General features: G+C 65.0%; 47 protein-coding genes. 36 read left to right on the forward strand and 11 right to left on the reverse strand.

Annotation, left to right across the window (positions count from 1 at the left end):
- Window positions 1–187: 187 nt before the first annotated feature.
- Window positions 188–1588 (reverse strand): GntP family permease, encoded by a 1401-nt coding sequence (locus U5782_RS35135; RefSeq protein ID WP_322048453.1) that lies wholly within the window; start codon window positions 1586–1588, stop codon window positions 188–190.
- Between the two features lie 201 nt (window positions 1589–1789).
- Between U5782_RS35135 and U5782_RS35140 the strand changes: the two genes are divergently transcribed.
- Both U5782_RS35140 and U5782_RS35145 read left to right on the forward strand, forming a co-directional pair.
- On the forward strand, window positions 1790–2356 hold the full coding sequence (locus U5782_RS35140; RefSeq protein ID WP_415914461.1) for a BON domain-containing protein: 567 nt from the start codon (window positions 1790–1792) through the stop codon (window positions 2354–2356).
- Window positions 2357–2465: 109 nt separating this feature from the next.
- Complete coding sequence (locus U5782_RS35145; RefSeq protein ID WP_322048454.1) at window positions 2466–2741, forward strand: hypothetical protein; 276 nt, start codon at window positions 2466–2468, stop codon at window positions 2739–2741.
- Window positions 2742–2756: 15 nt separating this feature from the next.
- Here the strand turns inward: U5782_RS35145 and U5782_RS35150 are convergent, their stop codons facing one another.
- Window positions 2757–3971 carry a helix-turn-helix transcriptional regulator gene (locus U5782_RS35150; protein ID WP_322048455.1) on the reverse strand — a complete coding sequence of 405 codons (1215 nt, stop codon included), beginning with the start codon at window positions 3969–3971 and terminating at the stop codon, window positions 2757–2759.
- A 417-nt stretch (window positions 3972–4388) separates the two neighbouring features.
- On the opposite strand from U5782_RS35150, the gene U5782_RS35155 reads away from it, so the two are divergent.
- The 3 genes from U5782_RS35155 (at window position 4389) to U5782_RS35165 (ending at window position 7243) form a co-directional block, all read left to right on the forward strand.
- Window positions 4389–4616 (forward strand): hypothetical protein, encoded by a 228-nt coding sequence (locus U5782_RS35155; protein WP_322048456.1) that lies wholly within the window; start codon window positions 4389–4391, stop codon window positions 4614–4616.
- 139 nt (window positions 4617–4755) lie between these two features.
- Window positions 4756–5058, forward strand: coding sequence for an H-NS histone family protein (locus U5782_RS35160; RefSeq protein WP_322048457.1), 303 nt, complete (start codon window positions 4756–4758; stop codon window positions 5056–5058).
- A 583-nt stretch (window positions 5059–5641) separates the two neighbouring features.
- Entirely contained in the window at window positions 5642–7243 is a 1602-nt protein-coding gene (locus U5782_RS35165) for a peptide chain release factor 3 (protein WP_322048458.1), read from the forward strand.
- A 61-nt stretch (window positions 7244–7304) separates the two neighbouring features.
- On the opposite strand, the gene U5782_RS35170 is transcribed toward U5782_RS35165, so the two are convergent.
- Window positions 7305–8480 carry a GGDEF domain-containing protein gene (locus tag U5782_RS35170; RefSeq protein WP_322048459.1) on the reverse strand — a complete coding sequence of 392 codons (1176 nt, stop codon included), beginning with the start codon at window positions 8478–8480 and terminating at the stop codon, window positions 7305–7307.
- 319 nt (window positions 8481–8799) lie between these two features.
- Here U5782_RS35170 and U5782_RS35175 point away from each other — a divergent pair, with 319 nt between their 5' ends.
- Window positions 8800–11163 (forward strand): GNAT family N-acetyltransferase, encoded by a 2364-nt coding sequence (locus U5782_RS35175; protein ID WP_322048460.1) that lies wholly within the window; start codon window positions 8800–8802, stop codon window positions 11161–11163.
- A gap of 19 nt (window positions 11164–11182) precedes the next feature.
- Here the strand turns inward: U5782_RS35175 and U5782_RS35180 are convergent, their stop codons facing one another.
- Window positions 11183–11728 carry a hypothetical protein gene (locus tag U5782_RS35180; RefSeq protein ID WP_322048461.1) on the reverse strand — a complete coding sequence of 182 codons (546 nt, stop codon included), beginning with the start codon at window positions 11726–11728 and terminating at the stop codon, window positions 11183–11185.
- Window positions 11729–11899: 171 nt separating this feature from the next.
- On the opposite strand from U5782_RS35180, the gene U5782_RS35185 reads away from it, so the two are divergent.
- Complete coding sequence (locus U5782_RS35185) at window positions 11900–13930, forward strand: tetratricopeptide repeat protein (RefSeq protein WP_322048462.1); 2031 nt, start codon at window positions 11900–11902, stop codon at window positions 13928–13930.
- A gap of 637 nt (window positions 13931–14567) precedes the next feature.
- Here U5782_RS35185 and U5782_RS35190 read toward each other — a convergent pair.
- Window positions 14568–15401 carry an IclR family transcriptional regulator gene (locus tag U5782_RS35190; protein WP_322048463.1) on the reverse strand — a complete coding sequence of 278 codons (834 nt, stop codon included), beginning with the start codon at window positions 15399–15401 and terminating at the stop codon, window positions 14568–14570.
- 283 nt (window positions 15402–15684) lie between these two features.
- On the opposite strand from U5782_RS35190, the gene U5782_RS35195 reads away from it, so the two are divergent.
- The 9 genes from U5782_RS35195 (at window position 15685) to U5782_RS35235 (ending at window position 24832) form a co-directional block, all read left to right on the forward strand.
- Complete coding sequence (locus U5782_RS35195; protein WP_322048464.1) at window positions 15685–16752, forward strand: sugar ABC transporter substrate-binding protein; 1068 nt, start codon at window positions 15685–15687, stop codon at window positions 16750–16752.
- A 53-nt stretch (window positions 16753–16805) separates the two neighbouring features.
- On the forward strand, window positions 16806–18335 hold the full coding sequence (locus U5782_RS35200) for a sugar ABC transporter ATP-binding protein (protein ID WP_322048535.1): 1530 nt from the start codon (window positions 16806–16808) through the stop codon (window positions 18333–18335).
- Window positions 18325–19368 carry an ABC transporter permease gene (locus tag U5782_RS35205; RefSeq protein WP_322048465.1) on the forward strand — a complete coding sequence of 348 codons (1044 nt, stop codon included), beginning with the start codon at window positions 18325–18327 and terminating at the stop codon, window positions 19366–19368. Before U5782_RS35200 ends, U5782_RS35205 begins: the two co-directional genes overlap by 11 nt.
- A gap of 16 nt (window positions 19369–19384) precedes the next feature.
- Window positions 19385–19720: a UxaA family hydrolase gene (locus U5782_RS35210; protein WP_322048466.1), complete on the forward strand. Its 336-nt coding sequence runs from the start codon at window positions 19385–19387 to the stop codon at window positions 19718–19720.
- Window positions 19721–19741: 21 nt separating this feature from the next.
- The gene (locus U5782_RS35215) at window positions 19742–21049 is read left to right on the forward strand and encodes a UxaA family hydrolase (RefSeq protein WP_322048467.1); all 1308 of its coding nucleotides are present in this window, start codon (window positions 19742–19744) and stop codon (window positions 21047–21049) included.
- 15 nt (window positions 21050–21064) lie between these two features.
- Entirely contained in the window at window positions 21065–22114 is a 1050-nt protein-coding gene (locus U5782_RS35220; RefSeq protein WP_322048468.1) for an aldo/keto reductase, read from the forward strand.
- Window positions 22111–23013 carry an amidohydrolase family protein gene (locus U5782_RS35225; RefSeq protein ID WP_322048469.1) on the forward strand — a complete coding sequence of 301 codons (903 nt, stop codon included), beginning with the start codon at window positions 22111–22113 and terminating at the stop codon, window positions 23011–23013. Before U5782_RS35220 ends, U5782_RS35225 begins: the two co-directional genes overlap by 4 nt.
- 157 nt (window positions 23014–23170) lie before the next feature.
- Window positions 23171–23923 (forward strand): SDR family oxidoreductase, encoded by a 753-nt coding sequence (locus U5782_RS35230; RefSeq protein WP_322048470.1) that lies wholly within the window; start codon window positions 23171–23173, stop codon window positions 23921–23923.
- A 60-nt stretch (window positions 23924–23983) separates the two neighbouring features.
- On the forward strand, window positions 23984–24832 hold the full coding sequence (locus tag U5782_RS35235) for an ureidoglycolate lyase (protein WP_322048471.1): 849 nt from the start codon (window positions 23984–23986) through the stop codon (window positions 24830–24832).
- A gap of 84 nt (window positions 24833–24916) precedes the next feature.
- Here U5782_RS35235 and U5782_RS35240 read toward each other — a convergent pair whose 3' ends face one another.
- Window positions 24917–25357 carry a PaaI family thioesterase gene (locus U5782_RS35240; RefSeq protein ID WP_322048472.1) on the reverse strand — a complete coding sequence of 147 codons (441 nt, stop codon included), beginning with the start codon at window positions 25355–25357 and terminating at the stop codon, window positions 24917–24919.
- 282 nt (window positions 25358–25639) lie between these two features.
- On the opposite strand from U5782_RS35240, the gene U5782_RS35245 reads away from it, so the two are divergent.
- Entirely contained in the window at window positions 25640–27265 is a 1626-nt protein-coding gene (locus U5782_RS35245; protein WP_322048473.1) for a methyl-accepting chemotaxis protein, read from the forward strand.
- Between the two features lie 78 nt (window positions 27266–27343).
- Here U5782_RS35245 and U5782_RS35250 read toward each other — a convergent pair whose 3' ends face one another.
- A complete protein-coding gene (locus U5782_RS35250) occupies window positions 27344–28426 on the reverse strand; it encodes an AGE family epimerase/isomerase (RefSeq protein ID WP_322048474.1) in 1083 nt (360 codons plus the stop codon).
- Between the two features lie 150 nt (window positions 28427–28576).
- On the opposite strand from U5782_RS35250, the gene U5782_RS35255 reads away from it, so the two are divergent.
- The 3 genes from U5782_RS35255 to U5782_RS35265 all read left to right on the forward strand — a co-directional run bounded on the left by U5782_RS35255 (window position 28577) and on the right by U5782_RS35265 (window position 30858).
- Window positions 28577–29263: an MgtC/SapB family protein gene (locus U5782_RS35255; RefSeq protein WP_322048475.1), complete on the forward strand. Its 687-nt coding sequence runs from the start codon at window positions 28577–28579 to the stop codon at window positions 29261–29263.
- A gap of 194 nt (window positions 29264–29457) precedes the next feature.
- The gene (locus U5782_RS35260) at window positions 29458–30501 is read left to right on the forward strand and encodes a hypothetical protein (protein ID WP_322048476.1); all 1044 of its coding nucleotides are present in this window, start codon (window positions 29458–29460) and stop codon (window positions 30499–30501) included.
- A gap of 201 nt (window positions 30502–30702) precedes the next feature.
- Window positions 30703–30858 carry a hypothetical protein gene (locus tag U5782_RS35265; RefSeq protein WP_322048477.1) on the forward strand — a complete coding sequence of 52 codons (156 nt, stop codon included), beginning with the start codon at window positions 30703–30705 and terminating at the stop codon, window positions 30856–30858.
- 176 nt (window positions 30859–31034) lie between these two features.
- Here U5782_RS35265 and U5782_RS35270 read toward each other — a convergent pair whose 3' ends face one another.
- Window positions 31035–32330 (reverse strand): glycosyltransferase WbuB, encoded by a 1296-nt coding sequence (locus tag U5782_RS35270; protein ID WP_322048478.1) that lies wholly within the window; start codon window positions 32328–32330, stop codon window positions 31035–31037.
- Between the two features lie 121 nt (window positions 32331–32451).
- Window positions 32452–33186 carry a hypothetical protein gene (locus tag U5782_RS35275; RefSeq protein WP_322048479.1) on the reverse strand — a complete coding sequence of 245 codons (735 nt, stop codon included), beginning with the start codon at window positions 33184–33186 and terminating at the stop codon, window positions 32452–32454.
- A gap of 885 nt (window positions 33187–34071) precedes the next feature.
- Here U5782_RS35275 and U5782_RS35280 point away from each other — a divergent pair.
- The 13 genes from U5782_RS35280 (at window position 34072) to U5782_RS35340 (ending at window position 50549) form a co-directional block, all read left to right on the forward strand.
- Complete coding sequence (locus U5782_RS35280; RefSeq protein WP_322048480.1) at window positions 34072–34998, forward strand: GlxA family transcriptional regulator; 927 nt, start codon at window positions 34072–34074, stop codon at window positions 34996–34998.
- Window positions 34999–35293: 295 nt separating this feature from the next.
- Window positions 35294–36751, forward strand: a complete 1458-nt coding sequence (locus tag U5782_RS35285; RefSeq protein WP_322048536.1) for a mannose-1-phosphate guanylyltransferase/mannose-6-phosphate isomerase — start codon at window positions 35294–35296, stop codon at window positions 36749–36751.
- Window positions 36752–36787: 36 nt separating this feature from the next.
- Window positions 36788–38215, forward strand: a complete 1428-nt coding sequence (locus U5782_RS35290) for an undecaprenyl-phosphate glucose phosphotransferase (RefSeq protein WP_322048481.1) — start codon at window positions 36788–36790, stop codon at window positions 38213–38215.
- A gap of 112 nt (window positions 38216–38327) precedes the next feature.
- Window positions 38328–39581, forward strand: coding sequence for a polysaccharide biosynthesis/export family protein (locus tag U5782_RS35295; RefSeq protein WP_322048482.1), 1254 nt, complete (start codon window positions 38328–38330; stop codon window positions 39579–39581).
- Window positions 39578–41845: a polysaccharide biosynthesis tyrosine autokinase gene (locus U5782_RS35300; protein ID WP_322048483.1), complete on the forward strand. Its 2268-nt coding sequence runs from the start codon at window positions 39578–39580 to the stop codon at window positions 41843–41845. Before U5782_RS35295 ends, U5782_RS35300 begins: the two co-directional genes overlap by 4 nt.
- A 72-nt stretch (window positions 41846–41917) precedes the next feature.
- Window positions 41918–43033, forward strand: coding sequence for a GDP-mannose 4,6-dehydratase (gene gmd / locus U5782_RS35305; protein WP_322048484.1), 1116 nt, complete (start codon window positions 41918–41920; stop codon window positions 43031–43033).
- A gap of 22 nt (window positions 43034–43055) precedes the next feature.
- Window positions 43056–44060 (forward strand): GDP-L-fucose synthase, encoded by a 1005-nt coding sequence (locus U5782_RS35310; RefSeq protein ID WP_322048485.1) that lies wholly within the window; start codon window positions 43056–43058, stop codon window positions 44058–44060.
- A 34-nt stretch (window positions 44061–44094) separates the two neighbouring features.
- Window positions 44095–45114: a hypothetical protein gene (locus U5782_RS35315; protein ID WP_322048486.1), complete on the forward strand. Its 1020-nt coding sequence runs from the start codon at window positions 44095–44097 to the stop codon at window positions 45112–45114.
- Window positions 45111–46325, forward strand: coding sequence for a glycosyltransferase family 4 protein (locus U5782_RS35320; RefSeq protein WP_322048487.1), 1215 nt, complete (start codon window positions 45111–45113; stop codon window positions 46323–46325). The genes U5782_RS35315 and U5782_RS35320 overlap by 4 nt, the downstream gene beginning before the upstream one ends.
- A 3-nt stretch (window positions 46326–46328) precedes the next feature.
- Window positions 46329–47684: a hypothetical protein gene (locus U5782_RS35325; protein ID WP_322048488.1), complete on the forward strand. Its 1356-nt coding sequence runs from the start codon at window positions 46329–46331 to the stop codon at window positions 47682–47684.
- A complete protein-coding gene (locus tag U5782_RS35330) occupies window positions 47681–48829 on the forward strand; it encodes a glycosyltransferase family 1 protein (protein ID WP_322048489.1) in 1149 nt (382 codons plus the stop codon). The genes U5782_RS35325 and U5782_RS35330 overlap by 4 nt, the downstream gene beginning before the upstream one ends.
- Window positions 48826–49977 (forward strand): glycosyltransferase, encoded by a 1152-nt coding sequence (locus tag U5782_RS35335; protein WP_322048490.1) that lies wholly within the window; start codon window positions 48826–48828, stop codon window positions 49975–49977. The genes U5782_RS35330 and U5782_RS35335 overlap by 4 nt, the downstream gene beginning before the upstream one ends.
- 17 nt (window positions 49978–49994) lie before the next feature.
- Window positions 49995–50549: a putative colanic acid biosynthesis acetyltransferase gene (locus U5782_RS35340; protein ID WP_322048491.1), complete on the forward strand. Its 555-nt coding sequence runs from the start codon at window positions 49995–49997 to the stop codon at window positions 50547–50549.
- Window positions 50550–50572: 23 nt separating this feature from the next.
- On the opposite strand, the gene U5782_RS35345 is transcribed toward U5782_RS35340, so the two are convergent.
- Complete coding sequence (locus tag U5782_RS35345) at window positions 50573–50950, reverse strand: hypothetical protein (RefSeq protein WP_322048492.1); 378 nt, start codon at window positions 50948–50950, stop codon at window positions 50573–50575.
- A gap of 113 nt (window positions 50951–51063) precedes the next feature.
- Here U5782_RS35345 and U5782_RS35350 point away from each other — a divergent pair, with 113 nt between their 5' ends.
- The 3 genes from U5782_RS35350 to U5782_RS35360 are packed head-to-tail and all read left to right on the forward strand — an operon-like array spanning window position 51064 to window position 56563.
- Window positions 51064–52398 carry a lipopolysaccharide biosynthesis protein gene (locus tag U5782_RS35350; RefSeq protein WP_322048493.1) on the forward strand — a complete coding sequence of 445 codons (1335 nt, stop codon included), beginning with the start codon at window positions 51064–51066 and terminating at the stop codon, window positions 52396–52398.
- Complete coding sequence (locus U5782_RS35355; RefSeq protein WP_322048494.1) at window positions 52395–52928, forward strand: acyltransferase; 534 nt, start codon at window positions 52395–52397, stop codon at window positions 52926–52928. The genes U5782_RS35350 and U5782_RS35355 overlap by 4 nt, the downstream gene beginning before the upstream one ends.
- Window positions 52925–56563, forward strand: coding sequence for a hypothetical protein (locus U5782_RS35360; RefSeq protein WP_322048495.1), 3639 nt, complete (start codon window positions 52925–52927; stop codon window positions 56561–56563). The genes U5782_RS35355 and U5782_RS35360 overlap by 4 nt, the downstream gene beginning before the upstream one ends.
- Before the next feature lie 45 nt (window positions 56564–56608).
- On the opposite strand, the gene U5782_RS35365 is transcribed toward U5782_RS35360, so the two are convergent.
- Window positions 56609–57652, reverse strand: a complete 1044-nt coding sequence (locus tag U5782_RS35365; protein WP_322048496.1) for an acyltransferase — start codon at window positions 57650–57652, stop codon at window positions 56609–56611.
- Window positions 57653–57671: the final 19 nt, after the last annotated feature.

The following is a 57671-nucleotide window of genomic DNA, read 5'->3' on the forward strand; positions in this document are numbered from 1 at the left end:
TACGCGCGTGAAAAAGCGTCGCCGAAATACGCCCACAAAAATGCCGTCCCTTAGGGACGGCTTTTTGCATTCAACAACCCACATCGAATCAAGCATCACTACGCGGGCTTATCCTCCGCGCCAAGGTACGCTCGACAAAGCCCCACTTCTGCTGATCCAGAACGGCTCACGGCCACTCTCGTACCGATCAAACCAACCCGGTCGTATAAAAAACCGCAATCACAAAGAACACCGCCAAAGTCTTGATGACCGTGACCGCAAAAATGTCGCGATAGGACTCGCGGTGCGTCAACCCCGTCACCGCAAGCAGCGTAATCACCGCGCCGTTATGCGGCAGCGTATCCATACCGCCGCTGGCCATTGCCACCACGCGATGCAGCACTTCGAGCGGGATATTTGCGGCCTGTGCGCCCTTAATGAACAGATCGGACATGGCGGCCAGCGCGATACTCATCCCGCCTGACGCCGAGCCCGTAATCCCCGCCAGCGAGCTCACCGAAACGGCTGCATTGACGAGCGGATTCGGAATGCTCTTGAGCGCATTGCCCACGACGATAAAGCCGGGCAGCGCCGCGATCACCCCACCGAAGCCATATTCCGAAGCTGTATTGAGCGACGCCAGCAACGCGCCCGCAACAGCGGCCTTCGTGCCGGTCGCGAAGCGCTCCTTCACGCGCGAGAACGCCGTGATGATCACGAACACGATCCCAAGCAGCAGCGCGCCCTCGACCGACCAGATCGCGACGACCTGTTTGATCGTTGTGGTCACGGGCGTGTGGACACCGGGCAGGACGTCGGGCGTGACCGTGTAGGTGTCGCCATACCACTGCGGAATCCAGCGCGTGAGGAAGAAGTTCGCGACGCCCACCAGCACCAGCGGCGTCACGGCCAGCAGAGGATTGGGCAAATGCTCGGTCTTCACCTGCTCGGGTTCGTTCACGAGCGACGTGCCGTAGCCTTCGCCCTTGGCCATCGCGCTGCGGCGACGCCACTCAAGGTAGGTGAGGCCGACCACGATGATGAACAGCGAGCCGATCACGCCCAGCGCGGGCGCGGCCCATGCGGTGGTCTTGAAGAACGTCGTCGGGATGATGTTCTGGATCTGCGGCGTACCCGGCAGCGAGTCCATCGTGAACGAGAACGCGCCGAGCGCGATCGCGCCGGGCATCAGGCGCTTGGGGATGTTGCTCTGGCGGTAAAGCTCGGCGGCGAACGGATAGACCGCGAACACCACCACGAAGAGCGAGACGCCCCCATAGGTCAGCAGCGCGCACACGGCCACGATCACGGCATTGGCGCGCGAGCGGCCGATATAGCGGATCGCCGCGGCGACGATCGCTTCCGAGAACCCCGATAGCTCGATGACCTTGCCGAACACGGCGCCGAGCAGGAACACGGGGAAATAGAGTTTCACGAAGCCCACCATCTTTTCCATGAAGATGCCGGAAAAGACAGGCGCGACGGCGGCGGGGTCGGTCAGCAGAACGGCGGCGAGGGCCGCGATGGGAGCAAACAGGATCACGCTGTAGCCGCGATAGGCGGCAAGCATGAGAAACGCTAAGGCGGCGAGAACGATGATGAACGACATGGAGTCTCCTGCAAGGCGTGTTGCACTTCGTCGATGCACTTCTGTATTACGCTTTTTTCTTGCACTTTCTGGCCCATGATCAATGCATGGTGCGCCGCAGCGATTGTACCGAAACGCTCAGGAACGCCTCGCTATTGCGGCGAGGGCGGCAGGCTTCTATCTTGACGGGATCGGTGTCTGGCGCTTCTGAAGGGGATGGCGATGCGAAAGCGCGAAACTGTCACAGGACAAAAGGCGCGTGCCGTCGCGCTCGGTGCGTTCATCCTGTTCGCGACGATGCTCGCGCCGCACGACGCGATGGCGCAGGCGGCGGCCCAGGTGCGGGCGCCTGACCCGAACGAAATCCGCAACTGGTACAACGACCCGTTCTTCGCGATTTCGAATGCGCAGGGCGCCTGCCCGCAGCCGCTCGGCCCGGCCATGACGAAGGCCGAAGCCGACGACGATGCGCACTACCGAGTCGAGCGCGGCACGACCTGCTGGCTCGCGCACAAGTGCAGCAAGCCGAATTCGTATCTCTACGACGCCGATATCGCTCAGGCAATCCGCGCGCAGTTCAAGGACGACGCCACGCTCGCCGGCACGACTCTGTGGATCACGGTGCAGCGGCGTTTCGTCTACGCGGAGGGTTGCGCGGGCGCGCAGTTCGACCGCGCGGCACTGGAGCGGCGCCTCGCGGCGATTCCCGATGTCGAGCAGGTATTCGTGCGCGTGAGCGCCGATCCGCACGCCCCACCGCCTTACAAGATCATGCCGCCGCCGCATTGATGCGGTCGTACCACTCAGGCCCTGCAAAGCACGTCCGGCGCCGCTCAGGCGTCACGCGGCATGGCACAATCGCAACGTCGAAAAATCTAGAAAGCCCTCGGGGTACACCATGACTCGTTTCGGTTCGTTGTCGTTCCGTTTTCGCAAGCTGCCGTTCGCGGCGGGCGCCTGCGTATTGTTCGCGGCGTTGTCCGCATGCAGCAGCGGCCCGCCGCTGTTTCTCTCCGATGGCCGTCCTACGATCCAGGTGCAATGCCCGGCGGGCGGCGACCGCGACTCGTGCGTCCAGCAGGCCCGCGTGCGTTGCGGCGGCGCCTACGACACCGTCGATACGTCCACGAGCGGCGACACTTACACGCTGGTGTTCGCCTGCAAGGCGAAATAAGACAGGCGGGCGGCGTCAGTTGCCGTCCAAGCCAGCGCGACCGTGCGCTGGCAGATTCATCAGCAGTCGCAGCAGGTCGGTTTGCCGCCGCGTGGCGGTTTTAAGGTAGATCGACTGTAGTTGCTTGCGCACCGTGTCGTATTGAACACTCACGCGCGCGGCGATTTCCTTGGGCGTGAAGCCATCCACCAGCAGATGCACGATCCGGCATTCGGCCGCAGAGAGGTCGAATGCTGTCGCCAGCACCTGCTCGTCGACCGCCGGCGCCGAGCGCGGGTGGTAGAAGGTCAGCGCCGCCAGGGCGCGCAGCTCGGCGGCCGAGGCGTCGCCGGGCGTGACCACGTTGTAGAACGCATAGAGGACTTCGGGGGCGGCGGGCAACGATGCCTCAGGGTCTTCTTCCGCGCCTGTGCCTGCTTTTACGCCTCTATCGGCATGATCCACGGCGCTAACGATACGCAGTGCCCGAAAGCGCGCCGCCGCGGCTCGCGCACCGCTCACGCGGTTCTTCAGGCGCGCCTCGCTGATCGCCACATCCTCAAGGAAGCGCGCCTGAAAGGGTGCGGCCAGCGCGATGCGCCTGCTGCGCACGCGTACAAGCGAAGTCGCACGCAGCAGTCGCTGGGCGGGCTCGTTGCTATGCAGAACTTCGCCGAGCGCGCTCACGAGCATCGCCGGCGGCCGAGCCTGCCCCGCGATCGAATCGGCGTCGGGCAACAGGCGCGCGAGCCCGAGACGCATCGCGCGGATGAGGTGGGGCGTTAGTCGTTCGAGCAGCGCGCGCGCGGATTCCGGGAGCGGGCCGTCGGCTTCGTTGCGACGGCAGGCGATCATGGCGGTGAGCGTGCCGCTGTCGATCAGCTTGCAAAGCGAGACGAAACGGCCACGCCCCGCAAGCACACAAGGCTCGAACACCGCCTGACCCTGGCTGTGTCCGGCGTCGCTGCAACAGTAGAGCCATTTGCCGGGCGCGCAGGCACGCAGCCACTCGAGGCGCGCGTCGTCGCGATAAAGCGCGGGAATAAACTCAAGCGGTTCCGTTTCGAGCACGCTGAAACCATCGGCCCAGGAGAAAAGCTCGCGCTGGCGATCGAATACGCTCAACTGGATTGATGCGGCCTCAATCGATTGACGCAATTGCGCGCAAAAATCCTTCCATGCCGCCGGACGTTCTAGCGTGGCGTAAATGCCGTGCAATAAACCGTCATAGTCCGATTCGTTCGATTTCACGCCGATTCCGTATTCAAACCCGCCACGAAGCTTCGGACACGTCAAATGCGCGTCGCATATTTCTTGCACAACTGCGGAATATACAGCGATTATCGCAGCCGTTAATCTTCAATTCGTTCGGTGACTAATAATCGTGAGATTGGACGAGGCGCCCATTGCGTTCCGTGCGGTAGGTAACGGACCCGTCACTATGACCGTTTTATTCTGGTTCGGCGAGGCAGGGAAAAATCATCTCACCCAACGAGGTTGCGAAGTTAAAAGACCGCAACAGCAGGCCAATCAGCCGGTCGGCGTCCGATAATCGAGCTGAATTGGAACAATGCGGCGAAATAATCGTTTATTCGTCACGCGGCATTGAATGCGCCGACGCCATTGAATGGCGTCTTCCATAAGCTGGATGAATCCCCGGGGCTAGAAATGAATCATCATCAACTGGAAAAGGATATCGAGCATCTCGAGCACGTCATCGCAAGACTGTCTGGTACTGACCGCATTCCCCTTTCTTACTGGCGTGGCCGTGTCGCTTCGGTATCAAGCGCCGATCTCGTGCCGTCGCAATTGCAGCGTGTCAGGCGCCTTTCCGAAGCGCTGTGCGCGCTGGAGCGGCGAATAACCGGGTGCCCGTTACAGGAAACCGTTCGTTAGCGAACTCATCACGATTGATTACGCTTGTAAAAAATAGCAATAAATAGACATGAGTAAGTGAAAAAAACGTGCAAGTTGACACTATTTCGCGTGAGACGGGTCACAATGGCGTTGTGTGACCATCTGGAGATCTCTATTCATGCCGAGCTACAAGCAACTAACTGCCCAACTCGAAAAGCTGCATAAGGAAGTTGCGGCGGCACGCGAAAAGGAAGTCGCGCAGGCGATCGCCGATATCAAGGAAAAGATCGCGGAATACGAAATCACGGCAGAAGAACTCGGCTTCACGAGCGCGCGCGCACCAGCCGCTGCACGCAAGAAGTCGCCGCTGCCCGCGCGCTTTGCCAACCCGAAAACCGGCGAAACCTGGAGCGGCCGTGGCCGTGCCCCGGCCTGGCTCGCCGGCGTGAAGAACCGCGACCGCTTTCTCATCAAGGAGTGAGCGCGCATCGCGCGACATCCCGTAAATCCTCACCTAAAGGCGGCGCGAGCGTTTTCGAACGCGCTGCCGAGCGTCGCCAGGATCTGGCGCTGACTCGGCCGGTGTGGGACATCCGAACTGCCTTGGCGCTCACAAGTCTCTGAAGCGAAACGCTTTCCCCGGAAACGCGTAGCTGCACAACGTTGTGGCGCGGCTGTGGCTCCCGATGGAGCGAGCCGCGTGCCGCCACGTCTTGCGTGCACATCCGGCCCCACGCCGCTCGCTCCCGTAAAAGCTCACCATTGTCCTGTGACAGTTCGCGACGTGCCTTTCTCGCACCGAGCGAACTCTTAGTCGCGGGCGGTAATGCCGTGTATCATTCGTCCCCGGCGCCTTCCTGCTGCGGACGTCGGTCGTGGTTTTTAAGACCGGTCGTGCTATTCGCCTCGAAGGCCGCGACGCGCAGGTGGCCCGCCTGCCGTGCCGCAGCCGGCCATGCCGCCGCGCTGGCCGCCGGGCCGGCCGATGCCGATGCGCCGGCCACATCCGCAACCCCCGCCGCGCGGCCGGTTGCCCGAATTCATCCGTGATACCCGCTCCATCCATGTCAGTTGCCGAACTTAGACGCCGCCGCACGTTCGCGGTCATTTCTCACCCGGACGCGGGTAAGACCACGCTCACCGAAAAGCTGCTGCTGTTCTCGGGCGCGATTCAGATCGCCGGTACCGTGAAGGGCAAGAAGAGCGGCCGCTTCGCGACCTCCGACTGGATGGAGATCGAAAAGCAGCGCGGCATTTCGGTCGCGAGCTCGGTCATGCAGTTCGAGTACGGCGACGCCGTCATCAACCTGCTCGACACGCCGGGCCACGAAGACTTCTCGGAAGATACCTATCGTGTGCTCACGGCCGTGGACGCGGCCGTGATGGTGATCGACGGCGCGAACGGCGTGGAAGCACAGACGCTCAAGCTGCTCGAAGTCTGCCGCAGCCGCAAGACGCCGATTCTCACCTTCATCAACAAGCTCGACCGCGAAGTGCGCGAGCCGCTCGACCTGCTCGACGAAATCGAGCAGCACCTTGGTGTGGCGGCGGTGCCGTTCACCTGGCCGATCGGCATGGGCAAGGAATTCCAGGGCGTCTACGACATCCAGCGCGACCAGGTGCGCGTGTTCCGCGCGGGTCAGGAATCGCTCGGCGGCGCAGTGGAGACCTTGCAGAACATCAGCGACGAAGTGGGCGAAGCGCGCTTTGGCTATCACTGGAAGCGCACCAAGGAAGAAGTCGAGCTGATCACGGGCGCGACGCCCACGTTCGATCGCGACGCGTTTCTGTCGGGTGAGCAGTCGCCGGTGCTGTTCGGCTCGGCGATCAACAACTTCGGCGTGAAGGAAATTCTCGACGCGCTGGTCGATCTCGCGCCGCCGCCGTCGCCGCGTATGGCCGTGCAACGTGCCGTGTCGCCGGACGAGGCCAAGTTCACGGGCGTCGTGTTCAAGGTGCAGGCCAACATGGACCTCGCGCACCGCGACCGCGTGGCGTTCATCCGCGTGTGCTCGGGTCACTTCGAGCGCGGCATGCAGCTCAAGGTCACGCGCAACAACAAGACCTTCCGCGCCAACAACGTGGTGAGCTTCCTGTCGCAGCGTCGCGAGACCGTGGCCGATGCGTATCCTGGCGATATCATCGGTATTCCTAACCACGGCACGCTGAGCCTCGGCGACACGCTCACCGAAGGCGAAGACCTGCAATTCACGGGGCTGCCGTTCTTCGCGCCGGAAATCTTCCAGGCCATCGAAGTGGTCGATCCGATGCGCGCCAAGCAACTGGGCGAAGCGCTCAAGCAGCTTGGCGAAGAGGGCGCGATTCAGGTGTTCCGCCCGCTTCACGGCGGCGCGACGATTCTGGGCGCGGTCGGTCAGCTGCAGTTCGAAGTGGTGTCGCACCGCCTCGCGGCCGAGTACAAGGTGGCCGTGCGCCTGATGCCCGCGCGCTATCGCCTCTCGCGCTGGGTCACCTGCGACGATCCCGCCGAGCTGCGCCGCTTCACCGACTCGTACGAGGCCCGCATGGCCTACGACGCGTCGAATGCGCCTACCTACCTGGCTTCGCACGTCTCCGAAATCGAAGTCGCGCAGAAAGCCTGGCCGAAGATCGTCTTCAACGAACTGCGCGAGCATTCGGGTGCGCCGTTCCGCAAGTCGATGTAAGCCTTCGCTTCGCCGCGGGTGAGCATGCAAAACGGGCCGCTTTGAGCGGCCCGTTTTGCGTTTACGCGTGGGTGGGATGGGGCTGGCTGCCCGCACGCTCCAGCCGGTTGCCGCCGAGCGACTTCGCGCTGTAGAGCGCCTTGTCGGCGGCGGCGAGCAGGTCGGTGAGCGTCACGGCCTCGCCGTGCCGCTGGGCAAGCCCGATGCTGACCGTCGTGCGCATGCCGACGCCGTCGATGCCCTGCGCCGCCGTGAGCGCGAACCGTTGCACGATCAGCTCGCCCATTGCCTGGGCCTGCGCATTGTCGAGCCCGGGCAGGAGCGCGGCGAATTCCTCGCCGCCGATGCGCGCGAGCAGCGCCTGTGGGCCGACCACGCCGCGCGCGATCGCCGCGAACGACTTCAGCACTTCGTCGCCCGTCTTGTGGCCGTAGCGGTCGTTGATCGCCTTGAAATGATCGAGGTCGAACGCCAGCAGCGCCACCGGCTCACGCTTGCCCGCGTGGACGAGCACGCGCGTGCCTTCCTCGAAGAACCAGCGGCGGTTGCCGAGCCGGGTCAGATAATCCGTTTGGGATTCCTGTAGAAGCTGGCTGTGAGTTTCCTCGCGCACGAGCCGCAGCAGGGTCATCGGCAGGACCACGGAATACAGCACGCCTTCATACATGGTGATCTTGCTGACCGTCGGCAGGATTGCCTGGCCGTAGCGCGTAGCCAGCCACGGCAGCACCGCCGCGCGAAACGCGTAGAGCGCCGCATGGGCGCCCGTCACCAGTACCGCGATGTTGCGCGCATGACCCCATTTACGACCATCGCCGCGCAGCAACTCGCGCGCGGCCATGGCGGCGGTCAGGGAAATGGGGATCGCGGTGAGGTACATCCACATGACATCCAGCCAGCGCGTGCCCGACATGACCCAGGCAAGCGCCTGCACGATCAGGATGAGCGCGGACGCAAGCCGATAGCGCCGCCCGTTCATGGTGGCGACGCCGTGGGCGATCAGCAGATAGCCGCTCAGCATGACCAGATTGCTGAGGGCGGAGCCCCAGACGCCGGGCAGCTCGCGACGCCAGATCACGCCCGCGCAGCCAATGGCGAGCGTGGCGTAACCAGCGGCGAGTAATTTCAGTTCCTTGCTGCGCCCCGGGTGAGTGCGATGCTCCCAGAGGGTCATCGCGGAGCTGGCGAGCAGGGTACCGATCGCGAGGAAATAGAGGGTGAGGAGATCGACGTGCATCGCGGGCGTAAAAGCGCTACGCCGTTACATCGCGGCGGCCGAGGCATTTTACGACGAAAATTAGACATAACCATGATCGCAAATTGAGGCTGCGAATTTGCAACAGGCGCAATCCGCACCGCCGCGCCGACGCCAAAATTCGCCAAGGCGAAACATTTGCGTGCGCAACGCTCGTGCGCGACGCCGTGCCGCCGCCACGGCTTGCGCAAGCGGCGGCGAAATGCAGGCATCGCGGGGCCGATTCGCCTATCCTCATCGTGACGACGCGCGACGGCCATTGACGGGCCGCAGAGGCGCACACGAACAGCGAGGAGGGGCAGTGACCGTACGCAATCTCGACGCGATATTCCAGCCGAAGTCCGTGGCCGTGATCGGCGCTTCGCAGCGCGTCGGCAGCATCGGCAACATGGTCTGGCAGCGTTTGATCGAAGGCGGTTTCGCCGGTCCGCTATGGGCCGTCAATCCGCGTCATGCGGGCGACGCCGCCGACTTCGACGGCCGGCCCGTCGTGGCCGATGCGGGCGATCTGCCCGAGGCGCCCAGCGTCGCCCTGATCTGCACGCGGCCCTCTACCTGGCCCGCACTCGTGCATCGGCTGGGCGGTATGGGCACGCGCGCGGCCATCGTGGTGGGCGAAGTGCGCAACGAGGAAGACCGCGCCGACCTGCGCCATGCACTGGCGGCGGCCCGCCCGCATCTGCTACGCATACTCGGGCCGGGCAGCCTTGGCGCGCTCACGCCGGCGCTCAACGCGCAACTCGGCGCCGCCGCCACGGTCGCGCGCAAGGGCGGCGTGGCGTGGGTCTCGCAGTCCAACGCGCTCACCAATGCCGTGCTGCGCTGGGCCGATGCGCGCGGCCTCGGCTTCTCGCATGCGGTCGCGCTCGGCGACGAGGCCGATATCGACGTCGGCGACGTGCTCGACTATCTCGCGAGCGATCCCTCGACGCGCGCAATCCTGCTTGAAGTCGACAGCATCCGCGCGGCGCGCAAGTTCATGTCGGCGGCGCGCGCGGCGGCCCGCAACAAGCCCGTGCTGGCGCTGCGCAGCGGCCGCGACGAACCGGGCGACGCGCTCTACACGGCGGCGTTCCGGCGCGCGGGCCTCGTGCGGGTCGATACGCTCGACGACCTGCTCGACGAAATCGAAACGCTGGGTGTGGGCCGCGTGGCAGCAAGCGACACGGCCACGCTCATCACGAGCGATCACGGCGTGGCCACGCTCGCGCGCGATGCCTTCAACAAGGCCGGCGACACCCTGGCGCAATGGAGCGACGAAACCCGCGCGGCCGTGGCGGCGGCGCTGCCGCACGCGCAGGCGGGCAATCCGCTGGTGCTAGGCGACACAGCGAAGCCCGAACACTTCGGCCTCGCGCTGCAAACGCTGGCCTCGCAGCGCTCGAGCGGCACCGCGTTCGTCGTCCACGCGCCCACCCACAGCGCCCCGGTGGAAGCGGTGGCGCGCACGCTGATCGAGCATCAACGTTTTGCGTATCGCGGCATGCTGGCGTGCTTTTTTGGCGGCGTGGACGAGGCCACGCGCGATGCGTTACACGCGCACGGCATTCCCGTGCACACGACGCCGCGGCGGCTCGCGCGCGCGTTCGCGCGTCTGGTCGATTACCGGCTGGGCCGCGAACTCCTGATGCAGACGCCCGAGAGTCTGCCGGCGCAGGGCGTGGCGGCGATCGAGGCGGCGCAGGGCATCGCACGCGCGGCGCTGGCGGCGGGGCGCGACACGCTGGAAGGCGACGAGGCGGCGCGACTATTTGCCGCGTTCGGTCTGGAGACGACAACGGCGACGCAGCCTTCGGCGGACACGGTCCTGGACGTGCTGGTCGAATTCCGCGACGACGACAATTTCGGCCCGGTATTCCGCTTCGTCGCACCGTCGCCGGACGGCTTTTCGCCGCCGCTGCGGGTCTACAGCCTGCCGCCGCTCAACCCGGTGCTGTCGCGCGACATCATCGAACAGTCGCCCTATGCGCGGCGCGCGACGCCCGAGCCCACACTGCGCGCGCTCACGGAGCTGTCCCAAACGGTGTGCGAGGTGCGCGAAATCGTCGGCATGCATCTGACCTTGCGCGTGCTGCCAGGCGCGACCTTGCTGGCGGCACCGCGTATCAAGCTGGCGGAAAAGCGCAGCCGCTTCGCGATCATGCCGTACCCGCGTCGGCTGGAGGAGACGATCGACTGGCACGGCGAGCCGCTGACGATCCGCCCGATCCGGCCCGAGGACGAGGAAATGCACCGGGCCTTCGTCGAGTCGATGACGCCCGACGACCTGCGCCTGCGCTTTTTCTCGGCGGTACGCAGCTTCGACCACTCGCAGCTCGCGCGCATGACGCAGATCGACTACGACCGGGAGATGGCGCTCATCGCGAGCGTGAAGGGCGAGGACGGCAAGCCGCGCACGCTCGGCGTGGCGCGCGCGGTGTCCGACCCGGACAACGAAACGGCCGAGTTCGCCGTGGCGATCCTGTCGAATCTGAAGGGGCGCGGCCTCGGCCGCCTGCTGATGACGCGCATCATCGACTACGCGCGCTCGCGCGGCACACATTGGTTGCTCGGCGAGGCGCTGCGCGAGAATGCGCCGATGATCGGGCTCGCGCGGGCGATGGGCTTCACAGTGACGCCCACCGACGATCCGGGCGTGGTGGGGTTCAGGATGCCGCTCGACTGAGCGGCAGAGACCTTGAATATTACGCGGCGAGCTTGGCGAGCGCTTCGTCCACCTGCGCACGCGTGACCGACAGCTCTTCGAGCCACGCATCCGCGTATTGCGCGCCGGTTTCCTTCTCCAGGCGCGCGATTGTCGCGGCGCAGCGTGCGGCGTCCTTCGGCGTGGCGATGAAGGTCTTGACCGACTGGCCGCCCTGGAATGCCTCGAACAGTGCCGTGCGGATATCTTCCGGCAGCGCGCGCGTCGTCCATTGATGCGTCTTGCCGTTGAACGTGAGTGACGGCGGCAGCACGCGCTCCTTGCGCGTGGCCGGGATCAGACCGAAATTGCGCGCGGCTTCGGCGATCTGCTCGGCCGTGAACAGCTCGTCCGGCGTGATCTCGAACTGGGCGATCGCGGTCTCGACGGTCTTCATCGCGTCCGCACGGTCATCGCGCTTCTTCTGCGCGCGCGCGACGATCTCGCGCAGCTCGTCGGCTTCCTCGGCCGAAATCGTGAAGCTCGCCTGCTTTTGCTGAAGCTCGGAGAAACGCTGGAATTCTTGATCGGTCAGAAGTTTTGCCATGAGATATGCGTGCGCGTCCGGTGGGTGCCGCGCGCCGGACGGAATTTGAGAGGGCCGCCATTTTAACCGGTTTGCACGACGGGTTTCGAGTTGACCGCATGCGCCCACCTGCCGCGCCAAACCAGGAACCCTCTGATGGTCGCGCTCCATCGGTCTTCCTATGATCGGGGCATGAAAATCTCCAGTCCGACCCTCTCAGCCCGTTCCGCCGATCTGCTCAAGCGCGGCATCAATCGTCTGAACGCCGAACAATACACGCTCGCCGAAGCGCTATTTCGCGAGATCCTGGCGCAGGATCCCCAGCACGCCGACGCGTGGCACCAGCTCGGTGTGACGCTCGCGCGCCAACAACAGTTTGCGCAAGGCGAAGCGGCGATCCGCAATGCGCTCTCGCTGGGCGACTGTGGCGAACGACAGCGCGACCTCGCGTGGACCCTGCTCTGGCAGGGCCGCGACGACGAAGCCATTGCCGCGTACTTTGCCGCCATCAATCAGGGCGTGCGCGAGGCGCGCCTTTTCAACAACCTCGGCAACCTGCTTCAGAAGCGCAACGACACCGTGCACGCGGACGCCGCCTATCGCGCGGCGATCGAAGCCGACCCTGCCTACGCGCTCGCTTACAGCAACCTCGCCATGCTGCAACAGGACGCGGCCCAGTTCGAGGCCGCCGAAGCCAGCTTGAAGAAGGCGCTCGAACTCGATCCGAACGCGACGCATCTCTGGCAGCGCTACGGCGGGCTGCTCGAGCGCCTGAACCGACTCGACGATGCCGACGAAGCGTATTGCCGGGGCGGGCGCTGGGAGTCGGCGCAATATGTTCGACGCTGCGTGGCGCACTGGAAGGACCTCGATCGCATCGATCAGGCGGCGCTCGACATGGTGGCCTCGGGCGCGGCTGAGCATCTCACGCCGTGGGGCCTGCTCGGCATTCCGGCGCTCACGCCGGGCCTGCATCGCGAAGCGGGGCGGCGCTTTGCTGAATCGCGCTGGCGCGGCGAACTCGCGGCGCCGCCGCTGGTGGCGCGCGGGGCGGGGCTCGCGCAGTTGCAGGCGGCGCTGGCGGCAGGCGAAGCGGGTGTGCGATTGCGCATCGGCTATCTTTCCGCCGACTTTCACGCACACGCTACGCTGCGGCTGATCGCGGGCGTACTGGAGCTACACGACGCCGAGCGTTTCGAGATTCATCTGTATTCCTATGGAGTTCATGCGCCTGACGCAGCGTGGCAAACGCGACTTGCCGCGATGCCCGCGACGTTCCACGACATCGCTGGCCTGACCGACGCGCAGGCCGCCGCAAAGATCGCGCACGACGGCATCCATCTGCTCGTCGATCTGAAGGGCTACACGACCGGCATGCGGCTGGGCATCACGGCGCTGCGGCCCGCGCCCGTGATCGTGAGCTGGCTGGGGTATCCGGGCTCGCTGGGCGCGCCACGCCTCGCGGACTACATCATCGGCGACGCTGTGGTGACGCCGCCTGACGCTGCGCCGCACTACTCGGAGACGCTTGCGTTGATGCCGCATTGCTACCAGCCGAACGACCATCGGCGCGAGCGCGACCCGCGGCGTCCCTCGCGTGCCGAGGCGGGCTTGCCCGAGCGTGGCTTCGTGTTTTGCAGCTTCAATCAGACTTTCAAGCTCAACGCGCAGATGGCTTCGGTTTGGGCGCGGCTCGTGTGTGCCACGCCGGGCAGCGTGCTCTGGTTGCTCGATCCCGGTAGTGAACGCGCGCGCGGCAATTTGCATGCGTTCTTCGAGACGAAGGGCGTGGCGCGCGAAAGGGTGATTTTCGCGCCGCGTCTCGTGCAGGAGGCGCATCTGGCGCGGCTGCAACTGGCGGATCTTGCGCTTGATACGCTGCCTACCGGGTCTCATACCACGGGGAGCGATGCTTTATGGGCCGGCGTGCCGATGGTGAGCGCCGCTGGGGCGCTGTTTGCCGGGCGGGTGGGGGCGAGCTTATTGCATGCAGCGGGACTCGATGAGTTGATCGCGCGTGATCTCGATGGTTATTTTCAGATCGCGCTTGGGTTGGCGAGTGATTCTGCGTGGCACGCGAGTATTCGGGGGAAGCTTGCGCGGGCTAAGGGTGAGGCTTTGCTTTTCGATACTGTGCGCTTTGCGCGTGATCTGGAGCGGCTCTTTTTGGCTGTTGTCAGGCGGGAGGTGGAAGGGGGCGAAGGCGCGGTTGTGGTGCGATAAATCGCTTTTGTGTGCGTGATTTTTTGGGGTTCTGGATGTTTTGGCCTTTCCTTGTTTTCTTGTCGGTCTATTAGCGTTGCCCCTGTGCGGGGCGGCACCTACTTTTCTTTGCCGCGGCAAAGAAAAGTAGGCAAAAGAAAGCCGCTCAAACCGCTAGTGTGACGAAGTCCACAAACAGCCGTTGAGGGGGAAAGGTATAGGGGCATCCGTCACATCGCACCACTAAACAAAGTGACAAGGCCATCATACATCCGGGGGAGCTACGCGCCCCGTGGGGCATAACAGGCAAACCGAAGGTTTGCCAGAATTCGCGAAAATGCCTTCAGTACAGGGCTTTCCCATGCAGACCCGTCCGCTGCGCGCGTAGCGAGCAGCGGGATGAATGAGTCCTTTGTCACTTCGTTTAGTGGTGCGAAGTCGCAGACGCTCCTATACCATTCCCCCTTAACGGCTGGTTGTGAACTGCGTCACACTGGCGGTGTGAGCGGCTTTCTTTTGCCTACTTTTCTTTGCCGCGGCAAAGAAAAGTAGGTGCCGCCCCGCACAGGGGCAACGCTAATAGACCGACAAGAAAACAAGGAAAGGCCAAAGCGTCAAAACCCACGAAAAACAGCAGCCGAACGCCAAAAAACCGAGGCTACGCCTCCCCCTCCCGAAAAATGGACAACGCGCTCACAGTTTCCCCAAGCATCCGCGTAGCCTCATCGAGCGAAGGCGCGACATAACCGTCGATGCGCTTAAGAAACGGACAGGTCATAGCGGCAATAGCTTGCCCGGAAGGCCCGAGCACAGGAAACGTAACATCGGTCACGCCAAAAATCTGTTGGCTATCCTTACGAGAAAATCCCGCGTCGCGAATAGACTCACAAGCACCCTCAAGCGCAGCGAGATCAATAGCGATCTCACCCTTCACCTTGGTATGTTCAGCGAGCATATGCGAGCGCTGCTCCAGCGACTGATACGCGAGAATCGTACGCCCGGAACTGGTATCCACAAGCCCGACCCGCGACCCCAACCGCACGGCGATGCCCCACGTGCCAGGCCCATCCACCTGAGCGATCACAAGCAGATTGCCACGGTCATACACGGCAAGATGACAAGACTGCTCGGCATCGTTGGCGAATCGCTGCATGAGTGGCAAAGCCTCGGCGATCAGCCGTTCCATCGGCGGATGACGGTGCGCAAGCGCAAATAGCTTGAGGCTCAACGCGTAACGATCGCCCGCTTCGGATCGCATCACATACTGACGCGCCACGAGCCGCTCAAGCATCCGGTATATCTCGCTGGCGTTGCGCCCAAGCGCCTTGGTGATCTCCGCGCGCGTGAGGCCGCCGCGCTGCTCGGCGAGTAGTTCGAGAATGTCGAGCCCCTTGTCCAGCGCGGGCGCGCGGTAGCGGTCCCCGTCTTCGCTATCTTCCGGCTCCAGCACCGGCGGCGCATCGCCGCGTACCTTGCGTGCGTTTGTTTTCATGCGTCCCTTCTTCGTTGGCGCGCGCCGCTCGCGGTCTGCCTCGCCGTGCAAGCCCCCGATAGCCCAGGGAAATCACGGACGCTTGCTGCGGCGCACATTCCTTGACCTTGTGTCGTGCGTATATGAATAATAGGTTCACTGGTGAACATACGCCAGTGTCGTCTGGAAAGGGAAGAGGAGTTGCAGCGCCGCTGGCGTACTCTGCTTGACCACGCGGGCGCGGCGCACACGGAAGGTTCCACAACGAAAGAACCGACGAAATCAGCGTCGACAGGAGACAGTCATGGCGTTCGCATCCGGGCACCCCCTAGCCCGCCACTCCACTTCACCCCGCCAGGCGGGTGCGCTCGCAAGATCGCTCTGCGCCGTCGCGGCCTGCGTCGCCGCACTCGCCGCACCCAGCGCGTCGCAGGCCGCCGACGCCAGCAAGGTCGGCCTCGGCCTGCCGCTGCTCACCTCGCCGTTCTGGCAGTCGTACAACAACTACCTCGGCACGTACGCGAAGCAGATGGGCGTCGATATCCTCGCGCCCGTGAATTCGAACAACGATCCCGCGCAGCAGATCACAGACATGAACAACATGATCAATCTGGGCGCGAAGGGCATCGTGGTGGGGCCGATCGATTCGGCCGCCATCAGCCGCGCGCTCGACAATGCCGCGCAGAAGAACGTCAAGGTGGTGGCCGTCGATGTCGCGCCCACCCAGGGCAGCGTGGCGATGGTGGTGCGCGCCGACAATCGCGCCTATGGCGAGAAGGCCTGCAAGTACATCGGCGAGCACGTGAAGTCGGGCAAGGTCGTGCAGATCATGGGCGATCTGGCTTCGGTGAATGGCCGTGATCGTTCGGAGGCGTTTCGCGCCTGTCTGAAGGGCTTTCCGAATCTCTCGTTGCTGGAAATTCCGGCAGGCTGGAAGGGCGATGTGGCGGCGAGTGCGCTCGATAGCCTGCTGACCGCGAATCCCGACGTGAAGGGCATCTACATGCAGGCAGGCGGTGTCTATCTCTCGCCCACGCTGCAAACGTTGCGCCGCAAGCAGTTGCTGTTTCCCGCTGGCGACGCGAAGCATATCGTGATCGTCTCGAATGATGGAATTCCGCAGGAATACGAAGCGATTCGCAAGGGCGAGATCGACGCCACGGTTTCGCAGCCCGCCGATCTCTACGCGAAATACGGCCTCTATTACATCAAGGCCGCGCTGGAGGGCAAGACGTTCAAGCCGGGCAAGACGGATCACGACAGCAACATCATCCAGTTGCAGCCCGGTGTGCTCGAAGACCAGTTGCCCGCGCCGCTCGTGACGAAGCAGAACGTCGACGACAAGAACCTGTGGGGTAACACGATCAAATGAGCGATCGAGCGAGCGATCGGGAAACCGGTCAGACCGATGGCGCGCCGCTCGCGATGTCGCGCGAGCGCGCCGCGATGGCCTTGCCGCCCGTGGTCGAGGCGAGCGGCGTGACCAAGCGCTTCGGCTCCACGGCGGCGCTCGCGAACGTGAGCCTGCGCGTGATGGCGGGCGAATCGCATGCGCTCGTGGGGCGCAACGGCGCGGGCAAGTCGACGCTCGTGTCGATCCTCACGGGCCTGCGCAAGCCCGACGACGGCGCGGTGCGCTTCAACGGCGAGGCCGCGCCGCCCATCGCCGATCGCGATGCATGGCGCGAGCGCGTCGCCTGCGTCTATCAGCACTCGACGATCATTCGCGATATCACGGTCGCCGAAAATCTCTTCATCAATCGCCAGCCCACGAAGCGTGGTGTGATCGACTGGACGACCATGCGTCGCGACGCACGCGCATTGCTCGATCATTGGCGCATCGACGTGCGCGAGGATGCGCGAGCGGGCGATCTCACGGTGGAGGCTCGGCAACTCGTGGAGATCGCGCGTGCGCTGTCCTATGGCGCGCGCTTCATCATCCTCGACGAACCCACGGCGCAGCTCGACGGCGAGGAGATCAAACGGCTCTTTCGCCGCATCGATGAATTGCAGCGCGAGGGCGTGACCTTCCTCTTCATCTCGCACCATCTGCAGGAGGTGTACGAGATTTGCCAGGCGGTGACGGTGCTGCGCGACGCGCGCCATATCGTCAGCGCGCCCGTGGCCGAATTGCCGCGCGAGCGTCTGATCGAGGCGATGACAGGCGAGCGCGGCGGTCTCAATGTCGCCGATGCGGCGGCGCGAGCGGCCTTGCCTGCCGACGCGCGCATTGCGCTCGACGTGCGCGGCATCAGCGGCGCCGATTACCGTGACGTCTCGTTGCAGGTGCGGCGCGGCGAAGTGGTCGGTCTCACGGGCGCGACCAGCAGCGGGCGCACCAGCGTAGGCGAGGCCGTCGCGGGCCTCACGGCGCAGCAGGCGGGCGAGATTCGCGTGAACGGCGCGACGCTGAAACCCGGCGATGTGCCCGACGCGCTCGCGCATGGCGTGGGCTGCGTGCCGAAGGATCGCCATCACGAAGGCCTGGTGCTCACGCAGTCAGTGGCTGAAAACGCGTCGATGACGATCGCCGGTTTGCTCGGGCGTCTAGGCTTTGCGCCACCCGCGAAAAAGCAGCTTGTCGGCAGACGCATGATCGAGGCCCTCGGCATTGTCGCTCAGGGCCCGGACCATGTGGTCTCGGGGCTCTCGGGCGGCAATCAGCAAAAGGTGGTGATGGCGCGCGCACTCGCGAGCGATCCGGAACTGCTGGTGCTGATCGATCCCACGGCGGGCGTGGACGTGAAATCGAAGGAGGCGCTGCTCTCGGTCGTGGACCGCGTGCGCGACGAAGGCAACGCCGTGCTCGTGGTGTCGAGCGAACTCGACGATCTGCGCACCTGCGACCGCGTGCTCGTGATGTTTCGCGGCAGCGTGGTGGCGGAGTTCGCGGCGGGCTGGCAGGACCATGAACTGATTGCATCGGTTGAGGGAGTCGATCTCCATGAAGCCTAGCGTTTCCACTCCGGCGTTCGCTGCAGCGCAACCCGACGCCGCTCAGCTGGCAGGCCGTCGCGCGAGGCCTCGCATCGAATTCGCGCGCTTGCGCGATCTCGCCTTGTTCCCGGCGCTGCTGTTGCTGATCGTGATCGGCGGCTTCGTGAGCCCGAGCTTTCTCACGAAGGCGAATCTCATCAGCGTGCTGGGCGCATCGGCGGCGCTGGCGCTCGTGGTGCTCGCCGAATCGCTGATCGTGCTGACCGGCAAGTTCGATCTCTCGCTCGAATCGACCGTGGGCATCGCGCCCGCCGTGGGCGCGATGCTGGTGATGCCGGTGGCTTCGGCGGGTTTTGGCACGCAATGGCCCGCGTTTGCAGGGCTGCTGGCGATCCTGGTGGTGGGCGCGCTGATCGGCTTCGTCAACGGCTTTCTGGTCGTGCGGCTGCGCCTGAATGCCTTCATCGTCACGCTGGCGATGCTGATCGTGCTGCGCGGCATGCTGGTGGGCGCGACCAAAGGCGGCACGCTGTTCGACATGCCCTCGTCGTTCTTCGCGCTGGCCACGACCATCGTGCTCGGGCTGCCGCTGTCGGTGTGGCTGGCTGCCGCCGCGTTCGCATTCGCCGCGTTCATGCTGCGCTATCACCGCATCGGCCGCGCGCTCTATGCGATCGGCGGCAATCCCGACGCGGCGCGCGCGGCCGGCATTCGCGTTGAGCGCATCACATGGGGTGTGTTCGTGCTCGGCAGCATTCTCGCGGCGCTGGGCGGCCTGATCGTGACGGGCTATGTGGGCGCGATCAACGCGAACCAGGGCAACGGCATGATCTTCACGGTGTTCGCGGCGGCCGTGATCGGCGGCATCTCGCTCGACGGCGGCAAGGGCACGATGTTCGGCGCGCTGCTGGGCGTGCTGCTGCTTGGCGTGGTGCAAAACCTGCTCACGCTCGCCCAGGTGCCGTCGTTCTGGGTCCAGGCGATCTACGGCGCGATCATCCTCGGCTCGCTGATGGTGGCGCGGCTCGCGGGCGGCGAAGCGCAGAACTGAACGGCGGAGGCCAGTCTTGAACGATCGCGTCAGCAAAACCGTCACCGATGCGCGCCTCATCCTGCTCGCACCCGACGACAACTGCCTGATCGCCGCGGCGCGGCTAGAGGCGGGCGAAATTGTGGCGATCGAGGGCGAACGCGTGACGCTCGCGAGAACCATCGAGCTGGGCCACAAGGTCGCGCGGCGCGCGCTCGCGAAAGACGAGAAGGTGTTGCGCTACGGCGCGCGCATCGGCCATGTGACGATGGACGTCGCGCGCGGCGAGCATCTGCACACGCACAACCTTGAAAGCGATTATTTGCCGACCTATACGCACGACGCGGGCCACGAGTTCATCTCGCACGGCTAGACCGCACGCAGGAATCACGTCATGAGCGAAACCTCAATCAATCCGCCGGAAGACTCCACGCCGATGCTCGAAGGCTGGCTGCGCAGCGATGGCCGCAAGGGCATCCGCAACGTGGTGGCCGTGGCCTACCTGGTCGAGTGCGCGCATCACGTGGCGCGCGAAATCGTCGCGCAGTTTCGCGAACCCTTCGATGCATTCGACGATCCCGCCACGCCGCACGAAGCGCCCGTGCATCTGATCGGCTTTCCGGGCTGTTATCCGAACGCCTACGCGGAAAAGATGATGACGCGCCTCGCCACGCATCCCAACGTGGGCGCGGTGCTGTTCGTCTCGCTGGGCTGCGAGAGCATGAACAAACACTTCCTCGTGGAGCAGGTGCGCGCGAGCGGCCGCCCCGTAGAAGTCCTGACGATCCAGGAAAAGGGCGGCACGCGCAGCACGATTCAGTACGGCATGGACTGGGTGCGCGAGGCGCGCGCGCAGCTTGCGCAGCAGAAAAAAGTGCCGATGCGGCTGGACGAACTCGTGGTCGGCACGATCTGCGGCGGCTCGGACGGTACGAGCGGCATCACGGCGAATCCGGCGGTGGGGCGCGCGTTCGATCGCCTGATCGAAGCGGGCGCGGCGTGCGTGTTCGAAGAAACGGGCGAACTGGTGGGCTGCGAATATCACATGAAAAGCCGTGCCGCGCGGCCCGAACTGGGCGATGAGATCGTCGCGTGCGTGGAGAAGGCCGCGCGCTATTACTCGATCCTTGGGCACGGATCGTTCGCGGTCGGCAATGCGGATGGCGGTCTCACCACGCAGGAAGAAAAGTCGCTGGGCGCGTATGCGAAAAGCGGCGCGTCGCCGATCGTCGGCATCGTCAAGCCGGGCGATGTGCCGCCCACGGGCGGGCTGTATCTGCTCGACGTCGTGCCGGATGGCGAACCACGATTCGGATTCCCGAATATTAGCGACAACGCTGAAATCGTCGAGCTGATCGCGTGCGGCGCGCATGTGATTCTCTTCACGACGGGGCGCGGCTCCGTGGTGGGATCGGCGTTGTCGCCCGTCGTGAAGGTCTGCGCGAATCCGCTCACGTACCGCAATCTTGCCGGCGATATGGATGTGGACGCGGGGCGTATCCTCGAAGGCCGCGCCACGCTCGATGAGGTAGGCCGCGAAGTGTTCGACGTCACGCTTGATGTGGCGCGCGGCGCGCGCTCGAAATCGGAGGCGCTCGGGCATCAGGAATTCATCCTCACCTACAAGACCTTCGAGCCGGTTGGCCCCGCGTGTCTGCCGGCGAGCGCGCGCGTGGCGGTGCCGGTGGTCGCCTCGCATTGAATGGAGATATCGCGCATGGCGCAGCCGCACGTTCAGCAAGTGACCCAGCGCCGACGCATCGGGCGCACGGCGCTCCAGGTGAGCGCATTGAGTCTGGGCACCGCGCCGCTCGGCGGCCTTTATCGCGATCTGACCGACGACGAAGCGCAAGCCACCGTCGATGCTGCGTGGGATACAGGCGTGCGCTTTTTCGATACCGCACCGCACTACGGTCATACGAAAGCAGAGCATCGGCTGGGCGCCGCGCTGCGTCGTTATCCGCGCGATGAATACGTGTTGTCCACCAAGGTGGGCCGCCGATTCGTGCCACGCACGCACGCCTACGACGGCAGCGAGGGCTGGCAAAACCCGCTGCCGTTCGAAGCGATCTACGACTACACACGCGACGGTATCTTGCGTTCGTACGAGGATAGCCAGCAGCGCCTGGGACTCGTCGATATCGATATCCTGCTGGTGCACGACATCGGGCGGCTGACGCACGGCGAGCGCAACGCGTACTACTGGCGGCAATTGACCGAAGGCGGCGGCTTTCGCGCGCTCGACGAATTGCGCGCGGCCGGTGCGGTGAAGGCGATCGGCTTTGGCGTGAACGAGCGCGAGGTGATACTCGACGCGATGCGCGAATTCGACCTCGATTGCGCGTTGCTCGCGGGCCGCTACACGCTGCTCGAACAAGCGCCGCTCGACGATCTGTTGCCCGCATGCGCCGAACGCGGCGTGAGCATCCTGCTGGGCGGCGCGTTCAATTCGGGCATTCTCGCGCGCGGTCTTGAAGGCGATCGCAAATTCAATTACGGCGACGCGCCGCCAGACGTCGTGGTGCGCGTGGCGAAACTCGATGCCGTGTGCGCACGCTTTGACGTGCCGCTCGCGGCGGCGGCGCTGCAATTTCCCTACGCGCATTCCGCCGTGGCGACCGTGCTTACCGGCGCGCGCAGCGCAGCGGAATTGCGCCAGAACGCCGCCTCGTTCGAAACGGCGCTGCCGGGCGAATTCTGGTTGGCCTTGCGCAACGAAGGCCTGATCGACGCGCGTGCGCCGCTGCCCGCAAGCGTGGCGCGATGACGCAAGACTTCTCATACGAACAGATCGACGCGCATCAGCACTACTGGGACCCCGCGCGCGGCGATTACGGCTGGCTCACGCCTGCGCTTTCCACGCTCTATCGGCGCTTCGCTCCGGACGATCTCGCACCGCTGCGGGCGCAGTGCGGCGTGGCGCGCACGGTGTTGGTCCAGGCCGCACCAACCGTCGAAGAGACGCGCTATCTGCTCGATCTCGCGCGCCATGACGATTCGATTGCGGGTGTCGTGGGCTGGGTGCCGCTCGACGATCCGCACGCGCCGGATCTCATCGCCGAGCTTGCCAGTGAGCCGAAGTTGCGCGCCGTGCGCCCGATGCTGCAAGACCTGCCGGACGATCGATGGATCGCCACGGCCAATATCGCGCGCGGCGTGGAAGCGCTGATCGCACACGATCTCGCGTTCGACGCGCTGATCTTCGCGCGTCACGCCGAAGCGCTCGAAACCTTTCTCATGAGATATCCCGCGTTACGCGTGGTAATCGACCATGGCGCGAAGCCGCCGATCCGCGATGGCGCTGAAGGCTCACCCGGCTTCGCAGCATGGTCGCGCGCCATCACGCTTCTCGCGCGCTTTCCGCAGGTGCACTGCAAGGTCTCTGGCCTCGCGACCGAAGCGGCACCGGGCTGGAGCGACGACACCATACGCCCGTTCATCGCGCATCTGCTCGCGAGCTTTGGCGCGCAACGGCTGATGTGGGGCAGCGACTGGCCCGTTCTGAACCTTAACGGCGACTACGCGCGCTGGCACGCGTGCGCGCAACGCCTGCTCGCGCATCTCGACGTGCGTGAGCGTGCGGCGATCTTCGGCGGCAACGCGGCCGCGTTTTATCGGCTGAATATCGATCCAGCCGCGAATCCAGCCGCGAATCCAGCCGGTTAGACAAGCCGGGCGAAAGCGCCATGCCGCTGAGCCGCTCGCCATAATGCCCTTTTGCGGACGCGAGCCGACGCGCGCATCATCGAGGCTTCATCACCGAACACGGCATCAAACACAGCATCAAGCACGGCATCAATCACCGTATCGATGGGAGTGGCAGATGGAACAAAGGGGACAAAGACTGGCCGGCAAGACCGCCTTGATCACCGCGGCGGGCCAGGGCATCGGCTACGCGGCCGCCGAACTGTTCGCGCGCGAGGGCGCGCGCGTGATTGCGACGGATGTGCGCATCGACGCGCTCGCGAAGCTGCCGGTCGAGGCGCGCACGCTCGATGTGCGCGATAGCGCGTCCATCGCATCGTTCGCGCAGGAGCTGGGCGCCATCGACGTGCTGTTCAACTGCGCGGGTTTCGTGCACGCAGGCTCGATCCTCGAAGCGAGCGAAGAGGACTGGGACTTCGCGTTCGATCTCAACGCCAAGGCCATGTACCGCACCATCCGCGCCTTCCTGCCCGCGATGCTGGAGGCGGGCGGCGGCTCGATCATCAATATGTCGTCGGCGGCGTCGAGCGTGAAGGGCGTGCCCAACCGCTTCGTCTACGGCGCGTCGAAAGCGGCTGTGATAGGGTTGACCAAGGCCGTGGCCGCCGATTTCGTGACGCGCGGCATCCGCTGCAACGCGATCTGTCCGGGCACCGTGTCCTCGCCCTCGCTGGAGCAGCGCATCGCCGCGCAGGCTGCTGCGCAGGGCACGAGCGTGGACGCGGCGCGCGCCGCCTTCGTCGCGCGCCAGCCGATGGGACGCGTGGGCAAGCCCGATGAAATCGCGGCGCTCGCGCTCTATCTTGCGTCGGACGAATCGGCCTTCACGACCGGGCAGGCGCATGTGATCGACGGCGGCTGGTCTAACTAATTCGCCGCGTCGTCCTGGAAACACACAAAAGACACTGTAGAGAGACAAGGAAGATAGACGATGAAACTGCTTCGCTATGGCCCGAAGGGTCACGAAAAGCCGGGCCTCGTGGATGCCGAAGGCCGCATTCGCGCGCTCTCGGGCGCTGTCGCCGATATCGCGGGCGACGTGCTCTCCGACGCGGGCCTCGCGCAATTGCGCACGATCGACCCGGAAAGCCTGCCGCTCGTCGAAGGCAATCCGCGTCTGGGCCCTTGCGTGGGCCATATCGGCAAGATGGTGTGTATCGGCCTGAACTATGCCGATCACGCCGCCGAGTCGAACATGCCGGTGCCCGCCGAGCCGGTCGTCTTCAACAAGTGGACCAGCGCGATCTGCGGCCCGGACGACGACATCGAGATTCCGCGCGGCTCGACCAAGATCGACTGGGAAGTGGAACTGGGCGTGGTGATCGGCAAATACACGAAGAACGTGAGCGAGGCCGAGGCGCTCGACCACGTGGCGGGCTATTGCGTCGTGAACGATGTGTCCGAGCGCGAATGGCAGCTCGAACGCGGCGGCCAGTGGGACAAGGGCAAGGGCTTCGATACCTTCGGCCCGACCGGCCCGTGGCTCGTCACGCGCGACGAAGTGCCTGATCCGCAGAATCTTTCGCTGTGGCTCGAAGTGGATGGTCATCGCTACCAGAACGGCAACACGCGCACGATGATCTTCACGGTCGCCAAGCTCGTGTCCTACCTGTCGCAGTGCATGAGCCTGCAACCGGGCGACGTGATCTCCACCGGCACGCCGCCGGGCGTGGGCATGGGCGTCAAGCCCACGCCGGTGTTCCTCAAGGCGGGTCAGACGGTGCGCGTGGGTATCGAAGGGCTCGGCGTGCAGACGCAGAAGGCGCGCGCCGCCGAATAAGCGCGTTGTTGCTACGCTCGCAAGCAAACGGCCGCGGATGACGCGGCCGTTTGCGTTTCTACGACGGGCCGCGCAAGCGCGGCTTTATGCCGGCGTGTGCACCGTCTCGCCGTTCGAGTCGACCATGCGGCTGACCGTGCCCTGCGCGAGCGCCACCAGCCGCTCGCCGCCGTCCTCCATCACGTACACGCTGCACTGGCAGGTGGCCTGCTGACGCCCGGCGTGCACCACGCGCGCCCGCGCCATCAGCGTGCCGGAGAGGGCCGGCCTGAGGTAATTGATCTTGTATTCGCCCGTCACGACGCGCGGCCCGAGCGCAAGCGCCCCCGCGAAGGTCAGCGCATTGTCGGCGAGATAGGAGATCACTCCGCCGTGGACGAAGCCATGCTGCTGCTTGAGTTCGTCGCGTACAGGAAGGCGTAGCGTCAGCTCGTCGGGGCCGATGTGCATCAACTCGGTGCCCAGCAGCATGCTGAACGGCTGCGCGTGTAGCGCGCCGCGCGCGCGGTCCACCAGATCGGTCATGGTCGGATTCCCTGGGACTGCGCCCGCGTGATTTCCTAACCACTCTAGGTAGCGTCTTGCGGCGGCGCAAGGTGAATCGAGAAAAGCCTGCTTTCAATATTGTTGCGAAAAACGGCAAGAATCGCACAGGCATCGTTTCCAAAACGATCTGTCGCCGTTTTGATGCGGAAATTTCACGATTTTGGCCTCAATACAACGTTTGCCCATGCCGTAAACGCAGTGCAGGCGCGCGCGACCACATGCGTGTGCCGAACCTACTCACTGCCATCCCAGGTGTTCAAGATGTTCAGCAAGATCAAGGTCGCATCCGGCCTTTTGTGCGTTCTAGTCGCATTCTGCGTGCTCCAGCTCGTGACCGAGGGTCTGGGCTTCTGGGCGCTCACCCGCACGCATGACGACGTCAAGGATCTCTCCAAGGTGGCGCTGCGCCAGGCGAGCGCCGCTAACGAAACCACCCAGCATTTGATGGACGCGCGAATCAACCTGTCGCGCGCGGGCACCCGCCTGATTCGCGGCGGCGGTGCGGCGCCGACCGACATCATCGGCCACGCGCAGGAGCAACTGAGCGCGGCCGATCAATCGTATGCGGCGCTCACGGCCGTCGAGCCCACCGACGACGACGACCGCGCGCGCGTAGCCGCGCTCGGCCAGCGCTATCAGGTCTACCACAAGGCGCTCGCCGAACTCGTGGACGACCTCAACGCGAACAACATCCAGGCGTTCCTCGACCAGCCGACGCAGTCGTATCAGGACGCCTACCTCAACGAACTGCACGAATTCGCGCGCTTCAGCGCCGCGGCCAGCCGCGCTTCGCTCGATTCGATCGATTCGCGCCTCGCCGTGTTCCAGAGCGTGGGCATCGTGATCCTGCTCGGTCTGATCGCGCTGGCCACCAGCGTGCACTTCGGGCTGCGCAAAGGCGTGGTCGCTCCGCTCGAAGAGGCGGGCCGTCACTTCGAGCGCATCTCCCGTGGGCGTCTGGACGAAACCGTGGCCGCGCGCGGCGACAACGAGATCGGCCGGCTGTTCCGCGGCATCGCGATGATGCAGGCGAGCCTCGCGCGCACGGTGCATACGGTGCGCGAGACGGCGGGCTCGATCCATGTGGGCGCGGATGAGATCGCCACCGGCAACGCCGATCTGTCGGCGCGCACGGAATCGCAGGCGGCCTCGCTCGAAGAGACGGCAGCCAGCATGGAAGAGCTGACCGGCACGGTGCGCAACACCGCCGAGAACGCGCGCGAAGCCAACGCCCTGGCCGAAGCCGCCCTGGACGCGACGTCGCGCGGCGGCGCCGTGGTGGGCGAGGTGGTCGAGCGCATGCACGGCATTGCGAAAAGCTCGGACAAGATCGCCGAGATCATCGGCGTGATCGATGGCATCGCCTTCCAGACCAATATTCTGGCGCTCAACGCGGCCGTGGAAGCGGCGCGCGCGGGCGAGCAGGGCCGCGGCTTCGCCGTGGTGGCGGGCGAGGTGCGCGGGCTCGCGCAGCGCAGCGCGCAGTCGGCCAAGGAGATCAAGACGCTGATTAGCGAGTCGGTGGCGCAGATTCGTGGTGGCTCGGAACTGGTCGAGCGCGCGGGCGAATCGATGCGCGAAGTGTCGACCTCGATCTCGCGCGCCACGCAGATGATGGCGGGCATCAGCGCTTCGTCGCTCGAACAGAGCGCGGGCATCGATCAGGTGAATACGGCCGTCTCGCAGATGGACCAGATGACGCAGCAAAACGCGGCGCTGGTCGAGGAAGCGGCGGCGGCCGCGGCATCGCTGCATCAGCAGACGCGCCTGCTCGCCGACGCGGTGGCGGCGTTCGAGATTTCGCCGGCGGTGCTGGCGGAAGGGCGCAATCTTGCGGCGATGGCCGCCATGCGAGTGGAGCCGGACGGCGCCTTCGCGGCGGTCTGATTCCGTTAGAGAGAAGTCACTTCAGGGTGATGCAAGGGCGGCCATGTGCCGCCCTTTGTCTTGTCTGGCCGCCGTGCTTTACAGCGCGCCATACGCCGTGAGCAGGTGATACGGCGTGGTCGACGGCATATCTGCGCGGGCGATCTCGCCGCTTGCGTCGCGGCACTCCACCCAGCCTTGCGGCGTGAGAAAGCGCCTGGCGAATTTTTCGATCTGATCGTCCAAGGTTGCACGCACAACGGTATCGCCGTGCGTCGCGATCGCACGCAGATACTCCGTCTGCGCCCAGATGCGCTGCGTGGCGTCCGTCACGCGGCCCTGTTCGTCGGTGGCCGCCGCCACCGCGCCCGTGACCGGGTCCACGCCGTGCTTCACCGCAAAGGTGAACGCGCGCGCCAGCGCCTCGTGCAGGCCCGATGAACCCAGCCGCTGCTCGCCCGCCTGGGCCGCAAGCCAGAACCATTCGAACTGATGCCCCGGCTCCAGCCGGTTGCCGGCCGTGCCGAGCGGCAATTCGGCGATGCAGCCCGTGGGCGTGTGCAGGAAGCCGCGCGCGAGCGCTTCGCAAAGTTGCGTGATGGCCGTGTCGAAGGCCGTGTCGCCGGTGGCGTCGCGGGCCACGAGCCAGGCCTCGGTCAGATGCATCAGCGGGTTCTGCAACGGGCCGCTGGTGACGGTCGCGAACGGTGCGTCGAGCGCAGCGTGCAGCAGGCCATCGTGCGCCTTGAAGCGGTCGAGGATCAGTGCGGAGGTCTCGCGCGCCGTATCGAGCGCTTCGCTCACGCCAAAACGTTGACCATAGGCCGAACACGCAAACACCACGAACGCGTGCGTGTAGAGGTCTTTGGTCGTGTCGAGCGGCGCGCCTTGCGGATCGACGCTATAGAACCATCCGCCGTGCGTGCGGTCCTGAAAGGTATGGCGCAGCGATTCGAACAGCGAATGCGCGTGCGCGGCGTCACCGGCCTGAGAGAACACGAAGAGCTGGCGGGCGCAGGCCATCGCGCGATAGCGCACGTCGGGCAAGGGCGCCACGCCCGTGGGGGCGAGCGCCTCGTGCGGCAGGCGCAGCGCGGCATTGAAGCCGGGGCCGCGCCACAGCGGCAGGATGGTCCGGACGTAGTGTTCGCGCAGGCTGGCTGCGCCGGTGAATGCGTTCATGAAGGACGTATGCGCCGCCGGAGGCGGCACGGAGCGGAAACGGTTCGGCGATTGTACGCTTGGCCGCAACCCGTCTCGAATCGTCGTCTTACTAAACCTATCAACATCGAGCTATCCCGCACCCACCCAACGATAAGGAGAACGGCAACCATGCTGAACAACTGGGAACTCATCTCGCGGCTCGTCATTGCCGCCGCGCTGGGCAGCGTCATCGGCTTCGAGCGCGAACGGCTCTCGTGGGCGGCGGGACTGCGCACGCACATGCTCGTGTGCGTGGGTTCGGCGCTCATCATGATCGTGTCGGCCTTCGGGTTCGCCGATGTGCTCGGCGGCGAGCACGTCGTGCTCGACCCTTCGCGGATGGCCGCCCAGGTGGTCTCGGGCATCGGCTTCCTGGGCGCGGGCTCGATCCTGCTGCGCGGCGAGATCGTGCGCGGCCTGACCACGGCGGCAAGCCTCTGGTCGGTGGCGGCCATCGGCCTTGCGGTGGGCGGTGGGCTCTATACGGCGTCGATCGCGGCGACCGTCATCATCCTGATCATCCTCGCGGGCATCAAGCCGCTCGAGCGGCGTTTCATCACGTTCCGACAACGCCGGCAGCTCTCGCTGCTGGTCACGCGTGGTGCGCTCACGTTCCATTCGCTGCACGACGCGCTCGGCGTCTCCAGTCCGCGCGTGAAGCAGTTCGTGATGCAGCAGAGCGACGATTCGCCCGAACTCGACGAAGTGATGATCGTGCTGAGCCGCGTCTCGTCGATGGAGTACGAGTCGATCTGCAAGGTGCTGCGGGGGCTGGACGCGGTCAAGGAGTTTCGCGAGGACGGCCCGCGAAACTGATGCGCCGATGCGTCACGGATACTTCATATTTTTAGGGACGCACACCGGCAACGTTTGCGGCTAAGATGCCTGTCCAGAGGCGCACGGCCCACGGACGGACGCGCGCCCGAGAAGCGACCGCGGCTGTCGGGCTACGGCCAGGCGAGACCGCCGCGCGACGCGAGTTCATCCGAAGCGAGCCTCATCGTTGACCCATGGCCGATCACGCAGACTACGCAGACAACGCAGAGAATGAATCGTCGAGTGCTGAGCGCAGCGCGCGCGGCACACCTTCCCGACGGCGCACAGCGGCGCCATCCGCCGAAACCGACGCCGCGCAGCCGGGCGCCCAGCCCGCCGACGCCACCCTCGATCTATTTGGAGACGGTCCCGCGCCGGAATTCATCGGCACCACGCAGCCGATGAGCGCGAAGGTGAGCCGGGCGATGGCTTCGCCCGCCGCACGGCGCGCGGCGCGGCAGAAGACGCCGCCGCTGTCGCCGGAACAGGCGGGAGACCCCGTCGAGCCTTTCTTCCACGCCGATGCCGCCCGAGACGACGCTGAGGCTGAGGTTGCCAACGCGGCGCCCCTTGCCGGGGAGCCGGCCAAGGCCAGTGCCGCACCCGTCGAGCCGGAAGGGGGTGCGGCGTCGACTGCCGCCACGGAACCGTCCGAATCCGCACCAGCGCCCCAAAGCGGTTTTTCCTACGCGCCCACCAGCGCGAGCGGTAGCCACGCGCATTTGACGTCGATCGTCCATGCTTCGGATTTTGAGGCGGCGGTTCACGGCCCGGTGCATGACCACGCGGGCGAGGCCTCCTCGTCGGCACTCGGCGCCCCCGCGCTGGCGGTGCAGGCGCGCAGAACGAAATGGATGCTGACGGCGGCCGTGGCCGCGCTTGTGGTGACGACGGGTATTGCGATTATCGAAACCGTGATGCTCGCCAACTTTTCCGCTGACGCCCAGGCCCAGCAGCAACGCATCGAAGTGCTGATGCAGAACCAGCAGGCCGCCCTCGACAAGCTGACCGCACGTCTGGATGCGCCTCCCGTCGCGCCGGTTCAGTCGGCCGCACCCGTGGCGGTCGAACCGGCTGCGCCGGTTGCTTCACGCGCGCAATCCGCGTCGGCCGCCGCACGCCACGCCGCGCGCGCCGCGAAGGCCAAGTCCACGGAAAAGAATGCCGAGAAGGCCGCCTCGCATGCGTCCGCCAAGGCGCATGCGCAGCAGAATACGCGCCAGATCGCCAAAAACTGAGCGCCGTCTCCCTCCGCTTTCGACCCCCAAAAATCAGGCCGTCCCTATGTTGCCGTGACGCAACATGGGACGGCCTGCGCGCGAGCTGCGACGTCGCGCCGCGGATTTTTTGTTGCACTGCACTGGCGTCGCCCTAGGGAAAACCCTATAATCCTTCTTGTCCTAGGGAAAACCCTGAAACCTGTCCAACCGGGAGTCGCCATGAGCTTTATCCTCGCACTGATCCAGAAGGTGAGCGATCTCTTCACGTCGCCTTACCTGCCGATGGATGCCGATTATTCGTACGCTGCGCGTAGCCGCGAAGCCGACCGCATCCGCCGCTCGCACTACATGCCTTTCGGCCTGCCGCGCGACTAAGCTGCCCACCGCTGACCAGGATCTGACCGCAATCGGAGCGGGACGAACCGGCGCCTGATGCGCCGTTCGGGCACACGCCGCCCATCTGCTGGTTGATCCAACGAAGCGAACAAAGCCGGTTCTTGTCCAAGAGCCGGCTTTGTTGCGTCTGGAGCACCAAAAGCATCAAGCAATGCTTAGCCCTGGCGCTCCGCGTCACGGACCACCTCCAGCGCGGGCGTCTTCGCGCTGTCGACCACCGGGCTCTTGCGCGCGGCCCGCACTGCACGCAAGTGCGCCTCGAAATCTTCCAGCACCGCATCGCGCGAGAGCGACGCCACTGCAAACGCGCGGCCGGCATCGCCATACTGCGCCCGTCGCGCGGGATCGGCGGCCAGCGCGCGGATCGCCTGGGCGAGGCTGCGGGCGTCGCCGGGCGGCACGACCATGCCGCGCGGCGCAACCGTGTCGTGTAGTTCGGTGCCGGGGCTTGCCATCGCGATGACCGCGCGCCCGCTCGCGAACATGCCGGTGAGCTTGGATGGCATCACGAGATCGGCGGCATCGGCGCGCTGCGGCAGCACGTGGATATCCGCGAGATTGAGCAGTTCGTTCAACTCTTCGGCGGGCCGCAGGTCGATCACGCGGCAATTCGGCAACGTGCCGCAGGCTGCCTCGATAGCCGCGCGCGCCGGGCCGCTACCGCAGAACACGAAGGCGAGCCCGGTTTCATCCTTGAGCGCGAGCGTCGCGTCGCTCAGCACGTCGAGACCCTGCTTGAGGCCCATGTTGCCCGAATAGAGCACGACCACGGCATCGGGCGCGATGCCGAGCGTCGCTTTCAGGTGGCTCACGCGTGCGAGCGGGAATACCGCGTCGGTGCTGGCCCAGTTGGGAAAGCGCACGAGTTGCGCGGCGCGCACGCCCTTGTCGGCGGCGCGTTCGAGCATCTTGCCGGAGATCGTCGAGACGCTGTCGAAGCGCTTGAGCAGCCTGCGTTCGATGGCGAGCGCCGTACGCTTGAGCCACGAGCCGCGCAGGATGTCGAGCTTGAATGCCGCATCCACTTCGAAGTCCTGAATATGCAGCCACGCATGCGCGCCGCACAGCCGCGCCGCGAGCCAGCCCGTGGGCGCGTTGAGCAGGCTTGGCGCCACGCAGAACACCACATCGGGACGCCAGAGCGCAAAGCGCAGCATGAGCGGCAGGCTGGCCAGCGCGAAGCTCGCGAGATGCACGAGGCGGCCTTTGCCGCGCGGCTTTGACGGCACCCAGAGCGGCGCGCGCGACACCTGCGCGCCATCGCGCCACTCGTGCGTATAGCGATTCGCCGCATAGGGCTCGGCGACTCGCCACTCCGGGTAGTAAGGCGGCGCCGTCACCACGCGCACTTCATGGCCGCGCGCGGCGAGCCATGCCGCCATTTCGCCGGTGTATTTGCCGATCCCGGTCATTTCCGGTGCGTAGTTGATGCCGTAGATCAGGATCTTCACAGGGCCTCCGTTCGTGCCGCAGCATTGCGCGAGTGAGGCCGATTATGGGGCGGCAAAATGCCGGACGACCCGCCACGATCTCGCGGCGATCGGACAATCGCCTGTAACGGCGCGCAGTCGATCAGGAGTACCCAGCGAGACGGTCGCGCACATGGCGCACAGCACGCAGCATCGTGCGCAATCTGGCTTCGAGCCCGGCGTCGAAGTGATGAATGATGAGCGAGCGGCGTTCGCCGTTGGCCACATGAAGATTGTGATGGAGCGTGACGAAGCCGTTAAAGACATAGGCGTTGCCCGGCTCGCAGCGAATCCGCTGGCAATCTTGCGTGCCGAAGCCGCTATTGACGAACGCGCGCCGCAGCCCGAACGGCAGACCATGTTCGAAGAAGAGCCACGCTTTCATCAATAGATGGGCGAGCGGATGCAGCGGTTCGCGCCGCCCCGAATGGATGATCAGGTCGCCGTTCTGGTCGCCGTCGGGGGCGCGCTGCAAGGGAATCAGCACGGTGAGCACGTGCGAATCGAAATGACGCAGATAGCTTTGCGTGGCCATGCCTGGCCCGACGCAACGCAGCACATGGATGGGCGCATCTTTCGCTTCGCGCGCCAGCGTTTGGCCAACCCAGAGCCGCGCCGCCGCGCAGACCTGCGCTTCCATGGCGCTGAAGGCTTCGTGAAGCCGCAGCGCATCCGCGAACTGGCGTGCGCTCGCCGAGGCGCGGCGCCCATCGGGCGGCTGCCATTCGTGACGCGCGGCCTCGATGGCTGCGTTAATGCTCGCGAGCAGTTCGGGCGGCACCACGCCGACGAACTCGCCGACGAGCCCTCCGCTCGCAACTGCTTCCCCTTCGTTCATGGCCTGGCCCTGTGTATGGTGCGGACTGCGTGCCGCCGAGGATCGCCGCTTCCCATCGGGGCGGCACGCTTCAAAACTTCCGGATCACGTTACTACGCGCCCGAATGCGCCTGACGCCAAGGATTCGGTTTAATCGGCCAATGAAACACGATTCCGGTAAATGCGTCCGAACGGGTTTTTGCCATGCACCATACAAAAGTAATTTTTCCCGTGGTTTTTCTGCACATATTTTGTGCTTTGAGTATGAACGCGGGAAAACCCGATTTTGTCATTTGAATTAATCCGCCATTCGTGTGATGAAAAAAGAGCGAAAACTGGCTGAATGGAACGATTACTGCTTGAACGCCGGGGGAGAGCCCTTATGGACCGTGGCCAGATTATCGATCCTTGTCGATCTGGGCAATGATTCCCGCGATTCAGATGCTAATTGCTCGGTCGGAAGTGACTGTTTAATAAGCATTTAGTAGATGTTGCGGTGCGGCGAAACAGATCGGAGAAGCGTCGTGTCAGGCCAGAGCGAATGGCGTTGCAAGTCGTCTCCTTGCAACGATGCATTCGAACGATTTAATCGTGGAATCCGCGCAGTACTTGTCTTATCAATGTGGGATACCGCACACAAATACCCAGCTTTATTCTTCCGCCAACACCTCGTCTTATTCCGTCACGTCACCCGCAATGCATTTCGAAAAGCTATGATGCACTGCACACGGAACAATAAAATCACATCGCGGAATGTGGAACAAGGGAGCCAAAAGGACCGTCCACCATTGGGGAACAGTCATGGCATACGTCGTTATAGATGATCGAGGTTCGACCGCGTCAGTATCGTCCAGAAACACCGCGACGCGCGTCACCCGGGAAAGTGTTACTCGGCAAATCGGGATTGTGTTGTTCGAAGGTTTTTCGCTGCTTGGCGCGGGCATGGTGGCTGAGGTATTTCAACTGGCCAACGACATCGCCATGTCGGAGGGCAGCAGGACGTTGCCCTATCGTGTCTGGTTGCTTTCGGTAGAGGGGGGCGCAGTGGCTTGTTCGTCGTCGCTCAAGCTGGCGACGTCCGCGATCGACGAAGTGGGCGATTCGTACATCCGCGGGTTCGACGCGCTCTTCATCGGCGGCGGCCGCGCGGTGGCCGATTCGCTGGGCGACCAGCGTCTGATGGCATGGCTGCATCGCGTCGTGCCGGCCAGTGACGAAGTGCGCGCGATTGGCGAAGGCCATCAGCTATTGAAGGCCGCTGGCCTGGAATCGGAGCAGGGCGGCGCGCCGTTCGGTCAGCGCGTGCGGCTCGCGGGCCAGGAAGACGATCTGTCCGCCGACGATTACCACGAAGCGCTGCGTGCGGCGCTCGTGCTGATTCGCCGCGACATGGGCGCCGATGCGGCTCGCAAGGTGGGCGAGCGCGCGCTGCCGAGTCTTTCCACGCGGCTTTCCGCGTTGTTCGCCGATGCCTCGCGGCCCACATCGGGCGACAAGGTCTGGGCTTCCGCGCGCTGGCTCCAGGAGAACTGCGAACGCGCGATTTCGGTGACGGACGCCGCTCAGGCCTTCGCGATGAGCGAGCGCAATTTCCTGCGGCGCTTCAAGGACGTGCTTGGCATGACGCCCTCGGACTATCTGCTGCAGGTGCGTCTCGAACTGACCTGCCAGTTGCTCGTCAACACCGATCTGCCGGTGGACAAGATCGCGCGCCGCAGCGGCATGCGGGACGGCGACCGTCTCTCCAAGGTCTTCCGCAGCCGTCTGGGCGTTTCGCCTACCGAGTATCGCAGCCGCCACCGCGTGCGCGTGGACGACGCGATCGGTCAATGAACGTCTCTGCGACGTCTTCACGTGAATAGCGCGATCCAGCGCTAACAGGACGCACAGCGCGGCGCAACGCCGCGCGAGGCGGAGATAGCACACGCATTCCTCTTCGACGACGGGCGAGGCGTCCGCGCGCAAGCGCGGCGCTGCCCGGACGGTTTCAACTCGCTGTAGCTAATAGGAGTACGAAGCGATGGAGATCGGTTACGGAAAAATCGCAAAGTCCGCTCAGGCGGCGTTGCAGGCAGACCCGGTATTCGTGAGCGTCGACGTCCTCGATGTGAGTATCCCCGGCGCCCCGATGACACACGTGCCTACCTTGAGCATCGTGCCCGTGGTGCTGGCGGGCGGCGCCGGCACGCGGCTGTGGCCGATGTCGCGCGAGCAGTTCCCGAAGCAGTTGATCGGCGTGATCGGCCAGGACACGCTGCTGCAATCGACGATACGGCGGCTCGACGGCTTTCCCACGCCGTGGGCGATCCTGCCCGAGCCGATCGTCGTGTGCGGCGACGAGCATCGCTTCATGACCGCCGAGCAAACCCAGGCGAGCGGCGTGAAAGCCACGATCATCGTCGAGCCCGAACGGCGCGACACTGCGCCCGCGCTTACGCTGGCCTGCGCGGCGGCCTGCGCGCAGGGCGGCGACGCCATCGTCGTGGCGATGCCGGCCGATCACGCCATTGGCGATCTCGCGGCCTTCCAGCGCGCCGTGAGCCGCGCCGCGCGTTACGCGGAAGCTGGCGCCATTGCGACGCTCGGCATTCCGCCCACACGGCCCGATACCGGCTTTGGCTATATCCGTCTGGGCGCGCCGCTCGAAGGCGGCGCGCGCAACATCGCCGGCTTCGTCGAAAAGCCCGCGCCGGAACTGGCCGCGCACTATGTGGAGACCAGCGATTACTGGTGGAACAGCGGCATCTTCGTTGTGCGCGCATCGGTCTGGCTGGACACGCTCCAGCATCTACAGCCCGCAATGCACGAGGCGTGCATGGCCGCTTATGTGTCCGGTCAGCACGATGGCGCGTTCTACCGCCCGCATCGCGATTACTTCAAGACCTCGCCGTCCGATTCGATCGACTACGCGGTGATGGAGCGCCTTGGCACCGATGCAGCGCTCGCTCCCGGCGTAGTCGTGCCGCTCGATGCGGGCTGGTCCGATCTTGGCTCGTGGGACGCCGTCTGGGATGCGCTCGACAAGGACGCGGACGGCAACGTCGGCCGTGGCCGCGTGATGTTCGAGAACTCCACGTCGAGCCTCGCGCATTCCGAAGGGCGTCTCGTCGCCTGCGTGGGCGTGAGCAACGTGGTGGTCGTGGAAACCGACGACGCCGTGCTGGTGGCCGACCGCTCGCACGTGAAGGACGTCAAGGGCGTGGTCGCGAAGATCAAGGCGCTCCACGCGCCCGAGGCCAACACACACCGCAAGGTGCGCCGTCCCTGGGGCTATTACGACTCGATCGACAAGGGCGCGCGCTTCCAGGTCAAGCGCATCGTCGTGCAGCCCGGCGCGCAGCTCTCGCTGCAACTGCATCACCACCGCGCCGAGCATTGGGTCGTGGTGAGCGGCACGGCGCTCGTCACGCGCGGCGACGAACAGTTCATGTTGAGCGAGAACGAATCGACGTTCATTCCGATCGGCGTGCGCCATCGCCTCGAAAACCCGGGCAAATTGCCGCTCGAAATCATCGAGGTGCAGTCGGGCGCCTATCTGGGCGAAGACGACATCGTGCGCTTCGACGACACCTACGGCAGAGCCTGAGCGCACACGTTGCGCTCGCAACTGGAGAGTCGGGCCATGAGTACCATCGAGTTCGTGCCGGAAACCCCGGCTTCGTTCAGCGGCGTGCTGGGATTGCTGGCGCGTGTGCTCGACGTCACGCTGATCGTCGGCTGTGCGCGGCTGGCCACGAGCCTGCACGCGTCCGATAGCGTCGCGCAGGGCGTGGCGGGCGCGTTCGCCTTGTTCGCCTGCGCCTTCGCGCTCGCAGTGTTTCCGGTGTTTGGCGTCTATCAGTCGTGGCGCGGCCGCTCGATACTGCGTTTTCTTTCGCAGGTCATGCTGGCGTGGACGGTGGTGGTCGCCTGCGCGCTGGTGATGATGTTCGCAGTGCATCGCGCCGACGCCGTCTCGCGCATCTGGTTCATGTGGTGGACCGCCTACACAGCGGTTTGCATGGTGGGCGCGCGGCTGATCGTGCGCGCTGCGCTCTCGCGCGCCCGGCACGCAGGCATGAATCTGCGCAACGTGGCGATCGTGGGCTGCGGCGAGCACTGCCAGCATATCGTCGAGCGCATCCAGCAGGCGCCCGCCACGGGCTTTCGCGCGATCGCCGCGTATGACGCGAAGCCGGCGGGCGGCGCTTCCATCATCGGCGTGCCGGCGTTTGCGGGCGCGGACCATTTCGCCAGCTTCGTCGACTTCGTCCGTCGCAATGGCATTCAGGAGGTGTGGCTCGCGCTGCCGCTGAGCGAAGAGCAGACCATCCTGCAATGCGTGAATGCCTTTCGCGACGACCTGGTGAACGTGCGCTTCATTCCCGACGTGCGCAGCATGGCGCTGTTCGGCAGCGCGATGATCGACCTGATCGGTATGCCCGCGATGAATCTCGTCGCCTCGCCCATGCCCGCGCATGCACTGGCGAAGAAGGAGATCTTCGACCGCGTGTTCGCCGCGGCTGCGCTGCTGGCGTTGCTGCCGGTGTTCGTCGTCGTGGGTATGGCCGTGAAGCTCTCTTCGGCGGGGCCGGTGTTTTTCACCCAAAAGCGCATGGGCGCGGACGGCCGGGTGTTTCGCATCTACAAGTTCCGCACCATGCGTCAGCACGCCGAAGTCGCGGGACAGGTCGCCCAGGCCACGCGCAACGACTCGCGCATCACGCGCGTGGGGGCGCTCCTGCGCCGCACCAGCATCGACGAGTTGCCGCAGTTCTACAACGTGCTGCGTGGCGAGATGTCCGTGGTCGGTCCGCGCCCGCACGCGATCGAGCACGACGAGCTGTATCGCAAGGTCGTGAACGGCTATATCCACCGCTATCGCATCAAGCCCGGCATCACGGGCTGGGCGCAGGTGAACGGCTATCGCGGCGAGACCGATCGCGTGGAGAAGATGGAGCGCCGCGTCGAACACGATCTCTACTACCTCCACCACTGGTCGTTCGCGCTCGACATGCGCATCGTCGCGGCGACCGTTCTCAAGGGGTTCGTGCACAGCAACGCGTACTGATTGCGCATTCGTTGCCATAGCGGTCGGGGAGTGGTGGGCGCGGTGGGGGATATCGCGTCTGTTCCGGGGTCTTCGATCGTCATCCTTCGTTTCCTCTCAACGTTGGGGAAGAATGATCGTGTTCATCCAGATGCTGCACATTTTCATCGTTGCCGCCGTCGAGCAAGCGCGCCGTAGAGCACGCAGCGCGATGCGCGAGCAGGCGCGCCGCACAACAGAGTCTTGCCGCCCGGGCCGCGGCGGACTCGCGGCGTTCATCGCTATCCTTGCGCTGGTCAGCGGGCTGACGGGCTGTTCGTCCGCGCCGGGCATGCGCATGTCGGAACCCGCCACCTTGCCGACGGGAGACGGCACGGACAGCAGTACCGCGCAGACCCAGATCCCCATCACGGAGATCAACCTGCGGGTGATCCAGCAATTGCGCGCGGCCGCTGCGCCCGACAATACGTGGGCCATGCTCGAATCTGCGAGCCCGCCGGGGCGCTACACGCTCGGGCCCGGCGACGTGCTCGATATCACCGTATGGGACCACCCCGAACTGATCGCCGCGCAAAGCGGCCAGGCGAATAGCGTTTCCGCACAGCGCTCCGCCGATCCCGCGCCGGGCTTTGTCATTGATCAGGATGGCTATCTACAGTTTCCCTACGTTGGCCGCGAGCACGTGGCCGGCATGCACATCGAGGACGTGCAGCGGCTCGTGCACGACCGGCTCGCCGAGGTCTATAACAAGCCGCAAGTCACGGTGCGCATCGTCTCGTATCGTTCGAAGCAGATCTACGTGGATGGCGAGGTGCAGACGCCGGGATCGCTCGCGATCAACGACGTGCCCATGACGCTCTACCAGGCGATTTCGCTCTCGGGTGGCTTCACGAAGAACGCGGATCAGAGCCAGGTGGTGCTGGTGCGCGACGGCAAATCGTATCGGCTCGATTTCACGGCGATGCTCTCGCGCGGCGAAAACCCGGCCAGCATTCGCCTGCGTTCCGGCGATCTGCTGCGTGTGGTGGCGCGCGATGAAAACGGCGTCTATGTGATGGGCGAAGTGTCGAAGCCGGTCACCGCCGTCCCCCTGCGCAACGGCAAACTGATGCTCAGCGACGCGATCTCACAGGCTGGCAGCGTCAATGCCAATACCGCCGATCCGCAGCAACTCTACGTTATCCGTGGCGCCGAAGGCACCGAGCCGCAGGTCTATCACCTCGACGCCCGTTCGCCCGTATCGATGATCCTCGCCAACCAGTTCCAGCTCCAATCGAACGATGTCGTCTATATCGACAGCAATGGGCTCGTACGCCTCTCGCGCGTGCTGAACCTTCTTCTGCCGGCCATTAACGCAGGACTTACCGCAGCGGTGTTGACGAAATGAACGCACCTACTCCTCGCCTCGTACGAGAGCCCGCTGCCGAGCACCTGAGCGCCGTGGCGCCGGTAGAGACGCAGCCGCTCGCCGCGCCCCTGGACGTGCCGTTGTCGATGTGGTTCTCGCGCATCGCCGAAAGCTGGCGTCTGATTCTCGCCATGATGGTGCTCGCCTTGCTGCTCGGCGGCTTCTATGCCTTCGTAGCCACGCCCGTCTATGAAGCGCAATCGCTGATCCAGATCCTCGATAACGAGCTGTCGTCGAAAGACCGCGACTCGCTGGGCGAACTGGCCTCGATCTTCGATAAAGGCGGCTCCGCCGCTGCCGAAATCGAACTGCTGCGCTCGGATCTCGTGGTGGGCCAGGCGGTTTCGCGCCTGCATCTGGATATCGACGTGCAGCCGCATTATTTCCCGCTGATCGGCGCGGCGCTCGCGCGCCGTGTGCCGCCGGGCGAACTCGCGCCGCCGCGCTTTGGGCTCGCGCAGTACGCCTGGGGCGGCGAAGAGGTGGCCATCAGCGCACTCGATCTGCCGCCGCGTCTTGCGCGCGAAGGCGTTGTGCTGGTTGCGCAGGGCGGCGACGACTATAGCCTTGTGACCAAGGGCGGCCAACTGGTGCTCAATGGACGTGCGGGCACGACCGCAACGGCGGCGTTCGAGGGCGGCACGGTGTCGGTGCGTCTCGACACGCTGGTGGCGCGGCCAGGCACGCAATTCGGCGTGTCGAAGGTGTCGCTCGAACATGCCACGGGCGAGCTGCAAAGCCATCTCACGGTGGCGGAGCGCGCCAAGCAATCGGGCATGATCGGCGTGAGCCTGCATGGCAACGACGCTGCGCGCACGGCGCTGATCCTCAACACGATCACCGAGCAGTACGTGAAGCAGAACGTGGACAGCCGTTCCGGCGAAGCCGAGCATACGCTCGCATTTCTCGAGCAGCAGTTGCCGCAACTGCGCGCGGAACTGGATGACGCCGAGGAGAAATACAACCGCTTTCGTAACGAAAACGGCTCGGTCGATCTGAGCGAGGAAAGCCGTCTGCTGCTGCAACAGGTGGTGGACGACAAGACCAAACTCATGGACCTCCAGCAGCAGCGCGACGAGATGATCCAGCGCTTCACGCCCAAACATCCCGCCGTGGCCGCGCTCGACGCGCAGATGAGCACGCTGAACCAGCACATGGCCGATCTCACCGCACGGGTGGGCAAGATGCCCGACACCGAGCAGAACGCACTGCGTCTGATGCGGGATGTGCGCGTGGACACGCAGCTTTACACCAACCTGCTCAATAGCGCGCAGCAGTTGCGCGTGGTGAAGGCCGGACAGGTGGGCAGCGTGCGCGTGGTCGATCATGCCTCGCCGGCCGAATATCCGGTGCGCCCGAATCGCCCGGTGATTCTCGTGTTCTCGGCGCTGCTGGGCGTGCTCGTGGGCGTGGGCATCGCGTTGTGCCGCAAGATGGTGTTCGGCGGCGTGGAGCATTCCAAGGAAATCGAGAGCGTGATCGGCGTACCGGTTTACGCGGTCGTGCCGCGCAGCAATGCGCAACTGAAGATCTACGAAGCGATGAAGCGCGGCATCCGCGCCCAGCACGTGCTCGCGGGCTGCGCTTCGCACGACGTCGCCGTCGAAGGCATCCGCAATCTGCGCACGGCGATGCAGTTCGGACTGCTGGCGGCCAGCAACAACATCGTCGCGATCACGGGGCCTCGCAACAAGGTGGGCAAGTCCTTTGTCTCGGTGAACTTCGCGACGGTGCTCGCGCTGGGTGGCAAGCGCACCATCATCATCGACGGCGATATGCGGCGCGGCGACATTCACGAGTACCTCAATATCCGTCGCCGGCCGGGCCTCTCCGATGTGATCGCGGGCGCTGATCTGGACAGCGCCGTGGTGCGCAACGTGCTGCCGGGGCTGGACGCGCTGCCGCAAGGCACGGTGCCGCCCAATCCTTCCGAGCTGCTGATGAGCGAGCGCTTCCGGTCGCTGCTCGACGAGCTGTCCGCACGCTACGACGTGGTGTTGATCGACACGCCGCCGGTGCTCGCCGTGACCGACGCCGCGCTGATCGCGCGCCGCGCGGGCGCGACGCTGCTGGTGGTGCGGCATGGCCGCGATGCGCTCTCTGGCATTGGCGAGACCGTGCGACGGTTGCGCCACGGCGGGATTGCCGTGAAGGGCGTGGTGCTCACCGACGTGCCGCGCGGCCCGTTCGGCTACGGCTCGAATTTTCCCACTTACACGGCGGATGCCGTGGAGCTGCACTGACGAGCAACGACAACGCAGCGACAACACGAATCAAACCGCACGGGACGTGCGCGCACACTGGAGAGCGTCATCATGGAACGCAAGGTTGCACTGGTCACGGGCATCACGGGGCAGGACGGTTCCTATCTCGCCGAGCTGCTGCTCGACAAGGGTTACGAGGTCCACGGCGTGAAGCGCCGCGCCTCGCTGTTCAATACCGATCGCATCGACCATCTGTATCAGGACCCGCATCAGAAGGGCCGCAATTTCATCCTGCATCACGGCGACCTGACCGATTCGACCAACCTGATTCGCCTCATCCAGTCGGTGCGGCCCACGGAGATCTATAACCTCGCGGCGCAGAGCCACGTGGCGGTATCGTTCGAGGAACCGGAATATACGGCGAACGCCGATGGTGTAGGCCCGCTGCGCATTCTGGAAGCGATCCGCATCCTTGGCATGACTAAGGAAACGCGTTTCTATCAGGCCTCGACATCCGAACTCTACGGCCTCGTGCAGGAGATTCCGCAGACGGAGCGCACGCCGTTCTATCCGCGCAGCCCCTACGCCGTGGCGAAGCTCTACGCCTACTGGATCACGGTGAATTACCGCGAGGCGTACGGCATGTATGCGTGCAACGGCATTCTCTTCAATCACGAAAGCCCGAATCGCGGCGAGACCTTCGTCACGCGCAAGATCACGCGCGCTATCGCCCGTATCAAGCTGGGGCTGCAAAAGACGCTTTATCTCGGCAATCTGGACGCAAAGCGCGACTGGGGCCACGCCCGCGACTATGTGTACATGCAGTGGCTGATGCTGCAACAGGAGAAGCCCGAAGACTTCGTGATCGCCACGGGTGTGCAGTATCGCGTGCGCGAGTTCGTCGATGCCGCTGCGAAGGAGTTGGGCATCGAGATCGCGTGGAGTGGCGCCGACACCGAAGAAGTCGGCACCGTGGCGAGCGTGCGCGACGGCAAGCATGTGAAGCCCGGCGATGTGATCGTGCGTGTCGATCCGCGTTACTACCGTCCCACCGAAGTGGAAACGCTGCTGGGCGACCCCAGCAAGGCGCGGCAGAAGCTGGGTTGGGAGCCGACCACGACCTTCGCGCAACTGGTGAAGGAGATGGTCTGGGCGGATTACGAACTGGCCGCGCGCGATGAACTCGTGAAGGAGCACGGCTATGTCGCTTACGACTATCACGAATGAGTGCCACGGAAAGGAGCGGATCATGCAGAACAAACGCAAGCGCGTCTACGTAGCGGGCCATCGCGGCATGGTGGGCGCGGCCATCGTGCGCATCCTGGCGCTGCGGCCCGACATCGAACTCGTCATCCGTACGCACGCGGAACTCGATCTCACGAGCCAGGAGGCCGTGCGTGCGTTCTTTCGCGACGAATCGATCGACGAGGTGTATCTCGCCGCGGCGAAAGTGGGCGGCATCTACGCCAACGACCACTATCCCGCCGACTTCATCTACCAGAACCTGATGATCGAGGCGAACGTGATCCACGAGGCCTGGCGCGCGGGCGTGCAACGTCTGCTGTTTCTCGGTTCGAGTTGCATCTACCCGAAGTTCGCGGAGCAGCCCATCGACGAAGACGCACTGTTGAGCGGCAAGCTGGAGCCGACCAACGAACCGTACGCGATCGCCAAGATCGCGGGCATCAAGCTGTGCGAGAGCTATAACCGGCAGTTCGGCGCCTCGCACGGCACGCACTACCGCAGCGTGATGCCGACCAATCTCTACGGTCCCGGCGACAACTACAGCACGCAGACGAGCCATGTCGTGCCAGCGTTGATTCGCCGCTTTCACGAAGCGCGCAGCAATGGCGACCGCGCGGTGCGTGTGTGGGGCTCGGGCCGCCCGCGCCGCGAATTCCTCTACGTGGACGACATGGCCGCCGCGAGCGTCTATGTGATGGAAATGGATCGTACGGTGTACGAACAGTGCACCTCGCCGATGCAAAGCCATATCAACGTCGGCTTCGGCAGCGATGTCACGATTGCCGAGCTCGCGCAGACCATCGCGGGCGTGGTCGATTACGAAGGCGAGGTCGAGTTCGATGCCTCGATGCCCGACGGCACGCCGCGCAAGCTCATGAATAGCGCGCGCCTGCGTGCGCTGGGCTGGCAGCCGACGGTGGCGCTGGGCGACGGCCTCGCGCGCGCCTATGCGGCTTTCGTGGGCGCGCAACCCGCAGCGGCGCCGGTGCGTGGATTCGCCAACGCCTGACCACCATCGATCTGAACGCGAGGAATCCGTCAACATGACCAGCTTTCGCATCGTTCAACCCGAGATCAAGGAACACGGTTGCGGCGTGTCCGATCATTCGGGCGTGCTCGTGCGGCTGTTGCGCGAGCGTCAGTGCGAGGCGCAACGCTATGCGGTGCCCAACCGCGCGGCCGCGCGCACGGTGCCGGTCGTGCCCGGCGATGTGTGGATCCTGCAACTGTCGATCTATGGTTTCAGCCGCAAGGGCGTGCCGCTCTGGCTGCCGGCTTTCGTCGATGTGGCGCGCGCGCGTGGGGTGAAGGTGGTCGTCTATTTTCACGAACTCTGGGTCCTGGTCGCGCGCGGACTGTCGAGCGCCTACTGGCTCGCACCGATGCAGCGGCGCATCTGCGAGCGCATCGCGGAACAGGCGGACTACGCATTCTTCAACACGGACTGGGCCTATACGTGGGGCGTCGAGCGTATGGGCGAACGCGCGATCTACGCACCCACGTTTTCGAACGTGGGCGAACCCGACGCGGTGAGCGCGTGGCGCGAGCGCGAAGACGTGGCCGTGGTGTTCGGCTCGGCGCGCACGCGTGAGGAGATTTATCGCGAGGCGCTGCCCGCGCTCGCGGAGCAGCTGGGGCGTGGCCATGTCGAGCGGGTGATCGACGTGGGCAGCGGCGGCGCGTGGCTCGACAACGTGGCGCAGGCGCTCAAACCCTGGCCATTCGAAGCGACCGGGCCGCTGCCCTCCGAGGCCATCTCGCAACTGCTGATGCGCGCGAAGTGGGGCTTCTTCAACACCCCCTGGGGCCAGGCGTCGAAGTCGGGCGTCTACGCGGCCTACGCCTGCCACGGCGTGGCGCCCGTGTCGATATTCGATGGCGTCGGCAACTACCCGGTGCCCACGCACTATCCGCTGCCCGTGGACCACTTTCTCACGCGCAACGCGTTTCGCGAAGCAGGCGAGACGCTCGACGCGACCTCGGCGGCGATCGGTGCGCGTGTGTTCTCCGAGCACGCGCGCAGTGCTCAACTCATCGAAAAGATCGTGGAGATCACGTCATGAACGGTGCTTCGATACGCGGCGCGCGAGGCGGCAAGACCGTCGCGGTCTTTCATCCGGGCTTGCAGCATTCGCATCAGCTCGCGTGGGGACTCTACGAGCGCGGCATGCTGCAAACCTTCTGGTCGGGCGTGCCGCTACGCGGCATGGAAGACAAGGGCCCGTCGTATATGCCCGCGCCATTGCGCAAGAAAATGCGTGGCACCGAAGTGCCACGGGCACTGCGTCGCCATCCTGTGTGGTGGCAGATGTTGTTGCGCGCGCGTTCGCTCGCGCGCACCGCGCCCACGCGCCACGACTACGCGCACCGCGTGTTCCACTGGTTCGACTGGTGGGTGGCGCAGCAGGTGCGAGCCCTGAAGCCCGCAGCGGTGGTGGGCTACGAGAATTCGGCGTGGCATACCTTCAAGGCCGCGCGCGAGGTGGGCGCGACCTGCATTCTCGACGCGCCTTCGCTGCATCACGAGGACGCGAAGCGTTTGATCGAGGTGCCGTCGAACGGCTATATCGACGAGATCAATCGTCGCAAGGACGAGGAAGTGCGACTCGCCGATCTCGTCATCACCTGCTCCGACATGGCGCGCGATTCCTATCTGCGTGCGGGCGTGGAGGCGCACAAGGTGCGCTCGGTGCTGCTGGGCGCGGAGTTGCCAGCGGGCGTGGCGCGGCGTGCCGATACAGCGCGGCCGGTGCAATTCATCTTCGCGGGCACGCTCTCCTCGCGCAAATCGATCGACCTGATTCTCGACGCGTTCGCGCGCCTGAATGCCGAAGGCCATTGCGCCGACCTCACGCTCGTGGGCGGTAGCGAAGAGCCGCAGTGGCTCACGCGCGCGAAGCAGGTGCCCCATGTGCGGTGCCTCGCGGGCGTGCCGCAGCGCGAGCTTTACGCCTTGTTTGCGCAGGCCGATTGCCTGTTGCTGCCGTCGCGCTTCGACGCCTTCGGCATGGTGGTGGTGGAAGCGATGGCCACGGGCACGCCCGCGATCGTCTCGACGATGACGGGCGCGCGCGAAGTCATCACGCGCTTTCCCGACAGCGGCTGGATCGTGGAGCCGACCGAAGAAGCGATCTACCAGTCGATGCGCGAGAAAGTGGCCGATCGCCGCTCGATACGCGAGGCGTCGGCGCACGCACTGGCCGCGTCGCACTATTTCACGTGGCACGCGTATCGCTCGCGGGTCGCGGACCTGATTGCCGAAACGCTGGAGTAGCCGATGCGATTGCCTGCGTCCTCCACGATGCCTGTCGAACGCGAGCCGCTGCGCTTCGATTTCCTGCTCGTGCTGATCGTGATCCTTGTGGCCGTGTTCGAAGGCGCGGTGCGTAAATGGTTCGCGCCCGGACTCACGAGTCCCTTGCTGCTGTGCCGCGACGCGGCCGCCTTCGTGCTGGTCGCGCGCAGCGCACTGCGGGGACGTTTTGCGGCGATGCCGTTCGCCACGCAATGCCTGCTCGCGTGGACTTTCGTGGTGGCGGGCTGGGGACTGTTCCAGATCGTCGTGCTGCAAGGGCCCATCGTGTTGTTCCTGCTTGGTCTGCGCTTCTGGCTGCTGTATTTCTGGTTCGCGCTGGCGATGGCCTGCACGCTCACCAGCGTGGAAGTCGTGCGCGTGATTCGCCTCGTGATCGCGCTCGGCGTGGCGATGACGCCGCTCGTGGTGCTTCAGCACTTCCTGCCGCCATCGTCGCCGCTCAATGTGCAGCCCGATACCGACGAAGACGCCATCTTCCTCGTCAGCGCCGACATCGTGCGGGTGACCGGCACCTTCACGTTCACGCTGGGCTTTGCGTGCTTTATCGCCGTGGTCTCGCCGCTCGCGATCAGCTCGGTATGGAACGGCGTGCGTCTGTATCGGCGCGCCGGGTTCGCGGTGGTGGCCTTTATCGCCGTGTCGATCTCGACGCTCGTGAGCGGGTCGCGCGCCTCGATCATGTTCTTCGGCGCGCTGCTCGCGCTGCAAACGCTCGCGGGCTTCGGCGCGGCAAAAACGGGCAAGGCGCTGATGCAGTCGATCGCGCGAACGGCACTCGCCGTGCTCGCGATTGCGATCACGCTCGGGTTGTTCAGCGATGCGCTGGTTGCCACCCAGGAGCGCTTCCAGACCGCGGCCGCCGATGAAGACGTGATGGGCCGCATCGAAACCGAACTGCTCGGGGAGCCTGCCGCGCGCAAGGAGATGACCTTCGTCGGGCACGGGCTGGGCGCGGGTACCAATGCTGGCTCGGTGCTGCTGACCGGCGAGAACGCGTTCGAGCTGGCGGAATCGGAGCCCGCGCGCGTATTGCTGGAAATGGGTGTCGTGGGTTTCGCCTGGCTGCTCGTGAAATGCCTGATCTTCGGCGTGGGCCTGTCGCGTAGCCTCGTGCGGCTCGTGCGTTGCAGCGAGACCTTGCCGCTCCTGATGTGGGCGACCACGGCGTACGGCATGTCGTCATGGCCCGTGAGCGGTCAGGTGAGTGCGAACGCATTCGGCTATATCGCGCTGGGTCTCGCCTTGTGTTCGACGCGCGAGTTGCCGGCGGCATCGCCCATCGACGAGCCGTTGCTGAACTGGGGAGCGCGCTCATGAAACTGCTGCTGGTTGGCAACTATCCCGCCGATGGCCAGAAAAGCATGCAGGCCTATGCGCAGATGCTGCTGAGCGGCCTGCGCAAGGCGGGCGTGGACGTGGAGTTCACGGCGCCGCGCGCGATGCTGCTGCGCGGGGGCTATTCGATGTCCGGGCTCGCGAAATGGATCGGCTATATCGACAAGTTCGTGCTCTATCCGCTATGGCTCGCGCGCGCCGCGCGGCGTTTCGACCGCACGCACGTATGCGATCACTCGAACGGCATGTATCTGTTCTGGCTGCCGCGCGAACGCAGCAGCGTGACCTGCCATGACGTGATCGCGATTCAGGCCGCGCGCGGGCTCGTCGAGGGCTGGCATACGGGCTTCACGGGCAAGGTTCTTCAGGCGCTGAACTTTCACGGCATCGTGCGCGCGCAACACGTCGTTTGCGTGTCGGATCTCACGCGCACGCATTTGCTCGAACTGCGTGAGGATCTCGCGGGGCGCACGTCGGTGGTGCTCAACGCCTTGCACAGTGCGTTCCATCCCGATCCCGCCTGGCGCGCGACGCTCAAGGCAAACGGGCATGAAGCGCTCGGCACGCGCCCCTACCTGCTGCATGTGGGCTCCGATCACCCGCGCAAGAACCGTATCGCGGTCGCGCGCATCTTCGCGCAACTGCTGCGCATGCCGCGCTTTGCCGACACGCAACTCGTGTTCGTCGGGCCGCCGCCCGACGCCGCGATGCGCGAAGTGATCGCAACGGGTGGTTTCGGCGCGCGCGTGCAGACGCTGGAGGACGCTTCGCATACGTTGCTGGTGGCGCTTTATTCGGGCGCGCAAGCAATGATTTTTCCCTCGCTGAACGAGGGCTTCGGCTGGCCCGTGATCGAGGCGCAGGCATGCGGGTGCCCGGTCTTCGCTTCCGACATCGACCCGCTGCCCGAAGTGGGGGGCGCGGCGGCCGTCTATTTCGATCCCGCCGATTCGGCGCGCGCGGCGGAGCTGGTGGCGCAGGCGAACTTCGAGCGCATGACGCTGATGGGGCTGGATAACGCGGCACGCTTTAGCCAGGACGAGATGATTCGCAAGCTTATTGCCGCAGTTGGCCTGACGGCAACGCCTGTTGTCACTCATGAGGAATCCATAGGGACCCACGCATGAAGATATTGCACATTCTGCCTTCGACGAATCCCCAGCTTGGCGGCACCGTCGAGGCGGTGCGCCAGTCGGGCGCTTACCTCTGCGCAGCGGGCCATACCGTCGATGTCCTCTCGCTCGACGATCCGGGCGAGCCGCATGTCGCCGCGTTCTCACTGCCGGTGCATGCGCTCGGGCCGTCGGCCGGGCACTATCGCTATAACTCGCGTCTCGTGCCGTGGTTGCGCGCCAACGCGCAGCGTTACGACGCGGTGATCGTCAACGGTCTATGGCAATACCACAGCTTTGGCGCGTGGCGCGCGCTACGGCGCTCACGCGTGCCGTATTTCGTGTTTACGCACGGCATGCTCGACCCGTGGTTCAAGCGCACTTATCCGATCAAGCACCTGAAGAAGTGGCTCTACTGGCCGTGGTCCGAATACCGCCTGTTGCGTGACGCCTGCGCTGTGCTGTTCACGAGCGAAGAGGAACGCCTGCTCTCGCGCGATTCGTTCTGGCTTTACCGCGCGAAAGAACACGTCGTGCCATGCGGCACCGCTAGCCCGCCCACGCAGGGCGAATCCTTGCGCGACGGCTTCTTTGCCGCGCACCCGCAATTGCGCGGCAAGCGCCTCATGCTGTTCCTGAGCCGCGTTCATCCGAAGAAAGGCTGCGATCTGCTGATCGAAGCCTTTGCGCGTCGCGCGCAGGCGCATCCCGACTGGCATCTCGTGGTGGCCGGTCCCGAGAGCGGCAACCTTGGCGAGCGTCTGCGCGCCCGTGCGAGCGAGCTGGGCATGAGCGAACGCATCACGTGGACCGGCATGCTCGAAGGCAACGACAAGTGGGCCGCGTTCTATGCGAGCGATGTATTCGTGCTGCCCTCGCATCAGGAGAACTTCGGCATTGTGATTGCGGAAGCGCTGGCCTGTCAGTTGCCCGTGCTTATCACCAACAAGGTCAACATCTGGCGCGAAGTGCTGGAAAACGAGGCGGGTTTTGTGAGCGACGACACGGTCGATGGCGTGGAGCACAGTCTCGATCGCTGGCTGCGCCTGAAGCTCGGCGACAAGGAGCGCATGAAGGCGCGTGCGCAATCGCTCTATGAAACGCATTTCACGGTGAAAGCGATGGCGCACGGCCTGATCGACGCCGTTGAACGTTTCGCCTGACGCGAGCGGAGCGCGCCATGTACCAGGATCTTTCGCAATTCAGCGTGCCGGCCGGCTTTCGCGGTCGCTCGAAATGGTTCGTGCAGTGCTGGTGGATTGCGCAGGCGCTGCTTTTCAAGCCCTCGCCGCAATTCGCCTATGGTTTTCGCGCGTGGCTGCTGCGCCGCTTCGGCGCGAGCGTGGGGCAGCACACGGTGATTCGACCTTCGGTGACGATCACTTATCCGTGGAAAGTGAGCATTGGCGATTACGCGTGGATCGGCGACAACGCCGTGCTTTATAGCCTCGGCGAAATCGTCGTGGGCGATCACGCGGTGGTCTCGCAAGGGTGCTATTTGTGCGCGGGCGATCATGACGCGACGGTCGAGCATTTCCCGATTCGTGCACGCGATATCCGCGTGGCTAACGAAGCGTGGGTGGCCTCGGATGTTTTCGTGGGACCGGGCGTGACGATCGGTAAAGGCGCGATTGTGGGCGCGCGCAGCAGCGTGTTTGCGGATATGCCCGAAGGCATGGTGTGTTTCGGCCACCCGTGCCAGCCGGTGCGGCGACGGGTGGCGAAAGCGGCCTGATGCTCCGTTCGAATGGGCCGCGCCTACCAGGGGTTCTTGTAGACGGAGTGGCTCGCCGCAGCGGGGTAGATGGAACTGGGGTAGGGGTTGGGAAATGCCTCGAAGCGCGTTTTAGACGATGCGACGCGCGCAGCGCTCGGGCGACGCAGCGAGACGCGCGTGGTGGTGGCCGAGGCCTCGTCGGCCGGTGCGCTCAGGTTGGTGTCCTTAGGCACGCGCGGCAGCCCCAGCAATTGTTGCTCCTGTGCGCGTGAGGCATCTTCGGTTGCAAGGCCGCTGCCACTCGATGACGAAGCCGCAAGCGCTGGCGAGGCGGTGGCGTTGGGCGTTGCGGCGGAGGCCACCGAGCCGGTCAACATGGCAGTGGCAGCAAGCGCAATCAGTGGAATCGAATGTTTCATCGTAGTCCGAATGAATTGAGTGAGGCGTTGAGCAAAAGAATCCGAAGCCGACCGCAACGATTATAGGCAGCGTCGGTCTGCAAACCAAACCCTTTCCGGGAAACACGGCTACGATGAGCACTCCACGCAGTGAGACGCCTGGCGACTCGCGCTATGCGTCAGACGATGCAACCACACCGCGCGTTTCGCGTCGGCGTGCGCTGGGCGGCTCGGCCGGGCTGACGGTCTTCGTCGCGAAGTTTCTCTCGCGCGAGGCCGTGGTGCAGGGCCTCAATTTTATCGGCGGCATTTGGGTCGTGCGCGCGCTCACGGTGCACGAGTACGCGTGGTACACGATCGCCATCACCATGCTCGGCGCAGGCAGCGTGCTGAGCGACATGGGCGTGAGCGCGGCGCTCATGAGTCTCGCGGGTCGGCTGTGGCCCGACCGGCCAAAGGTCAATCGTCTCTTCACGGTGGCCTACGAGGCGCGCGCGAAGTTCTTTGCGCTGTTTGGCACGGTGGTCTTTGGGGCGGGCTTCTTCCTGCTGACCAAATCGCAGGCTTCATGGCCGGCAGCCGCAGCCATTATGGTTTGCGTTGTGGCGGTGACGTTTTTCCAGCTCAATTTCAGCCTGCTTTCGGTGTTGCCGAAGCTGGAACAGAACCTGAAGGCGCTACAGCAGATCACGATCTCGGGCGCGGCGTTGCGCCTCGTCCTGTTGGCCGCGCTACTCATTAGCGCCAATACGCTCACGGCGCTCTTCGCCGCGCTCGTCGCGATTGCCTGGCAGGCCTGGGCGATTCGCCGCCGCTACGACATCGCCGATCAGGACACGCATTTCCCGCTGGAGGACGCGCGCGCCGAGTTCTCGAAAGTCGCGCGCCGCCAGGCGCCCGCGTCGATCTATTTCTGCATTCAAGGCCAGCTCAATGTCCTGCTGCTCGGCTATTTCGGCAGCGCCACGCAGGTCGCGCAGCTGGGGGCGCTCGGGCGTATTTCCGCGCTTCTGATGGTCGCGCAATCGCTGTTCGCCAGCATCCTCATGCCGCGTTATGCGGTGCTGAAAGACAAGGCCGACATGCTGCGCAAATACGTGCTCGCCGTGTCGGCGTTTCTGGTCTTGATCGCCGTCTTTCTGTGCGCGGCGTGGCTTTTTCCGGGCACGATGCTATCCGTGCTGGGCGGGCAGTATGCGGGACTGCATGGCGAATTGCTGCTGATTCTGGGGTCGGCGGCGCTCTACGTGATCGAGGCGCTGCTTTTCTCGCTCAACATGTCGCGCGCGTGGATCACGCCTTCGTGGATTCAGGTGGTCGTGACGCTCGCGTTCCAGGCGGTGCTGCTCGCCTTCATGCCGATCGATTCGATCGCGCGCGTCGTGATTTTTTCGTCGATCAGTCCCGTGGTGTCGATCGCCGTTTATGTGGCTTCGGCTGCACTCCATTTCGGCAGGATGGAAGGATGAAAACCGTCATCAGCGAACTGATTCTCTACGTCAACAACTTCCTCGCGAATCGCTTTCCCTCGCATTTCATACGGCGTGCCTGGTATCGCAGCGTGATGGGATTCAGCGTCGCGCCAAGCTCGGCGATCCTCATGGGCGTGACGTTCGACGCGCGGCGCGGCTTCGCGATGGGCGAGAACTCGGTCATCAACGAGGAGGCGCGCATGGATACGCGCGGCGGCATCGTACTGGGGCGCAACGTGTCGATCAGTTCGCGCGCAACCATCCTCACGGCTTCGCACGATCCAAACAGCGCGAGCTTCGCGGGCTACGAGCGTGGCGTAGTGATCGGCGATTACGCGTGGATCGGGCTGAACGCGCTCATCATGCCGGGCGTGACGATAGGCGAGGGCGCGGTGGTGGCGGCCGGCGCGGTGGTGACCGCGTCTGTCGAGCCGTATGCCATCGTGGCGGGCGTACCGGCGCGCGCGATCGGACGTCGCTACGATCAGCTCGATTACAACACGCGCTATCAACGGCTCTTCAAATGATGCAACGGCGGCGCACGCGATACGGCGAACAGACGGTGGCGCGCCGGCGCATCGCGCGCTGGAGCGTGGCGATCTGCGCGGCGATTGCGCTCACTTACTGCGCGTGGATCGCGCTCGACATGATGCGCTCGGCGGCCGTGGTGCAGGCGGCGAACGCGGTGAGTGCGGCAAGCGAGGCGAACGCCGAGGCCAGCGCGCGTGCATCGGACGGACAGGTCGCGAACGCGCAGAACGCCTTCGCGAAACGTGTCGCAGCGGGCGACCCTACGCCCATCGCGATTCATTTTTCGCTCGCGCAACCCGGCTATGTGACGCTCGTGATTGAAACGACGGAAGGTCGGCGCGTGCGTAACCTCGTGAGCGAGACACCCTTTCCCGCGGGCGATAACACGGCCTGGTGGGACGGCCTCGACGATCTGGGCCGCGATCCCGATGCCGCCGCACACGCCGAATATCGCATTCCTGGGCGGGTCGTCGCGCCGGGCACCTATCGCGTGCGTGGTCTCGTGCGGCCAGCGCTGAAGGCGCTCTACGAGTTCAACCCCTACGATCCTGGGCGGCCGCCGTGGAAGACGGCTGAGCGCAGCAGCGAATGGCTCGCGAATCATGCCGCGCCTTCGGCGGTGTTGTTCGTACCGGGCGGCGTGAGGGGCACCTCGCACGCAGGCGCCGACGGCGCGATGCTGGTGGGCAGCTACGTGACCGAAGGCGGCAGTGGGCTTGCGTGGCTGGATACGCAGGGGCGCAAGCGCTGGGGGCAGACGTGGCTGGGCGGCGTCTGGACGGGCGCGACGCAACTCGCGCGCGATATCGGCCCGCATGCCGTGCCAGGCGTGTACGCCTATGCGGCCACGTCGTGGCGCGGCGACCAGCCCGGCGATCACTACAGCGAATTGCGCCTGAACGCGCTCATGACGGCAAGCGCACAACGCAGCGCCCCCGCCGACGCGCGCCTGGGTACGGGCGAGGACGTGCCGGTTTTGACGCCCGCGTATCGTATCGACGAATCGGCCGACACGCCGAAGCCGCCCCCGGACGATCCCTATCCCGAGCGTCACGCGGCGGTGAGCGGACTGGCGGCGCACGATGGGCTCGTCGTCGTGTCGTTGCGCGCGTTGAATCAACTGCTATTCGTCGATGCGGCGCGGCATCGCGTGGTGCAGCGCGTAGCGCTCGCGGACCCGCGCGGGCTTGCGTTCGATGTGCAAGGGCATTTGCTGGCGTTGTCGGGCACGCGTCTAGTGCGGCTCGATGCGAATCTCGATGACGGCGGGCAACTGCATGTGTCTTCGCCGCAAGCCGTGATTGCAACGGGCCTCGATGATCCGCAAGCGTTATGCGTCGGTCCAGACGGCGCGATCTACGTGAGCGATTGGGGCGCGAGCCATCAGGTGAAGGTGTTCGATGCTGCGGGCAAGCCGTTGCGTGCAATCGGTCACGCGGGCGCGCCTGCGGTGGGGCGCTACGATTCGCAGCATATGAATCATCCCGCAGGGATGTCGCTCGATAGCACCGGGCATCTTTGGGTCGCCGAGAACGACAAGACGCCCAAGCGCGTGAGTGTCTGGGACGTCGCGAGCGGCCGACTCGTGAACGCTTTTTATGGGCCGCCGCGTTACGGCGGTGGCGGCACGCTCGATCCGCGCGATCGCACACGCTTCTACTACGCCGACGAGGCGGGCGGCATCGAGTTCAAGCTCGACTGGAGCAAGGGCACGGGCGTGCCCGAGGCAATCTATTACCGCGCCGATCGCGACGATCTCGGCCTGAACGGCAGCGATACGGGCGGGATGCCCGACTATCCGCTCTATCGCGGCGGCGAACGCTACCTGACGAATGCGCACAGCGCCCAGGTCAGCGGCAGGCCGAGCGCGATCCTCTGGCATCTGGGCGCGGATGGCGCGGCGCATGCGGTGGCGGCGGCGGGCAGCACCTTCGACAGCGCGGGCAAACCGCTGCCCGCATTCGCGACCGATGCGATGCGCGCCCGCATGCCGCCGGGCAGCGATCCCCAGCATCGCGCGCTGCTGTTTCTATGGCGCGACACGAATGGCGACGGCCGCATCACGCCCGACGAAGTGACGTTCTGGCAACCGCAAGGCGAAGCGCGCGGCAACGCGGCGATGCTCGGCAACGTGACGGTACTGGACGATCTTTCATTCGCGATTGCCTATGCGGGCAGTGCGGCGGTGATGGTGCCCGCTATCTCGCTGGGGCCGCGCGGCGTGCCCGTCTACGACCTCGCGCATGCGAAGACGCTGGCGACCAACGTGCAGGCGCCCGTGAGCACGGGCGGCGGCCAGGTGCTGGTGAGTCGCGACGGCTGGACCATCCTCACGACGCCGCCCGCGCCGTTCGCACCCCAAGGCATCGCGGGCGTGCGCGCGAACGGGGAGGCATGGTCGTATCCGAGTTTGTGGCCGGGCTTGCACGCTTCGCATGCCGCGCCGGTGCCCGGGAAGCCGGGTGAATTGATCGGCACGACGCGCGTGCTCGGCAATCCGTTCGATGCGCCTGCACCTTCGGATGCCGGGTCGCTCTGGGCGATCAACGGCAACGAGGGCAGCGTCTATCTCTTCACGGCCGACGGCCTGTTCGTCGCGACGCTTTTCAAGGACACGCGACTCGACACCGCGCCGCCGCCGCCGAACGCAACGCGCGGCATCGACCTTTCGGCGGTGAGCCTCGGGCCGGAGTGTTTCCATCCAACCATCGTGCGCGCCGACGACGGCAACGTGTATATGCAGGCGGGGTCGACCGCGCCGTTGCTGCGTATCGTCGGGCTTGAAGGCGTGCGGCGGCTGCCCGATCAACAGATCGCGGTGAGCGCGGAACAACTCGTGGAGGCGCAGCGCGAAGCGCGCGAATCCGCCGCCCGCATCGCGAGTGCGAACGTGGGCAATACCGTGCTCGACGTCGCCTTGCACGCTGACGCGAGCGCGCAGAACTGGCCCGATTCGGCGACACAATGGGCGACGATCGATACGCGCTCGATTCAGGTGGGCGATTGGGGTCATCAGGATAGCGAAACGAAAGCCGCGCTCGCCGTGTTCAGCGACCGGCTCTATATCGCCGTGACGACCGACTCGCCCACGCTGCTCGACAACAGCGGCGAGGCCTTGCAGAACCTGTTCGCCACGGGCGGCGGCATCGACCTGATGCTGGGCGCGAATGCGGACGCGGACCCGAATCGCAGCAACGCGGTGCAGGGGGACGAGCGACTTGTGGTCTCGCGCGTCCACGATATGACCAAGGCGATGCTCTATCGCCCGGTGGCGCCCTCCGACGGGCTTGCGCCAATCACGTATAGCTCGCCGCTGCGCACGCTTCATTTCGATCGCGTCGATGAGGTGAGCGACAAGGTCGATGTGTCGATCGAACGTCAGGCGGGCGGGAACGCGCCGAGCGTGCTGTACAAGATCTCGGTGCCGCTGGGCGTGCTCGGCCTCAACGCCACGGCGGGACGCACGCTGGCGGGCGATATCGGCGTGTTGCGCGGCAACGGCTTTCAGACCTTGCAGCGTGCGTACTGGTCGAATAAGGCGGGCGGCCTGGTCAGCGACCTGCCAGGAGAGGCGGAACTCACGCCTAATCTGTGGGGCAAGTTGCGTTTCGTGGATGCGGCGAGTCAGTGATGTGAGGCTTTGCTGAGCGGCGCATTGAACGGCGGCAGCCGCCGCTCAATGTGCGAGCGAACGGGCAGCGGGTTGTTTGCGCGTCAGGCGACGGGTCTTCACGAAGCGTTCGCGTGCATGGCTGCATGGGCGGTCGACGTAAAGGGTGATGGCGAACGCCGCCGCATAGGAAATCACCACGAGGGGCAGCGTGGCGAGCGCGCGCGAAACATGGGGCAACGCAGAAATCTGCGGGAGGTAATGCGAGACGTAGAGCAGCGGCAGCCAATGCACGAGATAGAGCGAGTACGAGGCATCGGAAAGCAGCCGATCGAATTTGCCGCTGCGCACGCCGAGTGTGCCGAGCGCAAAGGGCAACGCAACCGCCGCGAGCGCGGCATTAAGCAGCGGATTCCACGCGAGATAGATCGCGCCACGATGCGCACCGCCGAACAGCACGGGACGCAAGGCGGGCACGCACGCGAACAGCACGACGATGCCCAGCGCCAGCGCGCCGGAAGCCAGTGCGACGCGGCGGCCCGGGCGCAAGCCAGGATAGCGCGCGGCCAGCATGCCCGCGAGAAACCACGGCAAATAGGAGGTCGAAGCGCGATCGTAGAAAAGCGCGAACGACGCCACACTCACGCCCGCGCAGAGCACGACGGCAAGCAACGCGCGCCGTTGCAGCAGCGCGATCACGAACGGCGCGACCAGGTAGAACTGCAACTCGATATCGAGCGACCAGGCGGGCACGAGCGGTGCGCCGCCCGCCGTGTTGTAGCCGAGCACGACGAAGCTCGAAACGAGCGCGAGCGGTTCGGGCGGCATGAAGGGCTCGGCGGGCGCGACGACGAGCGGTAGCAGGAACGACACCGCGAGCGCGGCGAAACTGCATAGCAGAAAGACCGGCGCGAGCCGCCACGCACGCGAGACGATGAAGGTCGCGTAGGGTTCGCGCGTGGCTGCGTACTTGTTTTGCCACATCGTGAACACCCAATAGCCGCTCAGTGCGAAGAACAGATAGACCGGCATGTGGCCGATGCCGAAACTGCTGTAGTGAAAGACCACGACGAGGGTCGCGAGCAAAAAACGCAGAGCGCCGGGCGCCATGTTTCTCCCTCCTGTTGCA

The organism is Paraburkholderia sp. J67 (assembly GCF_905220265.1).
In the GTDB taxonomy this organism is placed as follows: domain Bacteria; phylum Pseudomonadota; class Gammaproteobacteria; order Burkholderiales; family Burkholderiaceae; genus Paraburkholderia.

Bases quoted from the DNA above. Each gene is read 5' to 3' on its own strand.
- U5782_RS35135 (WP_322048453.1), bottom strand. From the start codon at position 1,588: ATGTCGTTCATCATCGTTCTCGCCGCCTTAGCGTTTCTCATGCTTGCC.
- gmd (WP_322048484.1), top strand. From the start codon at position 41,918: ATGGAACGCAAGGTTGCACTGGTCACGGGCATCACGGGGCAGGACGGT.
- U5782_RS35355 (WP_322048494.1), top strand. From the start codon at position 52,395: ATGAAAACCGTCATCAGCGAACTGATTCTCTACGTCAACAACTTCCTC.
- U5782_RS35235 (WP_322048471.1), top strand. From the start codon at position 23,984: ATGAAACTGCTTCGCTATGGCCCGAAGGGTCACGAAAAGCCGGGCCTC.
- U5782_RS35265 (WP_322048477.1), top strand. From the start codon at position 30,703: ATGAGCTTTATCCTCGCACTGATCCAGAAGGTGAGCGATCTCTTCACG.
- U5782_RS35165 (WP_322048458.1), top strand. From the start codon at position 5,642: ATGTCAGTTGCCGAACTTAGACGCCGCCGCACGTTCGCGGTCATTTCT.
- U5782_RS35170 (WP_322048459.1), bottom strand. From the start codon at position 8,480: ATGCACGTCGATCTCCTCACCCTCTATTTCCTCGCGATCGGTACCCTG.
- U5782_RS35140 (WP_415914461.1), top strand. From the start codon at position 1,790: ATGCGAAAGCGCGAAACTGTCACAGGACAAAAGGCGCGTGCCGTCGCG.
- U5782_RS35330 (WP_322048489.1), top strand. From the start codon at position 47,681: ATGAAACTGCTGCTGGTTGGCAACTATCCCGCCGATGGCCAGAAAAGC.
- U5782_RS35245 (WP_322048473.1), top strand. From the start codon at position 25,640: ATGTTCAGCAAGATCAAGGTCGCATCCGGCCTTTTGTGCGTTCTAGTC.
- U5782_RS35205 (WP_322048465.1), top strand. From the start codon at position 18,325: ATGAAGCCTAGCGTTTCCACTCCGGCGTTCGCTGCAGCGCAACCCGAC.
- U5782_RS35185 (WP_322048462.1), top strand. From the start codon at position 11,900: ATGAAAATCTCCAGTCCGACCCTCTCAGCCCGTTCCGCCGATCTGCTC.
- U5782_RS35345 (WP_322048492.1), bottom strand. From the start codon at position 50,950: ATGAAACATTCGATTCCACTGATTGCGCTTGCTGCCACTGCCATGTTG.
- U5782_RS35220 (WP_322048468.1), top strand. From the start codon at position 21,065: ATGGCGCAGCCGCACGTTCAGCAAGTGACCCAGCGCCGACGCATCGGG.
- U5782_RS35190 (WP_322048463.1), bottom strand. From the start codon at position 15,401: ATGAAAACAAACGCACGCAAGGTACGCGGCGATGCGCCGCCGGTGCTG.
- U5782_RS35290 (WP_322048481.1), top strand. From the start codon at position 36,788: ATGAGTACCATCGAGTTCGTGCCGGAAACCCCGGCTTCGTTCAGCGGC.
- U5782_RS35360 (WP_322048495.1), top strand. From the start codon at position 52,925: ATGATGCAACGGCGGCGCACGCGATACGGCGAACAGACGGTGGCGCGC.
- U5782_RS35230 (WP_322048470.1), top strand. From the start codon at position 23,171: ATGGAACAAAGGGGACAAAGACTGGCCGGCAAGACCGCCTTGATCACC.
- U5782_RS35240 (WP_322048472.1), bottom strand. From the start codon at position 25,357: ATGACCGATCTGGTGGACCGCGCGCGCGGCGCGCTACACGCGCAGCCG.
- U5782_RS35325 (WP_322048488.1), top strand. From the start codon at position 46,329: ATGCGATTGCCTGCGTCCTCCACGATGCCTGTCGAACGCGAGCCGCTG.
- U5782_RS35340 (WP_322048491.1), top strand. From the start codon at position 49,995: ATGTACCAGGATCTTTCGCAATTCAGCGTGCCGGCCGGCTTTCGCGGT.
- U5782_RS35180 (WP_322048461.1), bottom strand. From the start codon at position 11,728: ATGGCAAAACTTCTGACCGATCAAGAATTCCAGCGTTTCTCCGAGCTT.
- U5782_RS35295 (WP_322048482.1), top strand. From the start codon at position 38,328: ATGATCGTGTTCATCCAGATGCTGCACATTTTCATCGTTGCCGCCGTC.
- U5782_RS35315 (WP_322048486.1), top strand. From the start codon at position 44,095: ATGACCAGCTTTCGCATCGTTCAACCCGAGATCAAGGAACACGGTTGC.
- U5782_RS35300 (WP_322048483.1), top strand. From the start codon at position 39,578: ATGAACGCACCTACTCCTCGCCTCGTACGAGAGCCCGCTGCCGAGCAC.
- U5782_RS35160 (WP_322048457.1), top strand. From the start codon at position 4,756: ATGCCGAGCTACAAGCAACTAACTGCCCAACTCGAAAAGCTGCATAAG.
- U5782_RS35320 (WP_322048487.1), top strand. From the start codon at position 45,111: ATGAACGGTGCTTCGATACGCGGCGCGCGAGGCGGCAAGACCGTCGCG.
- U5782_RS35255 (WP_322048475.1), top strand. From the start codon at position 28,577: ATGCTGAACAACTGGGAACTCATCTCGCGGCTCGTCATTGCCGCCGCG.
- U5782_RS35350 (WP_322048493.1), top strand. From the start codon at position 51,064: ATGAGCACTCCACGCAGTGAGACGCCTGGCGACTCGCGCTATGCGTCA.
- U5782_RS35260 (WP_322048476.1), top strand. From the start codon at position 29,458: ATGGCCGATCACGCAGACTACGCAGACAACGCAGAGAATGAATCGTCG.
- U5782_RS35365 (WP_322048496.1), bottom strand. From the start codon at position 57,652: ATGGCGCCCGGCGCTCTGCGTTTTTTGCTCGCGACCCTCGTCGTGGTC.
- U5782_RS35275 (WP_322048479.1), bottom strand. From the start codon at position 33,186: ATGAACGAAGGGGAAGCAGTTGCGAGCGGAGGGCTCGTCGGCGAGTTC.
- U5782_RS35200 (WP_322048535.1), top strand. From the start codon at position 16,806: ATGTCGCGCGAGCGCGCCGCGATGGCCTTGCCGCCCGTGGTCGAGGCG.
- U5782_RS35155 (WP_322048456.1), top strand. From the start codon at position 4,389: ATGAATCATCATCAACTGGAAAAGGATATCGAGCATCTCGAGCACGTC.
- U5782_RS35215 (WP_322048467.1), top strand. From the start codon at position 19,742: ATGAGCGAAACCTCAATCAATCCGCCGGAAGACTCCACGCCGATGCTC.
- U5782_RS35225 (WP_322048469.1), top strand. From the start codon at position 22,111: ATGACGCAAGACTTCTCATACGAACAGATCGACGCGCATCAGCACTAC.
- U5782_RS35145 (WP_322048454.1), top strand. From the start codon at position 2,466: ATGACTCGTTTCGGTTCGTTGTCGTTCCGTTTTCGCAAGCTGCCGTTC.
- U5782_RS35195 (WP_322048464.1), top strand. From the start codon at position 15,685: ATGGCGTTCGCATCCGGGCACCCCCTAGCCCGCCACTCCACTTCACCC.
- U5782_RS35285 (WP_322048536.1), top strand. From the start codon at position 35,294: ATGACACACGTGCCTACCTTGAGCATCGTGCCCGTGGTGCTGGCGGGC.
- U5782_RS35310 (WP_322048485.1), top strand. From the start codon at position 43,056: ATGCAGAACAAACGCAAGCGCGTCTACGTAGCGGGCCATCGCGGCATG.
- U5782_RS35335 (WP_322048490.1), top strand. From the start codon at position 48,826: ATGAAGATATTGCACATTCTGCCTTCGACGAATCCCCAGCTTGGCGGC.
- U5782_RS35250 (WP_322048474.1), bottom strand. From the start codon at position 28,426: ATGAACGCATTCACCGGCGCAGCCAGCCTGCGCGAACACTACGTCCGG.